General features: G+C 50.1%; 55 protein-coding genes, 1 other RNA gene and 8 pseudogenes (1 of these 64 running past the window's edge). 22 read left to right on the top strand and 42 right to left on the bottom strand.

What is annotated here, in order from left to right:
* From Q9I99_RS07170 to Q9I99_RS07190, 5 genes and pseudogenes are all read left to right on the top strand, one after another.
* The coding region (locus Q9I99_RS07170) for a transposase (RefSeq protein ID WP_304666198.1) at nucleotides 1–160 on the top strand (160 nt) is incomplete at its 5' end.
* 146 nt (nucleotides 161–306) lie between these two features.
* Nucleotides 307–3,190: pseudogene (locus Q9I99_RS07175) on the top strand (hemagglutinin repeat-containing protein); the annotation flags it as partial.
* A gap of 659 nt (nucleotides 3,191–3,849) precedes the next feature.
* Nucleotides 3,850–4,398, top strand: coding sequence for a hypothetical protein (locus Q9I99_RS07180; RefSeq protein ID WP_301668568.1), 549 nt, complete (start codon nucleotides 3,850–3,852; stop codon nucleotides 4,396–4,398).
* Nucleotides 4,395–4,694, top strand: coding sequence for an immunity protein CdiI family protein (locus tag Q9I99_RS07185; RefSeq protein WP_301668569.1), 300 nt, complete (start codon nucleotides 4,395–4,397; stop codon nucleotides 4,692–4,694). The genes Q9I99_RS07180 and Q9I99_RS07185 overlap by 4 nt, the downstream gene beginning before the upstream one ends.
* Nucleotides 4,695–4,838: 144 nt before the next feature.
* A pseudogene (locus Q9I99_RS07190) lies at nucleotides 4,839–5,318 on the top strand (SMI1/KNR4 family protein).
* A 137-nt stretch (nucleotides 5,319–5,455) separates the two neighbouring features.
* Here Q9I99_RS07190 and Q9I99_RS07195 read toward each other — a convergent pair.
* Nucleotides 5,456–5,734, bottom strand: a pseudogene (locus Q9I99_RS07195) (IS1595 family transposase); the annotation flags it as partial.
* A gap of 689 nt (nucleotides 5,735–6,423) precedes the next feature.
* On the opposite strand from Q9I99_RS07195, the gene Q9I99_RS11605 reads away from it, so the two are divergent.
* From Q9I99_RS11605 to Q9I99_RS11450, 3 genes and pseudogenes are all read left to right on the top strand, one after another.
* Nucleotides 6,424–6,555 (top strand): hypothetical protein, encoded by a 132-nt coding sequence (locus Q9I99_RS11605; protein WP_500793373.1) that lies wholly within the window; start codon nucleotides 6,424–6,426, stop codon nucleotides 6,553–6,555.
* A complete protein-coding gene (locus Q9I99_RS07200) occupies nucleotides 6,542–6,799 on the top strand; it encodes a hypothetical protein (RefSeq protein WP_301668570.1) in 258 nt (85 codons plus the stop codon). Before Q9I99_RS11605 ends, Q9I99_RS07200 begins: the two co-directional genes overlap by 14 nt.
* A 294-nt stretch (nucleotides 6,800–7,093) precedes the next feature.
* Nucleotides 7,094–7,699 (top strand): annotated as a pseudogene (locus tag Q9I99_RS11450) (ShlB/FhaC/HecB family hemolysin secretion/activation protein); the annotation flags it as partial.
* 70 nt (nucleotides 7,700–7,769) lie between these two features.
* Here the strand turns inward: Q9I99_RS11450 and Q9I99_RS07215 are convergent.
* Together Q9I99_RS07215 and mutY are read right to left on the bottom strand one after the other, a co-directional pair.
* Nucleotides 7,770–7,898, bottom strand: a pseudogene (locus Q9I99_RS07215) (IS1595 family transposase); the annotation flags it as partial.
* On the bottom strand, nucleotides 7,888–8,949 hold the full coding sequence (gene mutY, locus Q9I99_RS07220; protein WP_301668574.1) for an A/G-specific adenine glycosylase: 1,062 nt from the start codon (nucleotides 8,947–8,949) through the stop codon (nucleotides 7,888–7,890). The pseudogene Q9I99_RS07215 and the gene mutY, both read right to left, overlap by 11 nt.
* Before the next feature lie 162 nt (nucleotides 8,950–9,111).
* On the opposite strand from mutY, the gene Q9I99_RS07225 reads away from it, so the two are divergent.
* Nucleotides 9,112–10,152: a zinc-dependent alcohol dehydrogenase family protein gene (locus Q9I99_RS07225; protein WP_301668575.1), complete on the top strand. Its 1,041-nt coding sequence runs from the start codon at nucleotides 9,112–9,114 to the stop codon at nucleotides 10,150–10,152.
* A gap of 605 nt (nucleotides 10,153–10,757) precedes the next feature.
* Here the strand turns inward: Q9I99_RS07225 and Q9I99_RS07235 are convergent.
* Both Q9I99_RS07235 and edd read right to left on the bottom strand, forming a co-directional pair.
* A complete protein-coding gene (locus Q9I99_RS07235; RefSeq protein ID WP_301668576.1) occupies nucleotides 10,758–11,396 on the bottom strand; it encodes a bifunctional 4-hydroxy-2-oxoglutarate aldolase/2-dehydro-3-deoxy-phosphogluconate aldolase in 639 nt (212 codons plus the stop codon).
* 177 nt (nucleotides 11,397–11,573) lie between these two features.
* Entirely contained in the window at nucleotides 11,574–13,409 is a 1,836-nt protein-coding gene (gene edd / locus Q9I99_RS07240; RefSeq protein ID WP_301668577.1) for a phosphogluconate dehydratase, read from the bottom strand.
* Nucleotides 13,410–13,819: 410 nt separating this feature from the next.
* Here edd and zwf point away from each other — a divergent pair, with 410 nt between their 5' ends.
* The 6 genes from zwf to Q9I99_RS11565 all read left to right on the top strand — a co-directional run bounded on the left by zwf (nucleotide 13,820) and on the right by Q9I99_RS11565 (nucleotide 21,157).
* Entirely contained in the window at nucleotides 13,820–15,265 is a 1,446-nt protein-coding gene (gene zwf / locus Q9I99_RS07245) for a glucose-6-phosphate dehydrogenase (protein ID WP_301668578.1), read from the top strand.
* Between the two features lie 158 nt (nucleotides 15,266–15,423).
* Nucleotides 15,424–16,119, top strand: coding sequence for a 6-phosphogluconolactonase (gene pgl / locus Q9I99_RS07250; protein WP_301668579.1), 696 nt, complete (start codon nucleotides 15,424–15,426; stop codon nucleotides 16,117–16,119).
* Nucleotides 16,100–17,086 (top strand): glucokinase, encoded by a 987-nt coding sequence (locus Q9I99_RS07255; RefSeq protein WP_301668580.1) that lies wholly within the window; start codon nucleotides 16,100–16,102, stop codon nucleotides 17,084–17,086. Before pgl ends, Q9I99_RS07255 begins: the two co-directional genes overlap by 20 nt.
* Before the next feature lie 49 nt (nucleotides 17,087–17,135).
* Nucleotides 17,136–17,984 carry a DNA-binding transcriptional regulator HexR gene (hexR, locus tag Q9I99_RS07260; RefSeq protein WP_002213148.1) on the top strand — a complete coding sequence of 283 codons (849 nt, stop codon included), beginning with the start codon at nucleotides 17,136–17,138 and terminating at the stop codon, nucleotides 17,982–17,984.
* Nucleotides 17,985–18,104: 120 nt separating this feature from the next.
* Nucleotides 18,105–19,754: a glucose-6-phosphate isomerase gene (gene pgi, locus Q9I99_RS07265; protein ID WP_301668632.1), complete on the top strand. Its 1,650-nt coding sequence runs from the start codon at nucleotides 18,105–18,107 to the stop codon at nucleotides 19,752–19,754.
* A gap of 200 nt (nucleotides 19,755–19,954) precedes the next feature.
* Complete coding sequence (locus tag Q9I99_RS11565) at nucleotides 19,955–21,157, top strand: DUF1311 domain-containing protein (RefSeq protein ID WP_301668581.1); 1,203 nt, start codon at nucleotides 19,955–19,957, stop codon at nucleotides 21,155–21,157.
* A gap of 180 nt (nucleotides 21,158–21,337) precedes the next feature.
* Here the strand turns inward: Q9I99_RS11565 and Q9I99_RS07275 are convergent, their stop codons facing one another.
* A complete protein-coding gene (locus Q9I99_RS07275) occupies nucleotides 21,338–21,871 on the bottom strand; it encodes a C40 family peptidase (RefSeq protein WP_003754730.1) in 534 nt (177 codons plus the stop codon).
* A gap of 47 nt (nucleotides 21,872–21,918) precedes the next feature.
* On the opposite strand from Q9I99_RS07275, the pseudogene Q9I99_RS07280 reads away from it, so the two are divergent.
* Nucleotides 21,919–22,083 (top strand): annotated as a pseudogene (locus Q9I99_RS07280) (IS5/IS1182 family transposase); the annotation flags it as partial.
* On the opposite strand, the gene Q9I99_RS07285 reads toward Q9I99_RS07280, so the two are convergent.
* Both Q9I99_RS07285 and Q9I99_RS07290 read right to left on the bottom strand, forming a co-directional pair.
* Complete coding sequence (locus Q9I99_RS07285) at nucleotides 22,032–23,558, bottom strand: phospholipase D family protein (protein WP_301668582.1); 1,527 nt, start codon at nucleotides 23,556–23,558, stop codon at nucleotides 22,032–22,034. The pseudogene Q9I99_RS07280 and the gene Q9I99_RS07285 sit on opposite strands and share 52 nt — an antisense overlap.
* A gap of 109 nt (nucleotides 23,559–23,667) precedes the next feature.
* A pseudogene (locus tag Q9I99_RS07290) lies at nucleotides 23,668–25,172 on the bottom strand (MFS transporter).
* A gap of 182 nt (nucleotides 25,173–25,354) precedes the next feature.
* On the opposite strand from Q9I99_RS07290, the gene Q9I99_RS07295 reads away from it, so the two are divergent.
* From Q9I99_RS07295 to Q9I99_RS07305, 3 genes are read left to right on the top strand one after another with little or no spacing between them, the layout of a single operon-like run.
* Entirely contained in the window at nucleotides 25,355–26,134 is a 780-nt protein-coding gene (locus Q9I99_RS07295; RefSeq protein ID WP_301668583.1) for a (Fe-S)-binding protein, read from the top strand.
* Complete coding sequence (locus tag Q9I99_RS07300) at nucleotides 26,131–26,832, top strand: LutC/YkgG family protein (protein ID WP_301668585.1); 702 nt, start codon at nucleotides 26,131–26,133, stop codon at nucleotides 26,830–26,832. Before Q9I99_RS07295 ends, Q9I99_RS07300 begins: the two co-directional genes overlap by 4 nt.
* The gene (locus Q9I99_RS07305; protein WP_301668587.1) at nucleotides 26,829–28,283 is read left to right on the top strand and encodes a LutB/LldF family L-lactate oxidation iron-sulfur protein; all 1,455 of its coding nucleotides are present in this window, start codon (nucleotides 26,829–26,831) and stop codon (nucleotides 28,281–28,283) included. Before Q9I99_RS07300 ends, Q9I99_RS07305 begins: the two co-directional genes overlap by 4 nt.
* A gap of 132 nt (nucleotides 28,284–28,415) precedes the next feature.
* Here the strand turns inward: Q9I99_RS07305 and Q9I99_RS07310 are convergent, their stop codons facing one another.
* The 33 genes and pseudogenes from Q9I99_RS07310 to Q9I99_RS07470 all read right to left on the bottom strand — a co-directional run bounded on the left by Q9I99_RS07310 (nucleotide 28,416) and on the right by Q9I99_RS07470 (nucleotide 54,456).
* Nucleotides 28,416–28,682 (bottom strand): DUF2513 domain-containing protein, encoded by a 267-nt coding sequence (locus Q9I99_RS07310; RefSeq protein WP_301668634.1) that lies wholly within the window; start codon nucleotides 28,680–28,682, stop codon nucleotides 28,416–28,418.
* Between the two features lie 1,073 nt (nucleotides 28,683–29,755).
* Nucleotides 29,756–30,043 (bottom strand): addiction module antidote protein, encoded by a 288-nt coding sequence (locus tag Q9I99_RS07315; protein WP_301668589.1) that lies wholly within the window; start codon nucleotides 30,041–30,043, stop codon nucleotides 29,756–29,758.
* Nucleotides 30,024–30,344, bottom strand: a complete 321-nt coding sequence (locus tag Q9I99_RS07320; RefSeq protein ID WP_301668590.1) for a type II toxin-antitoxin system RelE/ParE family toxin — start codon at nucleotides 30,342–30,344, stop codon at nucleotides 30,024–30,026. Before Q9I99_RS07320 ends, Q9I99_RS07315 begins: the two co-directional genes overlap by 20 nt.
* A gap of 320 nt (nucleotides 30,345–30,664) precedes the next feature.
* Nucleotides 30,665–30,982, bottom strand: coding sequence for a helix-turn-helix domain-containing protein (locus Q9I99_RS07325; RefSeq protein WP_301668591.1), 318 nt, complete (start codon nucleotides 30,980–30,982; stop codon nucleotides 30,665–30,667).
* Nucleotides 30,983–31,698: 716 nt separating this feature from the next.
* A complete protein-coding gene (locus Q9I99_RS07330) occupies nucleotides 31,699–31,956 on the bottom strand; it encodes a hypothetical protein (protein ID WP_301668592.1) in 258 nt (85 codons plus the stop codon).
* A gap of 11 nt (nucleotides 31,957–31,967) precedes the next feature.
* The gene (locus Q9I99_RS07335) at nucleotides 31,968–33,422 is read right to left on the bottom strand and encodes a DUF927 domain-containing protein (protein WP_301668593.1); all 1,455 of its coding nucleotides are present in this window, start codon (nucleotides 33,420–33,422) and stop codon (nucleotides 31,968–31,970) included.
* Between the two features lie 5 nt (nucleotides 33,423–33,427).
* Nucleotides 33,428–34,534 (bottom strand): DUF7146 domain-containing protein, encoded by a 1,107-nt coding sequence (locus Q9I99_RS07340; protein ID WP_301668594.1) that lies wholly within the window; start codon nucleotides 34,532–34,534, stop codon nucleotides 33,428–33,430.
* A complete protein-coding gene (locus Q9I99_RS07345) occupies nucleotides 34,531–34,704 on the bottom strand; it encodes a polyribonucleotide nucleotidyltransferase (protein ID WP_239665362.1) in 174 nt (57 codons plus the stop codon). Before Q9I99_RS07345 ends, Q9I99_RS07340 begins: the two co-directional genes overlap by 4 nt.
* Before the next feature lie 7 nt (nucleotides 34,705–34,711).
* Nucleotides 34,712–34,927 (bottom strand): hypothetical protein, encoded by a 216-nt coding sequence (locus tag Q9I99_RS07350; protein WP_049351938.1) that lies wholly within the window; start codon nucleotides 34,925–34,927, stop codon nucleotides 34,712–34,714.
* 141 nt (nucleotides 34,928–35,068) lie between these two features.
* The gene (locus Q9I99_RS07355; RefSeq protein ID WP_301668595.1) at nucleotides 35,069–35,416 is read right to left on the bottom strand and encodes a hypothetical protein; all 348 of its coding nucleotides are present in this window, start codon (nucleotides 35,414–35,416) and stop codon (nucleotides 35,069–35,071) included.
* 278 nt (nucleotides 35,417–35,694) lie between these two features.
* On the bottom strand, nucleotides 35,695–35,961 hold the full coding sequence (locus Q9I99_RS07360) for a helix-turn-helix domain-containing protein (RefSeq protein WP_301668597.1): 267 nt from the start codon (nucleotides 35,959–35,961) through the stop codon (nucleotides 35,695–35,697).
* Nucleotides 35,962–36,085: 124 nt separating this feature from the next.
* Nucleotides 36,086–36,316, bottom strand: a complete 231-nt coding sequence (locus tag Q9I99_RS07365; protein ID WP_049344708.1) for a helix-turn-helix transcriptional regulator — start codon at nucleotides 36,314–36,316, stop codon at nucleotides 36,086–36,088.
* 138 nt (nucleotides 36,317–36,454) lie between these two features.
* Complete coding sequence (locus Q9I99_RS07370; RefSeq protein WP_301668598.1) at nucleotides 36,455–37,387, bottom strand: hypothetical protein; 933 nt, start codon at nucleotides 37,385–37,387, stop codon at nucleotides 36,455–36,457.
* A 55-nt stretch (nucleotides 37,388–37,442) separates the two neighbouring features.
* The gene (locus tag Q9I99_RS07375) at nucleotides 37,443–37,754 is read right to left on the bottom strand and encodes a helix-turn-helix domain-containing protein (RefSeq protein WP_070460005.1); all 312 of its coding nucleotides are present in this window, start codon (nucleotides 37,752–37,754) and stop codon (nucleotides 37,443–37,445) included.
* On the bottom strand, nucleotides 37,751–38,119 hold the full coding sequence (locus Q9I99_RS07380) for a type II toxin-antitoxin system RelE/ParE family toxin (protein WP_301668600.1): 369 nt from the start codon (nucleotides 38,117–38,119) through the stop codon (nucleotides 37,751–37,753). Before Q9I99_RS07380 ends, Q9I99_RS07375 begins: the two co-directional genes overlap by 4 nt.
* 31 nt (nucleotides 38,120–38,150) lie before the next feature.
* Nucleotides 38,151–39,353 (bottom strand): tyrosine-type recombinase/integrase, encoded by a 1,203-nt coding sequence (locus Q9I99_RS07385; protein ID WP_301668601.1) that lies wholly within the window; start codon nucleotides 39,351–39,353, stop codon nucleotides 38,151–38,153.
* A 235-nt stretch (nucleotides 39,354–39,588) separates the two neighbouring features.
* Nucleotides 39,589–39,951: a transfer-messenger RNA gene (ssrA, locus tag Q9I99_RS07390) on the bottom strand.
* 62 nt (nucleotides 39,952–40,013) lie between these two features.
* The gene (locus Q9I99_RS07395; RefSeq protein WP_301668602.1) at nucleotides 40,014–40,619 is read right to left on the bottom strand and encodes a Smr/MutS family protein; all 606 of its coding nucleotides are present in this window, start codon (nucleotides 40,617–40,619) and stop codon (nucleotides 40,014–40,016) included.
* A 389-nt stretch (nucleotides 40,620–41,008) separates the two neighbouring features.
* Nucleotides 41,009–41,197, bottom strand: coding sequence for a hypothetical protein (locus tag Q9I99_RS07400; RefSeq protein ID WP_301668603.1), 189 nt, complete (start codon nucleotides 41,195–41,197; stop codon nucleotides 41,009–41,011).
* A complete protein-coding gene (locus Q9I99_RS07405; protein WP_301668604.1) occupies nucleotides 41,194–42,249 on the bottom strand; it encodes a sulfate ABC transporter substrate-binding protein in 1,056 nt (351 codons plus the stop codon). The genes Q9I99_RS07400 and Q9I99_RS07405 overlap by 4 nt, the downstream gene beginning before the upstream one ends.
* Nucleotides 42,250–42,354: 105 nt before the next feature.
* On the bottom strand, nucleotides 42,355–42,837 hold the full coding sequence (locus Q9I99_RS07410; protein WP_301668605.1) for a GNAT family N-acetyltransferase: 483 nt from the start codon (nucleotides 42,835–42,837) through the stop codon (nucleotides 42,355–42,357).
* A 62-nt stretch (nucleotides 42,838–42,899) separates the two neighbouring features.
* Nucleotides 42,900–44,036: a 5-(carboxyamino)imidazole ribonucleotide synthase gene (locus Q9I99_RS07415; RefSeq protein WP_301668606.1), complete on the bottom strand. Its 1,137-nt coding sequence runs from the start codon at nucleotides 44,034–44,036 to the stop codon at nucleotides 42,900–42,902.
* 199 nt (nucleotides 44,037–44,235) lie between these two features.
* A pseudogene (locus Q9I99_RS07420) lies at nucleotides 44,236–44,523 on the bottom strand (GIY-YIG nuclease family protein).
* 225 nt (nucleotides 44,524–44,748) lie between these two features.
* Nucleotides 44,749–46,224: an anthranilate synthase component I gene (trpE, locus tag Q9I99_RS07425; RefSeq protein WP_301668607.1), complete on the bottom strand. Its 1,476-nt coding sequence runs from the start codon at nucleotides 46,222–46,224 to the stop codon at nucleotides 44,749–44,751.
* Nucleotides 46,225–46,335: 111 nt separating this feature from the next.
* A complete protein-coding gene (locus Q9I99_RS07430) occupies nucleotides 46,336–46,701 on the bottom strand; it encodes a hypothetical protein (protein WP_301668608.1) in 366 nt (121 codons plus the stop codon).
* 20 nt (nucleotides 46,702–46,721) lie between these two features.
* The gene (locus Q9I99_RS07435; protein ID WP_301668609.1) at nucleotides 46,722–48,632 is read right to left on the bottom strand and encodes an ATP-binding cassette domain-containing protein; all 1,911 of its coding nucleotides are present in this window, start codon (nucleotides 48,630–48,632) and stop codon (nucleotides 46,722–46,724) included.
* Nucleotides 48,633–48,650: 18 nt separating this feature from the next.
* Nucleotides 48,651–49,295, bottom strand: a complete 645-nt coding sequence (locus tag Q9I99_RS07440) for a DedA family protein (protein WP_301668610.1) — start codon at nucleotides 49,293–49,295, stop codon at nucleotides 48,651–48,653.
* Nucleotides 49,296–49,375: 80 nt separating this feature from the next.
* Nucleotides 49,376–50,086, bottom strand: coding sequence for a class I SAM-dependent methyltransferase (locus Q9I99_RS07445; protein ID WP_301668611.1), 711 nt, complete (start codon nucleotides 50,084–50,086; stop codon nucleotides 49,376–49,378).
* Between the two features lie 4 nt (nucleotides 50,087–50,090).
* A complete protein-coding gene (locus Q9I99_RS07450) occupies nucleotides 50,091–50,951 on the bottom strand; it encodes a glycosyltransferase family 2 protein (RefSeq protein ID WP_301668612.1) in 861 nt (286 codons plus the stop codon).
* A gap of 57 nt (nucleotides 50,952–51,008) precedes the next feature.
* The gene (locus Q9I99_RS07455; protein WP_301668614.1) at nucleotides 51,009–51,380 is read right to left on the bottom strand and encodes a GtrA family protein; all 372 of its coding nucleotides are present in this window, start codon (nucleotides 51,378–51,380) and stop codon (nucleotides 51,009–51,011) included.
* 1 nt (nucleotide 51,381) lies between these two features.
* Nucleotides 51,382–52,914 (bottom strand): hypothetical protein, encoded by a 1,533-nt coding sequence (locus tag Q9I99_RS07460; RefSeq protein WP_301668615.1) that lies wholly within the window; start codon nucleotides 52,912–52,914, stop codon nucleotides 51,382–51,384.
* Between the two features lie 326 nt (nucleotides 52,915–53,240).
* Nucleotides 53,241–53,780, bottom strand: a complete 540-nt coding sequence (locus Q9I99_RS07465; RefSeq protein ID WP_301668616.1) for a DNA adenine methylase — start codon at nucleotides 53,778–53,780, stop codon at nucleotides 53,241–53,243.
* 214 nt (nucleotides 53,781–53,994) lie between these two features.
* Nucleotides 53,995–54,456, bottom strand: a complete 462-nt coding sequence (locus Q9I99_RS07470; RefSeq protein WP_301668617.1) for a hypothetical protein — start codon at nucleotides 54,454–54,456, stop codon at nucleotides 53,995–53,997.
* Nucleotides 54,457–54,552: 96 nt separating this feature from the next.
* Between Q9I99_RS07470 and Q9I99_RS07475 the strand changes: the two genes are divergently transcribed.
* Together Q9I99_RS07475 and Q9I99_RS07480 are read left to right on the top strand one after the other, a co-directional pair.
* Nucleotides 54,553–54,738 carry a type II toxin-antitoxin system HicA family toxin gene (locus Q9I99_RS07475; protein ID WP_301668618.1) on the top strand — a complete coding sequence of 62 codons (186 nt, stop codon included), beginning with the start codon at nucleotides 54,553–54,555 and terminating at the stop codon, nucleotides 54,736–54,738.
* A 46-nt stretch (nucleotides 54,739–54,784) separates the two neighbouring features.
* Complete coding sequence (locus Q9I99_RS07480) at nucleotides 54,785–55,186, top strand: type II toxin-antitoxin system HicB family antitoxin (RefSeq protein ID WP_301668620.1); 402 nt, start codon at nucleotides 54,785–54,787, stop codon at nucleotides 55,184–55,186.
* A gap of 207 nt (nucleotides 55,187–55,393) precedes the next feature.
* Here the strand turns inward: Q9I99_RS07480 and Q9I99_RS07485 are convergent, their stop codons facing one another.
* Entirely contained in the window at nucleotides 55,394–55,879 is a 486-nt protein-coding gene (locus Q9I99_RS07485; protein ID WP_301668621.1) for a DUF4376 domain-containing protein, read from the bottom strand.
* A gap of 76 nt (nucleotides 55,880–55,955) precedes the next feature.
* Here Q9I99_RS07485 and Q9I99_RS07490 point away from each other — a divergent pair, with 76 nt between their 5' ends.
* Nucleotides 55,956–56,159, top strand: partial view of a BrnT family toxin gene (locus Q9I99_RS07490; RefSeq protein ID WP_002213585.1) — the 5' portion only. 84 nt of this gene lie beyond the right edge of the window; only the first 204 of its 288 coding nucleotides appear in the window; it begins with the start codon at nucleotides 55,956–55,958; the stop codon falls past the right edge of the window.

Below are 56,159 nucleotides of genomic sequence, written 5' to 3' on the forward strand. Positions count from 1 at the left end.
TGTGGTCGAACAAAGCTTTGGTACGTTGCACCGTAAATTCCGCTATGCGCGGGCGGCCTATTTTGGTCTGCTCAAAGTGAGTGCGCAAAGCCATCTGAAGGCGATGTGTTTGAACCTGTTGAAAGCCGCCAACAGGCTAAGTGCGCCCGCTGCCGTCTAAAAGGCAGCCCGGATGCCTGATTATCGGGTATCCGGGAAGGATTAAGGGGGTATTGGGGTAGAATCAGTGGATATTTGAAACAAAAACAGCCGAAAACCTGTGTTGGGGTTTTGGTTGTTGGGAGAAAAGGAATTTTGCAAAGGTCTCAAGCAGGCAGACTGCTGACTGCCCAAGCGCAAAATATCAACCTTAACGGTACAACCCAAACTTCCGGTAATGAACGTAACGGCAATACCGCCATCGACCGTATGGCCGGCATTAACGTGGTCGGAAGCTATACTGAGCAAGTAGATAACAGAGCTTCAGACGGCATCCTATCCCTGCAAGCCGGCAACGATATCAACCTCAATGCGGCCACCGTCTCTAACCAAGTTAAAGGCGGCACTACCCAAATTACCGCCGGCAATAATCTCAACCTCGGCACCATTCATACCGAACATCGCGAAGCCTATGGTGCATTAGATGACGAGAACCATCGCCATGTCCGCCAAAGTACCGAAGTCGGCAGCAGTATCCGCACGCAAAACGGCGCACTGCTTAGAGCCGGTAACGACTTAAAAATCCGCCAAGGCGAACTAGAGGCCGAAGAAGGCAAAACCGTCCTTGCCGCAGGACGTGATGTCACTATCAGCGAAGGACGCCAAATAACCGAACTGGATACCTCGGTAAGCGTAAAAAGCAAAGGCATCCTTTCCAGTACCAAAACACAGGATCGCTACCGCTTCAGTCATGATGAAGCAGTCGGCAGTAACATCGGCGGCGGCAAAATGATTGTTGCAGCCGGGCAGGATATCAATGTACGCGGCAGCAACCTTATTTCTGATAAGGGCACTGTCTTAAAAGCAGGACACGACATCGATATTTCTACTGCCTATAATCGCTACACCGGCAATGAATACCACGAGAGCAAAAAATCAGGCGTCATGGGCACAGGCGGATTAGGCTTTACTATCGGTAACCGAAAAACTACCGATGACACTGATCGTACCAATATTGTCCATACAGGCAGCATTATAGGCAGCCTGAATGGAGACACCGTTACAGTTGCCGGAAACCGCTACCGACAAACCGGCAGTACCGTCTCCAGCCCCGAGGGGCGCAATACCGTCACTGCCAAAAGCATAGATGTAGAGTCCGCAAACAACCGGTATGCCACTGACTACGTCCATACCCGGGAACAAAAAGGCCTCACCATCGCCCTCAATGTGCCGGTTGTCCAAGCTGCACAAAACTTCGTACAAGCAGCCCAAAATGTAGGCAAAAGTAAAAATAAACGCGTTAATGCCATGGCTGCAGCCAATGCTGCATGGCAGGGTTATCAAGCAGCCCAACAAATGCAACAATTTGCTCCAAGCAGCAGTGCGGGACAAGGTCAAAACAACAATCAAAGCTCTGGTATCAGTGTGTCCATCACCTACGGCGAACAGAAAAGTCGTAACGAGCAAAAAAGCCGTTACACCGAAGCGGCAGCAAGTCAAATTATCGGCAAAGGGCAAACCACACTTGTGGCCACAGGAGGCGGGGAGCAGTCCAATATCAATATTACAGGTTCCGATGTCATCGGCCATGCAGGTACCACCCTCATTGCCGACAACCATATCAAACTCCAATCTGCCAAACAGGAGGGCAGCGAGCAAAGCAAAAACAAAAGCAGCGGCTGGAATGCGGGCGTAGCCATCCAAATAGGCGACGGCATCAGTCTTGGAATTACCGCCGGAGGAAATCTCGGCAAAGGTAAAGGACAAGGGGAAAGTACTACCCACCGCCACACCCATATTGGCAGCACGGCCGGCAAAACCACCATCCGAAGCGGCGGGGATACCACCCTCAAAGGTGCGCAGCTTATCGGCAAAGGCGTACAGGCAGATACGCGCAACCTGCATATAGAAAGCGTTCAAGATACTGAAACCTATCAGAGCAAACAGCAAAACGGCAATGTCCAAGTTACCGTCGGTTACGGATTCAGTGCAAGCGGCAGTTACAGCCAAAGCAAAGTCAAAGCAGACCATGCCTCCGTAACCGAGCAAAGTGGTATTTATGCCGGAGAAGACGGCTATCAAATCAAAGTCAGAGACAACACAGACCTCAAGGGCGGCATCATCACCTCCGGCAAGAGTGCCGAAGACAAAGGAAAAAACCTTTTTCAGACGGCCGCCCTTACTGCCAGCGACATTCAAAACCACAGCCACTACGAAGGCAAAAGCTTCGGCATAGGCGGCAGTTTCGACCTGAACGGCGGCTGGGACGGCACGGTTACCGACAAACAAGGCAGGCCTACCGACAGGATAAGCCTGGCAGCCGGCTACGTCAGCGACGGAAACAGCAAGAACAGCACCACCCGAAGCGGCATCAACACCCGCAACATACACATCACCGACGAAGCGGGACAACTTGCCCGAACAGGCAGGACTGCAAAAGAAACCGAAGCGCGTATCTACACCGGCATCGACACCGAAACTGCGGATCAACACTCAGGCCGTCTGAAAAACAGCTTCGACAAAGACGCGGTCGCTAAAGAGATCAACCTGCAAAGGGAAGTAACGAAGGAGTTCGGCAGGAACGCCGCCCAAGCCGTAGCGGCCGTTGCCGACAAACTCGGCAATACCCAAAGTTACGAACGGTATCAGGAAGCCCGAACCCTGCTGGAGGCCGAACTGCAAAACACGGACAGCGAAGCCGAAAAAGCCGCCATCCGCGCATCACTCGGCCAAGTAAACGCCTACCTTGCCGAAAACCAAATCCGCTACGACACCTGGAAAGAAGGTGGCATAGGCAGGAGCATACTGCACGGGGCCGCAGGCGGACTGACGACCGGCAGCCTCGGCGGCATACTGGCCGGCAGCGGCACTTCCCTTGCCGCACCGTATTTGGACAAAGCGGCGGAAAACCTCGGCCCGGCGGGCAAAGCGGCGGTCAACGCACTGGGCGGGGCGGCCATCGGCTATGCGGCGGGCGGGAATATCGGCTCTGCGGCAGTAGGGGCGAATGTCGATTGGAACAATAGGCAGCTGCATCCTAATGAAAGGGCTTGGATAAAACAAAATGCTAAAGCATTTGCAAAACAAGAAAATAGCGGGAAGGAACCTACCGCCCAACAAGTTGCCGATGCTCAAAAACGCTTAGTGCATCAAGCAGTCAAAGAAACCGATTTATTTTGGATGCTGACTTTAGAAAAGATAACTGATTTACCTGCAAAAGACTTTCTTAAAAAAGCCAGGCAGACCTTTCTCAATGAAGATGGCAGGCAACAGCGATTCTTCACTACGGAAGGCAAACAATTTGTCCGACCGGAGGTTTTTGCACCGGAGGCCCAATCAGACCTTTTGTTCTACCGAAACAATTTACACTCATCCAAAAATAGCAGCATTACCCAAGGCGCGAAGGATTTGGCTTCGGAATTTGCAAAAAAATCCTGGAAGGAAAAAACACAAAATCCACAAAAAACTATTACTAGAGGAGTACTCAACTCTTTACCTGTATACATTGTAGGTTCAAAGGCGGTGGATACCTTTAAAGATGTCCAAAACTGTGCAAACGACTTTGGACGATGCTGGGACAATGTCACCGAGGCCTTCCAGTCACCTGGAGCAGGTACTGCTTCCTTAATCTTAAATGACTTGCAACCGATTTACAGACAAGACGTCTGAGGTGCGCAAGCCGCACTGATCGGACTTCAATCGGTAGAAAATTTGACCACGGCCGTCGGAGCGGGCAAGGTATTGAAGCAGGTTGTCAAACCAGGCAACAGCTTTAAGCGCATGCTGGGCAAAGACGCCCGGGTAGAAGCAGCTAAAAAAGACGATCCGCCGAAACCCAACTTATTAGGAAATTATTCTAAATTAGCTATTTTTCCTAGAGATTCTACCCAGCTAATTAATAAAGCAGATGTTTCTATACTTAAGTCAAATGTCGTAAAATTTACTCCTGAAGATTTAGTGGCGACTGTTCGTATTTCATCAGAAAAGGTGGTTTTTTTAGAAAAAGGAAATGCAGCATCTGGATTACAACATATTTTGGCTCATGCTAAAGAATTCGCAAGTATTGGGGTGCATGAATCTGAAATACCCAGTTTTTTATTAAAGGCAATAAGAGATGGGAAAATAATTGGCTATCAAGAAAAAGGTCTAGGTAGACCAATTTATCAAGTGAACCATAATGGTAGGGAAGTTAAGGTGGCAATTACCATTGGTGATAATGGTTACATTGTGGGGGCAAACCCTCGAGGATTTGTAAAATGAAAATTAAAATTAGATTAATGGCTGACTATTTTTGTTATCCATTATGGCATGATGATGGTATTAATATGGGAGATATTGACCCTGCCAGTTTACCAATTTCCAATGAATTAAAAATGAAACTCTATCATTGGGCAGAATTATATGACAATATTCTAAACATGGCTGATCCAGCAAGCTCTGTTTTTAATAGTAAAGAAGAAGAAAAATACTTCATACAAATGGGGGCAGAGCTTTTTTCTCAATTAAAAGTTGAGTTAGGTGACTCATACGAGATTAGGTATGTTGTTACTATTTAACAATAACCAACCAGCATATCCCGTGTAACCAAACTAAAAAGTGCACCAAATAACATGCAGCTAGTACCATTGGTAATATATGATGCAGTTAGACATACTGGTCAAAATGCATTAAAAAAAGGACGTTGATCAAGGAAATGAATAATGAAAAAATTAAATATCTGGAGAGATGAAGGAAAAGTTTCTGCTTCAATCATTGAAAAATTTGCAGAAAATTTAGGTGTAACATTCCCTAGATCGTATATATATTTGATAAGTGAACATGATTATTTATATCCCGAAGAAGATTGTTTTATTTTTATTGATAATAATAAGAATACAGATGACAGAAATATTTTATTTTTATGATATAAACAAGATGCCTCCAGTCATGAAAATATCTATACCTATTCATGCATTGATGATGAATATGGCTATGGAAACAAAGTTGTTGCATTTGGAATAAGTGCAAATGGCGATTATATTTGTTTTGATTACCGTAAAAATTCAAGTAATCCATCCATCGTACTTATGTATCATGATGAATTTTACGAAGATGAACTAGGTAATACCAAGATGATTACAGTTCCCATCGCACCTGATTTTGATAGTTTTATAGATAAACTTTATCAAGATGTAGATTAACTGGAACTACTAGCCAGCATAGCCTGTGTAACCAACTGAAAAAGTGAAATGGTAGGATGTGTATTCATGCACACGCGGTTTTGGTTTCGCTGAACTCCGTTTCAGGCTGCCTTAAAACCACTTACCTTACCATTTCACTTCAAAAGACCGAATACGGCGACTTTATCGGCAGCACCGCGACCGCGTTTACCTTTGCGTTGTCCACCAAAATAACTTTCATCGGCTTCTACTTCGCCATCAAACATTTCCAAATGTGGACTGTTTTGATAAATAAGTAATCGTAAACGATGAAAATAATAGGCTGCGGTATTTTTATTAACGCCTACTAACTCTGCTGCTGTTCTTGCAGTTACACCTGTGACAAATAGCCCAATGAGTTTATTTTGTTTATACTGGCTTAGACGACTTTTTCTCATAGGGATAATTCTAACTTAATTTGAATTTCCCTAGTTATCTAGGACAGCCCCAATCAATAAATAGGATAACCTAGCAATATTCAAGTATCTATTCCTGCAAACTTACCCAGTATTGGAGATAAATTTAATGTTATCCCATCTTATTAATAAAAATCTGAATACTATAGCTGGCTGTATAGTAATTATGTTTGGAATTTGTTTTGCATTATTGATAACAGAAGCTCAACAGGAAGGTAAATTAGGTTACAAAACGGATAATAGGGAAAGGGTTCAAAGGATATTCTCTGAAATACCGACTATGATTGAACCATATCAAGTATCTGATAGTAATTCATTTACAAGAGGTCCTACAACTTTTGTGACTTTTTATGTTAAAGGTTCGGACTCCGAACTAAAAAAATTAACTCTATTAATCGATCGAAGACAGAGCCTTTTCGGATTTGTTAATGCTTGTAGGAATGGGGAGTCTTTAATATATGAATATAAATTAATAACTGAATTTGATAAGACAGTTAAAATAGATTCTTTGGCTATCGAGTGGAAATATCCGGATTCATCATGCAACTAGCGTAGCATTAAAACTACTTACCTGCCTTTTTTGTTTTAATCCACCTAACCCTAAATCATGCCTGCCACTCTACCCCAATGAGCCATGTAACGAAAGCGAAGCACTCGGCGCCATCACTTGGTTGTGGTATCAGTCGCCTACGCATCGCCAAGTGCCTATTGCCGGATGCCGGCTTATGTGTTGCCTATGTAAAAAAGAAAATCAACTCACCGGAAAAACCAAGCAAAAGGAAATAAGCAATGGATACGAATAACTATGACAAAATTATGTCATTTAAGCCTGAAAACAAAGAAAGTGAGCTAAAAATTGCCGTAAGATTCCAACGAAGATTGATACCATCAAAAATTGTATATTTTTATACAGGTTTTATGGGATTATTGGTTTTTTTACAGAAATATCAAATTCTTCATATCTCTAACTTCAATGAATTAATGGATTGGCTCATGCTGTTATTTGTATTGCTCGGTGTATATAGTGTGATTTCTACAGTTTTTTAACTATTTGCCCCTATTGCCACAGATTTCAAAAACAGTTTAATGGAAAAGTAATCAGCGTCGATAATCAAGAAATAGCTTGCAATCAAGGAGTAGTTCCATTTATTCATTATTGTAATCGATGCAATGCCCCACTTTCACCAAAAGCAGTAACAGATTATTATGAAAATAAAGCGTGAACTTGCATGGTAGGGGGTGCTTACACCCACGCGTTCCTTGCTTTTTACTTATTTTCAGGCAGCCTTAATACCACTTACACTTACTTTTTTTGTTTTACCCCCTCTAAACACGGTATAACGCCGTAAAACCGCAGGCTGGTTGGCAGAGTTAAGCCATAAAGAATCATCGGTAACAACACCGCCAATTTTAAAATCGCTTATAAACGCGGCACAGGTATGAGCGATGCGCTTCCCGTCCCCGAAGAAGCCTTTGGTGAAGGTACTTCGCGCATGAAAATTTGGACAATCGGTGCCGATGTGAATATTCCCTTTCAAACCGGCAAACAGTTATTTGCTTACGACACCAATTTTCAAGCACAATGGAGTAAAACCCCATTGACCCCGCAAGACAAAATCGCGATTGGCAGGCGATACACCTGCGCGGATTTGACGGCGAATTAAGTTTGGCGGCGGAACGCGGTTGGTATTGGCGCAATGATTTGGGCTGGCAGTTTGAGCCGGGCATCAACTGTATTTGGGCATCGATGCGGGACGTGTTTCAAGACAATCGGCACAATGGTTATTGGGACAAATTTTGGCCGGTGCGGCAATCGGTGTGCGTGGGCAAATGAAGGCGGGAGGGCGGCTGCATTATGACGTATCCGCCGGACGTGCCTTGAAAAAGCCGGAGTATTTTCAGACGAAGAAATGGGTAACGGGGTTTCAGGTGGGTTATTCGTTTTGACGCGATTGAAGTGAATAATGTATGACAAGATACACGAAAGCTGCCGGTTTTTTGCCGGCAGCTTTTGTTTTATGTGGTGATGATTTTCAGCAAAATGCGTGCTGTGACTGATGCGAAAATGGCTAAATTCACGGACATCAGGCGCATCATAACTATGAAAGGTATCCGTGTACACAATGCCGTCAGGCTTAACTTTCTCTATTTAATATAGCCTCAAACTTATTACTGTTTAAATAAATTTCCAAAGGCTTGGGCAGGCCGTAATCTTTCAAATGCGCCGGCTTTATCCAAATGCCGTCTGAAGGGCTTTCAGACGGCATTTGTCCTTCAAACGGCGTAATCATCAGCAGCCGGTGCGTCAGGCGGTGGGTCAGGGCGGTCTGTTCGTCCATATCTGCCACGGTCAGGGAGAATTTGGCGGCAAAGTCGGAAAGCCCGTTCAAACTTTCAAAACACGGTACGCAATACAGACCGCCCCAAATGCCTTTGGCGGGGCGTTTTTCCAGCAAAATCGCGCCGTCCCGGTTGCGGACAATCAGCCAGTAAAGCGGCAGGGTTTGTACCTCGGGGGAGTTTTTTTTGCGCGGCAGCTCGGCGGTGCGGTTTTGCTTTTTTGCTTCGCAGATGTCTGCCATCGGGCATTGGTGACACAAGGGTTTCGTCCGTTTGCATACGGTTGCGCCCAAATCCATCAAGCCCTGCGTGTAGGCGGGCATATCGGCGTTTTCAGACGGCATCAGACTTTCGGCAAGCATCCAAAGCGAGTTTTCAAATTTTTTGTCCTGCGGATTGCCGTCGCGGACGAACACGCGGCAGAGCACGCGTTTGACGTTGCCGTCCAAAATGGTTTCGCGGCGGTTGAAGGCGAAGGCGCAAATGGCGGCGGCGGTGCTTCTGCCTACGCCGCAGAGGGTTTCCAAGTATTTGCGTTCCGATGGAAATGTGCCGCCGAATTGTTCGACGACTTGTTGCGCGGCTTTGTGCAGATTGCGCGCGCGGCTGTAATAGCCCAAGCCCGCCCACAACGACAACACTTCGTCTTGCGGCGCGGCGGCAAGTGCCTGTACGGTCGGGAATTTTTCCAAGAAACGCGGATAGTAGTCCAACACGGCGGCAACCTGCGTTTGCTGGAGCATGATTTCGGAAAGCCAGACGCAATAAGGGTTTTTGACCTGCCAAGGGAGGTGGTGGCGACCGTGTTGTTTTTGCCAGCGGATGAGCCGTTCGGAGAAGGGGATGGGTGTGTTCATTAATATCAATCTATGGTTTTATTTATATTTAAAACAGTATGTTATGGTATAACATTGTGAAAGTAATTCTTATTGACATACAGATTGTAGGGGTATATAACTCATATAAAGAGACTTTATTGCGGTATTGAAATTATTTATCAACAAGCAAGGAGTATCAGCATGAAAGCAATGGTTTATCACGGCGCAAACGACATCCGTTTTGAAGAAAAACCTCGTCCGCAGATTATCGATCCGACCGATGCGGTGGTGAAAATCGTCAAAACCACGATTTGCGGTACTGACTTGGGTATTTGGAAAGGTAAAAACCCCGAAGTCGCCGACGGTCGCATTCTCGGTCATGAGGGCATTGGTATTGTAGAAGAAGTCGGCGATGCTGTAAAAAACATCAAAGTCGGTGATAAGGTCATTATTTCATGCGTCAGCAAATGCTGTACTTGCGACAACTGTAAAATCCAACTCTATTCACACTGCCGTAACGGCGGCTGGATTTTGGGCTACATGATTGACGGTACGCAGGCCGAATACGTCCGTACGCCTTATGCCGACAACAGCTTGGTTCCGCTGCCTGACAACGTCAACGAAGAAGTTGCCCTGCTGTTGAGCGACGCTTTGCCGACCGCCCACGAAATCGGCGTGCAATACGGCGATGTGAAACCCGGCGACACCGTCTTTATCGCAGGCGCAGGCCCTGTCGGTATGTCCGCCCTGTTGACCGCGCAACTGTACAGCCCTGCCGCCATCATCGTTTGCGATATGGACGAAAACCGTTTGAAACTGGCAAAAGAGTTGGGTGCGACCCATACCGTAAGCCCCGCTTCCGGCGACGTATCCAAACAAGTCTTTGCCATCGTCGGCGAAGACGGCGTGGACTGCGCGATTGAAGCCGTCGGCATCCCTGCGACTTGGAATATGTGCCAAGATATCGTGAAACCCGGTGGTCATATCGCCGTTGTCGGTGTACACGGTCAATCCGTTGATTTCAAACTGGAAAAACTGTGGATTAAAAACCTCGCCATCACAACAGGTTTGGTAAATGCCAACACCACCGAAATGCTGATGAAAGCCATTTCCAGCAGTTCAGTGGATTACACCAAAATGTTGACCCACCATTTCAAATTCAGCGAATTGGAAAAAGCCTACGACGTGTTCAAACACGCCGCCGAAAACCAAGCGATGAAAGTGGTTTTGGAAGCGGATTAATCGGCGTTGAATCAGTTGTTTTTTAAGCGGATGCCGTCTGAACGTGTTTCAGACGGCATTTTTTCAGCCGTGTAAAATAGGCTGTTCCTGATCAATCAGGTATGGTGGATTAACAAAAATCAGGACAAGGCGACGAAGCCGCAGACAGTACAAATAGTACGGCAAGGCGAGGTAACGCTGTACTGGTTTAAATTTAATCCACTATATTTAAGGGGGATTAATGGGATATTTTGGTAGGAACGGCGGTTATTTGAAACGAAAATATCCGAAAAACCTGTGGTTGGATGTCGGCTGTTTGAAGAAAAGGAATTTTGCAAAGGTCTCTAAGCGTTTTTTAACGACGGCTAATTTGTTAGTTTCAGCCGTTCATCACGGTATTTTACCGATAGGGCGATTTCTCTAACTAATTGATAAGTATATTATAATTATTTTTTTGTTATATGTTTCCGCACATCGCGCGTCCTTCGCATTATGCGGGAGATGGATGGGCATTTTAGGGGACGGTGTGCCGAGGAAGTGCTGCCGTGTATGCCGACTGCGCCGCCAAGCGGCAAAATGCCGTCTGAGACTGGAAAGGGCTTCAGACGGCATTTTTACGATGCGAATCAGGCTTTGGGTTTCAATGCCGCCGCTTCTTTGGCGAGGCGGGTGATGGTGTCCCAGTCTTTGTTTTTCACGGCTTCTTTCGGTGTCAGCCATGAGCCGCCGACGCACAGGACGTTGGGCAGTGCCAAGTACTCGGGGGCGGTGGCGAGGCTGATGCCGCCAGTCGGGCAGAAGCGCACGCCGGCATAAGGGCCGTACAGGGCTTTGAGCATGGCTTTGCCGCCAACGACTTCGGCAGGGAAGAGTTTGAGGGTGTCGATGCCGTGTTCCAAAGCCAGTTGGACTTCGCCTGGAGTGGCAACGCCGGGAATCAGGGGGATGCCGCTGTTGTGGCTGGCTTTGGCAAGGGATTCGTGCAGACCCGGGCTGATGGCGAAAACCGCGCCTGCGTCTTCGACGGCTTTGAGCTGCTCGGGGTTGGTAACCGTACCTGCGCCGACGATGGCGTTGGGCACTTCTTTGGCAATCAGGCGGATGGCGTCGAGGCCGACGGGGGTGCGCAGGGTGATTTCGAGGGTGGGGATGCCGCCTTCGACAAGGGCGTGGGACAAATCGACGGCAGTGCTTAAGTCGTCAATCGCCATCACAGGCACAACTGCGCCGGCGGTCAGGATTTCGCGGGGGGTCAGTTTGGACATTTCGGTTCTCCAAGTGGAATGGGGTATTTTATTAAGATGGGACAGGCTGTAGGTCGGATACTTGTATCCGACATCTTGGACGGTGTCGGATTCGAGAATCCGACCTACGTCTATCTTAAACGGCTTTAATAATTTTTCAGACGACCTTCCGTTTGAAAAGGTCGTCTGAAACGTGCATCAGGCAAATTCGCCGCCGAAGCTCATGGCACCGGTTTCTGCGCTGCTGGTCATGCTGCGGAAGTTGGCGAAGAGTTCGCGGCCGCAGCCTTGTTGGTTGGCGCTCAAGTCAATGTGTTCGACTTCGCGGGCGTTCCATTCGGCCTCGTTAATCAGGACATTGAGTTCGCCGGTAACGGAGTCGAAGCGGATCAGGTCGCCGGTACGGATTTTGGCGATGTTGCCGCCCATCAGGGCTTCGGGCGTCATGTGGATGGACGCAGGCACTTTGCCGGACGCGCCGGACATACGGCCGTCGGTCAGCAGCGCCACTTTGAAGCCTCGGTCTTGCAGAATGCCCAAAGGCGGAGTCAGTTTGTGCAATTCGGGCATACCGTTGGCGCGCGGGCCTTGGTAGCGGACGACGCAGACGAAATCGCGTTCCAACTCGCCGCGCTCAAAAGCAGCCAACACTTCGCGTTGGTCGTTGAACACGATGGCGGGCGCTTCGATGATGCGGCAGCCTTCGCGCACGGCGGACACTTTAATCACGCCGCGACCGATGTTGCCTTTCATCAGGCGCAAACCGCCGTCCGGGGAGAACGGGTTGTCGGCTTTGCGCAGGATGTCGTCGTTGCCGCTGGTTTCAGGGGCTTCGCGCCATTCGAGTTTGCCGTCGATGAGGAAAGGTTCTTTGGTGTAGTGGCGCATACCGTGTCCGACGACAGTATCGACATCGTCGTGCAACAGGCCGGCGTCCAGCAATTCGCGGATAACGAAAGGCAGGCCGCCTGCTGCGGTAAAGTGGTTCACGTCGGCCTTGCCGTTGGGGTACACGCGGATAAGCAGTGGGATGATAGAAGAAATTTCGTCGAAGTCGTCCCAGTTCAAAATCACGCCTGCGGCGCGCGCCATGGCGACGAGGTGCATGGTGTGGTTGGTCGAACCGCCGGTTGCCATCAGGCCAATCAGGGCGTTGATGAAGGATTTTTCGGTCAACATTTCGCCCAAGGGTTTGATGGTGCCGTTTTTGATGCCGCGCGCGAGGTGTCCGGCAGCGTAGCGGGTCAGGGCTTCGCGCAGGTCGGTATAAGGGTGGACGAAGGCGGCGGCGGGCAGGTGTACGCCCATCATTTCCATCATCATTTGGTTGGAGTTGGCGGTGCCGTAGAAGGTACAAGTACCCGGGCTGTGGTAGGAACCCATTTCGCTTTCAAGCAGGGCATCACGGCCGACTTTGCCTTCGGCAAAAAGTTGGCGGGTACGGGCTTTTTCCTTATTGCCGATACCGCTGGACATCGGGCCTGCAGGGACGAAGATGCCTGGGATATGGCCAAACGACAACGCACCAATCATCAAACCCGGTACGATTTTGTCGCATACGCCCATAAACAGTCCGCCGTCGAACATTTGGTGCGACAGGCCGACGGCGGTACTCATCGCAATCACGTCGCGGGAGAACAGCGACAGTTCCATACCGGCGTAGCCTTGCGTGATGCCGTCGCACATGGCGGGCGTGCCGCCGGCGACTTGGGCGGTCGCGCCGTTTTTCTGAGCTTCGTCTTTGATTTGGTCGGGGAAGTCTTTAAACGGCTGATGTGCGGAAACCATGTCGTTGTAGGCGGTGATGATGCCTAAGTTGGGGACGGTTTCCTGAAGCATTTCGATTTTGATGCTTTTAGGCATGGCAGCATAGCCGTGCGCCAAGTTGCTGCAACCGAGCTGGTTGCGCTCTAAGCGTCCCATTTGTTTGGCACTGCGGATTTTCGCCAGATATTTTTCACGCGTCGGACGGCTGCGTTCGATAATGCGCCTGGTGATTTCGGCGAGTTTGGGGTGGATAGGAGTGTGGTTCATGTTCGGTCTCCTGTCGGAAGGGTGGTCTGTATGGGGTTTTGTTTGCGCGTTTCTGATTTTTGTATCGGGTGTTCAGGCGGTGAATATTTTAAAGGTATGCCGTCTGAAGTGGGAAGCAGGGCTATTATAATACAAAATTTGTAATTTTGTTACAAAAAATCAGGCATTGAAAAGAAATTTGATTTAAATCGCAGAATCTTCCGATTGTTGTAACGGAATAGGGGAAACCTGCCCGATTTTTGGACTAAGTCAAATAAATTGTAAAAATGGGAATAGACAAAAAGTGTAGCGGTGTGTAGTATTACTACTCATTATGCCGCCTGCCTTTGTTTCCGATATTGCGATGCAGCGTGATGGGAAAAGCAGGTTTCAGACGGCATCGAAAAATTCTTTCCTGACGAGATAATACGATGAGTACACAAACAAATTTTGATTTGGTGTTGTTCGGTGCGACCGGCGATTTGGCGATGCGCAAGCTGTTGCCCTGCCTGTATCAGGCGCACGTGGCCGGTCTGCTTCATCCCGAAGGGCGTATTTTGGGGGTCAGCCGCAGCGAGTTGGATACCGAAGGTTTTCTGGCGAAGGTGGAAACCAGTTCCAAAATCCATGTGAAAGAAAATTTTTCCGATGAGGCTTGGGCATCGTTTGTCGAGCGTCTCGCATATCTCAAAGTCGATGTTACGCAGCCGGACGATTTTGCCGCTTTGGGCGATTTGGTCAAAGCACGCAAAGAAACCGACAACATCGTCATCTATCTGTCCACCGCGCCCAAATTCTTCGCGCAAGCCTGCGAGAACCTTGCTGCGATCGGTTTGAATGCCGACAATGTGCGCGTGGTTTTGGAAAAACCGCTGGGTACGGATTTGGCTTCTTCCCAACAAATCAATACCGATGTGGCGCGTTATTTCAAAGAAGGGCAAATCTACCGCATCGACCACTACCTTGGCAAAGAAAGCCTGCAAAACCTGCTTGCACTGCGTTTTGCCAATGTAATGTTCGAGCCTTTGTGGAACAACAAATATATTGAAAGCGTACAGCTGACCATTGCCGAACAGCTCGGTGTGGAGGAGCGCGGCGAGTTTTACGACATTACCGGCGCATTGCGCGATATGGTGCAAAACCATTTGATGCAGATGCTGTGCATGACTGCGATGGAAGCCCCCGCCAGTTTGGATGCCGACGCGGTGCGCGACGAAAAAGTCAAAGTCATCAAATCGCTGAAACCTCTGACCATCGAATCCGTCAACGAAAATGTTATTCGCGGGCAATATGTTGCAGCCAACGGTATGAAGGGCTATCTAGAAGAAAAAGATGTACCGAAAGGCAGCTTTACTGAAACCTACGTCGCCATTAAAGCCGAAATCGAAAACGAACGCTGGAAGGGCGTGCCCTTCTACCTGCGTACCGGCAAGCGCATGGCGGGCAAAGTGGCGGAAATCGTTTTGAACTTCAAAGATTTGAACAGCCATATTTTTGAAGGCAGCCGCACCGCGCCCAACCGGCTCGTTATCGAGTTGCAACCGCATGAATCCGTGCGCCTCTATACGCAGATGAAAACCCCGGGTGCTGGCAATAAGGTCGAAACCGTGCCGCTGGCAACCGATTTGGGCAAAGCATTGGAAGGCCGCCGCGCCGAGGCTTACGAACGCCTGCTGTTGGATGTGATTAACGGCAAACTCGCTTTGTTCAACCGCCGCGACGAACTCGAAGCCGCTTGGGAATATGTGATGCCGATTTTGGAAAACTGGGCAGGCAATACCACGCCGCCGCACGGTTACGGCGCACACTCTTGGGGGCCCGAAGCCGCCCGCGAACTGTTGGCGCGCGACGGACACAAGTGGCACGAAGAGCAGTAATGCAATAATGCGTTCAGACGGCATGGGGTTTGAAATGCCGTCTGAAGGAGGGCGGGGCAGGAAAAACAGTCCCGCTTCGGGGCGGAAGCGGCTAAGCCATTGTCCGCCAGCCGCCCTGTAACGGGATATGCCGTCTGAAATCACAAAAGGACACAAATATGTTTGTTTGGCACGAATACGGAAACGCGGCAGAAGCGGCGCAGTCTTTGGCCGATGCCGTAGCGGATGCTTTGCAGGGCGCGCTGGATGAAAAAGGCAGTGCGGTGTTGGCAGTCTCCGGCGGGCGTTCTCCGATTGCGTTTTTTAATGCGCTCTCGCAAAAAGATTTGGACTGGGGCAAAGTGGGCGTTACTTTGGTTGACGAGCGCGTCGTGCCGACCAACCACGCCGACAGCAATACCGGTCTGGTGCGCGAATACCTGTTGAAGAACAAAGCGGAAGCGGCAATGTGGATTCCTATGGTGGAAGACGGAAAAACTGAAACCGAATTACATCCCGATGCTGTTGTCGATTATGCACTGAAACATTACAAGCAGCCCGATGTTTTGGTTTTGGGTATGGGCAACGACGGGCATACGGCTTCGATTTTCCCGAAATCGCCCCAGTTTCAGACGGCAATCGACGGTTCGGCAGGTGTCGCGCTGGTTCATACCACGCCCGTTACCGCGCCGCACGAACGCATCAGCATGACCTTGGGCGCAATCGCCCGGACGCAAAATATCTTTTTGGCGATTCAGGGCGCGGAGAAAAAAGCCGTATTCGACCAAGCCGCACAAGGCGAAAACCGCGAATATCCGATCAGCTTCGTATTGAACCGCCAAGGAGTGAACTGCCATGTCTTCTACGCCGAATAAACACGCCGATTACCCGAGGCTGGTCGCCGACATCGGCGGTACGAATGCACGCTTTGCTCTGGAAACCGCGCCGTGCGTGATTGAGAAAGTCGCCGTCCTGCCGTGTAAGGAATACGACACGGTTACCGACGCGGTGCGCGCCTACCTGAAGCAAAGCGGTGCAACAGGCGTGCGGCACGCCGCCTTTGCCATCGCCAACCCGATTTTGGGCGACTGGGTGCAGATGACCAACCACCACTGGGCATTCTCCATCGAAACCACCCGTCAGGCTTTGGGTTTTGAAACGTTGATTCTGTTGAACGACTTTACCGCGCAGGCATTGGCGGTAACGCAGACTTCAAGCAAAGACCTGATGCAGGTAGGCGGGCAAAAACCTGTCGAATTTGCCCCAAAAGCCGTTATCGGCCCCGGTACCGGCCTGGGCGTGAGCGGATTGGTGCACAGCCCCGCAGGCTGGGTGGCTTTGGCGGGCGAGGGCGGGCATACCAGTTTCCCGCCGTTTGACGATATGGAAGTGCTGATTTGGCAGTACGCCAAAAACAAATACGGCCATGTTTCCGCCGAACGCTTTTTGAGCGGCGCGGGCTTGAGCTTGGTTTACGAGGCTTTGGCTGCAAAACAGAAAGCGAAACCCGCCAAACTGATGCCGTCTGAAATCACGGAAAAGGCTTTGAGCGGCACGTCGCCTTTGTGCCGTCAGACTTTAGACATCTTCTGCGCCATGCTCGGCACGGTTGCTTCCAACCTCGCCCTGACGCTGGGCGCGCGCGGCGGCGTGTACCTGTGCGGCGGCATTATTCCCCGCGTGTTGGAATACTTCAAAACTTCCCCGTTCCGCAGCCGTTTCGAGAACAAGGGCAGGTTTGAAGCCTATCTTGCCGCGATTCCCGTGTATGTCGTCTTGAGCGAGTTTCCCGGAATTTCCGGTGCGGCTGCGGCTCTCGACAACCATTTGAGAAACGTTTAACCACAGCGGCTCCTTGCAGCGGGGCTGCATTATCGAAGGGCATATCATTATGTTAAGCAAAATCAGCGAATCACTGGCAAACCTTTCCGGTGCGGAACGCAAAGTCGCCGAATGTGCATTGGCGGAACCCAAATGGTTCGTCCATGCCGCCGTTGCCGAAATTGCCGAACGTGCGTCCGTCAGCCAGCCGACCGTCATCCGATTCTGCCGCAGCCTCGGTTATAAAGGACTGCCCGAGTTCAAGCTCGCGTTGTCCGCCAGCATCGGTCATGAGGGTATGCCCTATGTCCACGAAGAACTCAACGCCGACGACGATATGGCAAGCGTGGTCGAGAAAGTATTGGGCAATGCCGCAGCCTCGCTGTTGGGCGAACGCCGCTTCCTGAAAGAGTCAGAGCTGGAAAACGCCATTGCCACGCTGATGCACGCCCGCCGCGTCGAGTTTTACGGTGTCGGCAATTCCGGTATCGTCGCGCAGGACGCGCAGCACAAGTTTTTCCGTTTCGGAATGTCCACGGTCGCCTATGTCGATACGCACACGCAGCTGATGGCGGCATCCGTTTTGAGCGATCAGGATGTTTTGGTTGCCATTTCCAACACGGGTTCGTCTATCGAACTTTTGGATGCGGTCAGCATCGCCAAAGAAAACGGCGCGTCCGTCATCGCGCTGACCCGCAACGATTCGCCTCTGGCGCAACTTGCCGACTGCGTGTTGAGCGTTGCCACACAGGAAAATGCCGAACTCTACACGCCCATGGTTTCCCGCCTCTTGCAGCTTGCCGTCATCGACATTCTCGCCATCGGACTTGCCCTGCGCTTGGGCGATGCTGCCAGCCTGCAATTGCAGAAAAGTAAAAAAAGCATACACAACAAGCACATCGATTACGACAAAGATTGACCTTCAGACGGCATCCCGCAAATGCCGTCTGAAATGCCGGACAACGGCCGTCGGCGGCTTGCGGCAGTTTCCGGCAGCCTCTGCATCCCACAACAAAAAACCTCATTCAGGAGCATACAGATGAAACACCTTCACGACTTACCCGCATGGTCGAAATTGTGGAACCACTTTGACGACAGCAAAACATTGCATATGCGCGAAATGTTCGAACAAGACCCGCAGCGTGCGGAACGCTACTGGCTGCAGGTCGGCGGACTGACGCTGGACTACTCCAAAAACCGCATCAACGACGAAACCATGTCGCTTTTGTTCGAGTTGGCGCGTGAAGCAGGCGTGCCGGAGCGGATGCGGCAGATGTTCCACGGCGAAAAAATCAATACGACGGAAAACCGCGCCGTCCTCCACGTCGCCCTTCGCAACCGCACCAATTCGCCGATTGTGGTTGACGGTGAAGATGTTATGCCCAAAGTCAACCGCGTTTTGCAACGTATGGGCGAATTTGCACACGAAGTCCGCAGCGGAAGCTGGCTGGGCTATACCAACCAAGTGATTACCGACGTTGTCAACATCGGCATCGGCGGATCGGATTTGGGCCCGCTGATGATGTGTACCGCGCTCAAACCTTTCGGTCATCCGCGCCTCAATATGCACTTCGTCTCCAACGTGGACGGCTCTCAACTGCGCGACGTATTGTCCAAAGTCCACCCTGAAACCACGCTGTTCATCATCGCCTCCAAAACATTTACCACGCAGGAAACGCTGACCAATGCACTGACCGCGCGCGAATGGTTTTTGAATCATGCGGGCGACGAAGAAGCCGTTGCCAAACACTTCGCTGCCGTTTCCACCAATCAAAAAGCCGTCGCCGAATTCGGCATCGACACCGCCAATATGTTTGAATTTTGGGATTGGGTCGGCGGCCGGTACAGCCTGTGGTCCGCCATCGGATTGCCGATTATGCTGTATCTGGGCGAAGAAAACTTCATCGAAATGCTCAACGGCGCGCACCTGATGGACCAACATTTCATCAACACACCGCTCGAGCGCAACCTGCCCGTCATCCTCGCCCTCATCGGCATCTGGTACATCAACTACTACGGCGGCGGCAGCCACGTCACCGCGCCTTACGACCAACACCTCCACCGCCTGCCCAAATTCATCCAGCAGCTCGATATGGAAAGCAACGGCAAACAGGTTACGTTGGACGGCAAAGCAGTCGGACACGAAACCTCGCCGATTATCTGGGGCGAAACGGGCATCAACGGCCAGCACGCCTTCTTCCAACTGCTGCACCAAGGCACGCACATCACCCCCATCGACCTCATCGCCTCGCTTGAAAAACGCAGCAACCTGCCCGGACACCACGAAATCCTGCTTGCCAACGTCTTTGCCCAAGCAGAAGCCTTTATGCGCGGCAAAACCCCCGACGAAGTCCGCGCCGAACTCAAAGCGCAGGGTATGGATGAGGCGCGTATCGAAGAGCTGGTCCCGCACAAAACCTTCTCCGGCAACCGCCCGACCAACCTCATCCTGATGGATAAGGTCAACCCCCGCAATATGGGCAGCCTGATTGCCATGTACGAACACAAAACCTTTGTCCAAGGCATCATTTGGGGCATCAACAGCTTCGACCAGTGGGGCGTGGAACTCGGCAAACAACTGGCTAAAACCATTTTGGGCGAACTGACCGGCGAAACCGTGCCGCAAAAGCACGACAGCTCGACCGAACGCCTGATCAACCTCTACCTGCAAACCAACCGCAAATCATAAACCCCGGGGCAAAATGCCGTCTGAAAGGTGTTCAGACGGCATTTTGCACGATACGGGTTTGAAAACGGGTCAAAGGCATCCCGCAATCCCGTATAATGCGCCGCACCATTTCAGACATTCACAGCCATACATCCCGCATCCGCCGTGTGTGGGAATATACGGGCAGACCGACAGTCCGTTTGGACGGAAAAGGAAATCCGATGAAAAAGAACTTACCCGCACTGGCATTGGCAAGTATGCTGATTTTGTCGGGCTGCGACCGTTTGGGAATAGGCAACCTGTTTTCCGAAAATGAAGTTTCCTGCGGAAGCGAAGAGGCTAAAGAGATTTTGGTCAAACTCGTCCGCGAAAATGTCGAGGGTGAAACCGTCAAAACCTTTGATGACGACGCATTCAAAGACCAGGCATTTGCCGACATCGGCATAGCACATATCCGCAGCATGGTCGAACGTTTGGGCATAACCGTCGATGAAGTGCGAACCACCGAAAAAACCGACACGTCCAGCAAACTCAAATGTGAAGCCACGTTGAAACTGGACGTGCCCGACGATGTTGTCGATTATGCCGTCTCCGCCAACCAATCCATAGGCAACAGCTATAAGAAAACGCCCGATTTTTTTGAACGTTACTACCGCAAAGAAGGCGCGTATTACATCAAAACCATTTCTTATAGCGTCCAGCCGACAGACGACAAAAGCAAAATCTTTGCCGAACTGAATCAGGCACACGATATCATCCATCCGCTCAGCGAGCTGGTGTCTATGGCACTGATTAAAGAGCCGTTGGACAAAGCGAAACAAAGGAACGAAGAACTTGAAGCGGCAGAAGCCGCCGCGCAGGAAGCGAGGGAGGCAGAAGAAGCGGCGGCGCAGGAGGCATTGAGCCAAGAACAGGAGGCAGCCCGCGTATCCGAATGGGAAGAACGCTACAAGCTGTCGCGCAGCGAGTTCGAGCAGTTCTGGAAAGGATTGCCGCAAACTGTACAGAATAAACTGCAAGCTTCGCAGAAAACATGGAAAAGCGGTATGGACAAAATCTGTGCCAACAATGCGAAAGCCGAAGGTGAAACGCCAAACGGCATAAAAGTCAGCGAACTGGCATGCAAAACGGTGGAAACCGAAGCACGCTTGGAAGAGCTGCACAACCGTAAAAAAGCCCTTATCGACGAAATGGTCAGGGAAGCGGACAAGAAAGAAAGAACTGCCAAAGCGGCTCTGAACAGCGCGGTTCAGGCACTGCCCGCCGATATTGCCGAAACCGTCATGCCCGAGTACCGCAACTGGCAAAATGGTTTGAATGCCAAATGCGCCGACGGCGACGAATACGGCGTGGCACAATCCGACTGCCGTACCAGAGAAATCAATGCGAAAACCAAAGAAATCCAAGGTTATCTGATTAACTGACCTTCGATTTGAAGATGCCGTCTGAAATGCTTTTGCGTTTCAGACGGCATTTTTTGTCGGGATGGCAATTTTGAACAGCGACCGTTTTTTGTCGGGTATAAATGCCCGACTTACGGCTGCGGGTTGAAGCCGTAGGGCACATTGCCATACTGCCGTTTGTTTTGTTGCGGTGTGTTGCCGCTATTCTGTAAAGAAAGTATGTGCGCCGAGGTAGTTTTTGGCGTAAAACGGTGTGGAGAGTTTTTCAGTTTTGATGGTTTTACCGCTACTGGGGGCATGGATGAATTCGCCGTTGCCGATGTAGAGTCCGACGTGTGAGTAGCGGTGTGCGCCGCCCGTATTAAAGAATACCAGGTCGCCCGCTTTGAGGCGGCTGTCGGGGATTTTGCGGCTGGCTGCCGCCATGTCGCGGGCGGTGCGGGGAAGGTTGACGTTAAGGGCGTTTTTGTAAACGAATTGAATCATGCCGCTGCAGTCGAAGCCGGTTGCGGTGCTGCTGCCGCCCCATTTGTAGGGCGTGCCGATGAGTCCGAGGCTGTGGAGCATGAGTTCCTGCGAGCCTTGTGTGCGGTCGATGTGGCTGATGCGGACGGCTTGGATTTGCCGGACTGTCTGTTTGGGTTTCGGTTGGCGGTGTTTGTCGGAGGTCGTGCCACATGAGGCGAGGAGCAGTGCGCTGAGACAGAGGAAAAGGGTTTTGTTGAGGGGAAACATGGTTTTTCCTTTGCGGGTTCGGATATGCCGTCTGAAGGTGTTTCAGACGGTATAGTGGATTAAATTTAAATCAGGACAAGGCGACGAAGCCGCAGACAGTACAAATAGTACGGCAAGGCGAGGCAACGTCGTACTGGTTTAAATTTAATCCACTATATTTCTATAATAAACCTTCTATGGGCAGCAGGGATAGGATTTTTGCGGCGATGCGTTTCCAAAGTTTGGCTTCGGGTTCGTTCGGGTAGGTTTTTCGGGTGGCGGGATCGTGCCATTGCAGGCGGTTGTGTTTGTCGAGGGTAACGCGGTAGGCGTATTCGGGCGTGGTATCGGCAAGGGTGCGCTCCATCTGTTCTGCGATTTTGGGGCTTTCGATGACGACGCCCATTTCAGTATTGAGCCGTGCGGAACGAGGGTCGAGGTTGAATGAGCCGATGAAGATGCGTTTGCCGTCCACGATGAAGGTTTTGGCATGCAGGCTGGTTACGGAGCTGCCGGTCAGGCCTTTGTCTTTTGTAGCGGGGACGGCATGGTTGGGTTGCAGCTCGTAGAGTTTGATGCCGGCTTTGAGCAGCGGTTTTCGGTATTTGACGTAGCCGGAATGGACGGCGGCAACATCGGTCGCCTGTAGCGAGTTGGTCAGGACGGTAACGTCTATGCCGTCCTGCACCAGTTTTGCCAGTGCGTCTGTGCCGGATTTTGTAGGGACGAAATAGGGTGAAACCAGATAGACGCTTTTTTCGGGCTGTTTGAGCGCGTCTTGCAGCCGCCCTGCAATCGGCGGTTTGCGGCGGTCGCGGTCGAGTCCTTTTGCAGGGTCGTCGCTGATCAGGCGGGTTTGGACGCTCTGCCAGTCGATGCGTCCTGTCTGTATTTTCCGGTAGAGGGGCGACTGTTCGACGGTTTCGCGGTAGCGCAGGAGCGCGTGTCTGGACGTTTCGTCGTTGTATCCGAGTGCTTGAAGACCCTTGCCGATGTTGCCGCTGCGGATGATGCGCGTAGCGTTGTGGGCGGAATGGCTTGCCCAGTAGCGGTCGAAGTCGTGCGATACTTCGCCGACGACGCTGCCGGTAGCGAGGATATCCAGGTCGGCGAAAACGGTGTCCTCACCGACTTTGAAATATTCGTCGCCGATATTGCGTCCGCCGAGTATGGTGGCGCGGTTGTCAGCGGTAAAGGATTTGTTGTGCATGCGGCGGTTGAGGCGGGGGAAGTCAGTCAGGTAGCCGAGTGCGCGCCATTTGCGGAAGACGAAGGGGTTGAACAGGCGCACTTCGATATTGGGGTGGCTGTCGAGGGCGAGCAGGAGGTCGTCCAAGCCGCGCGTGTTGTTGTCGTCCAACAGCAGGCGTACGCGCACGCCGCGTTCTGCGGCAAGGTACATCAGGTTGAACAGCAGCCGACCGGAAATGTCGTTGCGCCAGATGTAGTATTGCAAATCGAGGCTGTGTTCGGCAGATTCGATAAGGGCGGCGCGGGCGGCAAAGGCTTCGTGGGGGTCGTCGAGCAGGTAAATGTTGGACAGGCGGCTGTCGGACGGGAAATGGCGGATGTGCAGGACTTTATCCAAACGGACGGGGGAAGCAGTGTCAAAATGGCGGCTTTCCGTGCGTTCGTCCAAGGGCGGCAGCCATGCGGCGCACGAGCAGAGCAGGAGGAACAACAAGGGAAGGAGGCTGCGTGTTTTCATAGGAAATCGGTTCAGACGGCATTGCCTGTGTTTTGGGGTTGGCGCGCATGGAAGTGCGACATCATAATCCAAACGTTGAAACGGGTAAAAGTTTTGCGTGCGGACCGCTTCAGGACGGTGTGTTCCGTGTCAGGTTGGTGCCGTCTGAAACGTGCAGCCGATTGAATACCAGCGATGAGGCAAGGGTGATGCCGCCGATGCTGAGCAGGGTCATACGGAAGGCGGAATGCAGACCTGAAGAAGCCGGTATCAGAAATGTCCAGTTTTTAAGGATTAATGCGCCGGCAACAATGCCCATGCTGATGGCAAGCTGTTGGTTGACCGCCATCAGGCTGTTGCCGCTGCCTGTTTGTTGCGGGCGCAAATCGGCGAGGGTCAGTGTGTTCATGGCAGAAAACTGTAGGGAGTTGCACGCGCCGATCGCCAGTGAGAGGAAAATCCAAATCCACAGTGGCGAGTTTCCGTCAGGCAGGGCGAGTAGCATGATGAAGGCGGCAAGCAGCTTGGTGTTCCAAAGCAGTACCGTACGGTAGCCAAAACGTTTCATGAGCGGTGCAATCAGCGGTTTGACCAGCAGCGAAGATAGGGCGACGGGTGCGACCAGCCAACCCGACAGGCTTGCGCCGAAGCCGAAAGCGACTTGAAACATCAGGGGCATCAGAAAAGGAATTGAGCTGATGCCGAGACGGCTGAACAGATTGCCTGCCAGTCCCAGACGGAAAGTGCGTATCAGAAACAGGTCGGCGGAATAAATCGGTTTGGACGTGGTTTTCATATGTCGGAAATAACGGCGTGCAAACAGCAGTCCGCCGCACAGCGGCAACAGTGCAAAATACGGAGGCAGCGCGTGCGACAGGCTTTCTGCAGCAAGCAGTAGCAGGCAGGCGGCAGCGGAAAAGGTCAGATAGCCTTTAAAATCCAGAGCGGTATCGTTGCCTTTGACATCGGGCATGATGTTGCGTCCCAATATAAACCCCAGCAGACCGATGGGCAGGTTGAGCAGGAAAATCCAGTGCCACGAAGCGTATTCGACCAGATAACCGCCCGCCAAAGGCCCTAAAACCGGCCCGATTAATGCGGGCATAACCGCATAATTGATAGCATTGAGCAGCTTGGACTTGTCGTACACACGCAAGATGGTCAGACGCGGTATCGGAACCAGCATCGAACCGCCTATGCCCTGAATGATGCGTGAGAATGTCAACTCGAGCAGCGAGTCGGATGCGGCACACAATGCCGACCCTAGCATGAAGAGGGCAATTGAGCCGAAAAAAACCTTCTTGGTTCCGAATTTGTCTGCCAGATAACCGCTTAAGGGAATCAGCAAGGCAACGGTCAGCGTGTAGGAAATAACCGCCAGCTGCATGTTCAATGGCGACTCATTCAGGTCGGCGGCAATTTCAGGCAGGGCGGTATTTAAAATAGTGGCATCCAACATCTGCATGAAAATGGCAATTGCAAGCAGAAATGGTAACCAGGCGGAGATCGTATGGGAGGGGAGGGTGCTTTTTTCCATAAAGCGATTGTACTCCATACCGGTTTGTTGTCGTTCTCAAATACGACCTGGACGGTATTGGTTCAGACGCGATTACATTCATAAATGAATAAAGGCATCGTCTTTTTGTAATGATAACGATTATCTTAATTAATAATATAAGATGCAGCAAGCAATAGATAGCAGTTTGTAAGAAAAATCAGATTATTTTTTAAAATTATACTTGACCCACAACAGTCAATTACTTAAAGTAAACGCTTAATTTTCGACAGAGAAAACGGGTATCCCCGTCAACAAAAAAATGAGCGCAATCACTCCTCCAAAAATCATCGCATTCGACAGCAAGCCGACGGATGTTTATTTCTTCGGTACCTGCGTCCTCGATCTTTTCATGCCGGAAGCCGGTATGGATGCCATTACTTTAATCGAGCAGCAAGGCATACGGGTTCATTACCCGATGGCACAAAGCTGCTGCGGCCAACCTGCCTACTCTTCCGGTCATCCGGCCGAGGCGTTTGATGTCGCCAAGGCGCAACTCGACCTTTTCCCCGAAAACTGGCCGATTGTCGTGCCGTCCGGCTCGTGCGGCGGCATGATGAAACACCACTGGCCGACTTTGTTTAAAGGCTCCGAGTACGAGCAAAAAGCCATTGATTGTGCCGGCCGCATCATTGAGTTTACTCATTTCTTGCTTGCTATCGGCTATAAGCCTGAAGACAAAGGCGAGCCGGTCAAAGTCGCCGTTCACACTTCCTGCGCCGCCCGCCGCGAAATGAACGTCCATATTTCGGGCTGGCAGTTGATTGACGGCATGGAAAATGTCGAGCGCGTCGTTCACGACCACGAAAGCGAGTGTTGCGGCTTCGGTGGCACATTCTCTGTCAAACAGGCCGATATTTCCGGTGCGATGGTAACAGACAAAGTTGCCGCGCTGAAAGAAACCGGTGCGACCGAAATCATCAGCGCGGACTGCGGCTGCATGATGAACATCGGCGGCAAAATCGCTAAGGACGAGCCGAATATGCCGCGTCCGAAACACATCGCATCCTTCTTGTTGGAACGTACCGGAGGCAAAGCATGAGCGCGCGCGAAAATATTTTGGCAAAACTGAAAAAAGCCGACGCATTGCCGATGGAAGAGCCTGCGGTTTTTGATTATTACCGTGAAATGGGTGTTTCTTGGAGCAGCGAAGTTGAGCGTCTGAAACATTGGGCTGCCGCTATGCGTGCGGTCAAAACCGAAATTTATTGGGTGACCAAAACCGGCTGGCCGCAAGTATTCCGTCAAGCAGCCGAAGGCAAAGGTTTGAAAAACATCCTGCTGCCGTTGGCGACCGAACACGGACAAATTGCCCGTGCCGCGCTGGTGGACAGCAATATCGAACCGATTGCTTTCGAGCGCGAAATCGATACTTGGAAAACCGAGTTCTTCTCAAACATCGATGCAGGTTTTAGCAGCTCTCAATGCGGCATCGCCCGTACCGGTACGCTGATGCTGTTTTCCAGCCCCGAAGAGCCGCGTACTTTAAGTCTTGTTCCGCCCGTGCATTTCTGCCTGTTTGATACGGCAAAAATGTATAACGAATTTCACAACGCCGTTGAAGGTGAAAAACTGGTGGAAAACGGTATGCCGACCAATGTTTTCCTGATTTCTGGCCCGTCCAAAACCGCAGACATTCAGTTGACGCTTGCTTACGGTGCACACGGTCCGCGTGATTTGGTCATCCTCGCCATCCTGCCTGACCACATTTCCCCTGCCGATTTGGAGGAAAACGCATGACTACGCAAACCATCAAGTTCCACATGAAGCCGGAAACTTTCAAACAAAACGCCGCCATTTCCCTTCAAGACAAGCCTTTGCGTAAAAGCCTGCGTACCGCGATGGATATGCTGATGACCAAACGCAAAGCCGTTTTGACCGACGAAGAAGAGCTGCAAAGCTTGCGCGATTTGTGCGAACACGTCCGCCAGCGTTCATTGTCTAAATTACCTGCCCTGCTGGAGCAGCTGGAAGAAAACCTGACTAAGTTGGGCGTAAAAGTACATTGGGCGGAAACACCGGCCGAAGCCTGCGAAATCATCCACGACATCATTACTGCCAAAAACGGCAAGCTGATGGTCAAAGGTAAATCGATGGTCAGCGAGGAAATTGAGCTGAACCATTATCTTGAAGCAAAAGGCATTAAAGCGGTGGAAAGCGACTTGGGCGAGTTTATCGTCCAAATGGCAGGCGAAAAACCGACCCATATCGTGATGCCTGCTATCCACAAAACTAAAGAACAGGTTAGCGAACTGTTCCACCAAAACCTCGGTACGCCGCTTACGGACGACGTGGACCAACTGACCGGCTTCGCCCGCAAAGCCCTGCGCGATATTTACAGTACTGCCGATGTCGGCTTGAGCGGCGTAAACTTTGCCGTTGCTGAAACAGGTACGCTGTGTCTGGTGGAAAACGAAGGCAACGGTCGCTTGAGTACCACCGTACCGCCCGTGCATATCGCCATTACCGGCATTGAAAAAGTAGTTGCCAAGCTGTCGGATATTCCACCCTTGTACAGCCTGCTGCCGCGTTCTGCCATCGGTCAGAACATTACCACTTATTTCAACATGATTACCGGTCCGCGCCGTAGCGAAGAGCTGGACGGTCCTCAAGAAATGCACTTGGTCCTGCTCGACAACGGTCGCAGCCAAGCCTATGCCGAAGACCAAATGCGCCGCACCTTGCAATGTATCCGTTGTGGCGCGTGTATGAACCATTGTCCAGTTTATACCCGTATCGGTGGCGCGGCATATGGCACAACCTACCCCGGCCCGATTGGCGAAATTATTTCTCCGCACTTGTTGGGCTTGGACGCCACCCGCGACCTGCCAACCGCCTGTACCATGTGCGGTGCGTGTGTGGAAGTCTGCCCGGTACGCATCCCGATTACCGAACAAATGCAACGTCTGCGTGTTGAAGCACAACGTTCGCCGACCGAAACCGTACCGCATCCTATCCGCGGACAAGGCGCATCGCATACCTTCGGAGAACAAATGGCATGGCGCACATTCAACGGTATTTTCAGCGGCAGCAAAACCTACCGAGCATTCGGTTGGGCAGCCACCAAATTCCGTGCATTGACGCCGAGTAAGCAGTTGGGCTGGACGGATAACCATGTCCCAATGAAACCTGCCAAGAAAACGCTACATGAAATGATGGCGGAGAAAAACCGTAAAAAAGAAGAAGTATAAGCAATCTGTTTATAAAAATGCCGTCTGAAAATATTTCAGACGGCATTTGCTTGGTTATTCGGCTTTGAATTTTGGGTCGGCTTCCGACAGCCGTAGGGCGGCATTGCCATGCCGCCGTTCAAACCCTTGCATTTACACCTCCAACAGTTTCAGTGCGGCGGCTTTGATGGCTTCAAAAGACAAATCTACCGCCTTTTCCTTCAACAGGCTGCGGATGCACCGCCAAGCCGTATCGCTGCGGATGGAAGCGAGAAACTCATGCCTCGCCCACGTCAGGCGGATTCTGTAATAGGCATACCCATTGCCTTGCTGATCGCGGTTGCATTTGTCCGCAATCAGTTCGCCCTGTATCAAGAGCCACAGATGATATGCGGCTTCTTCCTTTGTCCAACCTTCGATACAGGTGGAAACGAGTCAGCAGTCGGGGTTGGGTTCATTTTCCAATTCGGTCAGGATATGGCGTATCAAATCCCAGTTTCGTTTCACTTTTTATCCTTGAAGATGTTTTAAAGGCCGTCTGAAACGGTTTCAGACGGCCTTTTAGTTATGCGGATTTTAATCCCAGGTCTGCTTCCGGAGTGGTTTTCCTACTTAAAAATACTTTTATTTCTCGGCTGACATACAGTTCAGACGGCATGACCTACTTCGATATTTTTATAAGCAGACTTTATCCCGCTGTTCTTGCGGCAATGATAACACATACCGCAACAATGTCTTTGCAGTATTATCCCACCACCCGGTTGATTTCATACCAGCATATATAGGCGCAATTCATACGGGCGGGCGCATGCATGGGGGGAACTGCAACAGGGCGCGTGTTTGCGGATAGCTTGTGTAAGCACAAAAGTATGTAACAGTCTGATAATTGGCTGGAAGCTTGCAGCTTTTTGCATTGCCGATTTGTCGGCAGTAATGTTGGCTTTGGCATTTTCTTCTGTTTTAAGGTAACTTGTGGCAAGCTTCCCCCATAAATGATGAGAATTCAGGTATAGCTCGTCATATCCGAGGCAACAAAAAAGCCTTAAAACTATTGAATTTCAAGGCTTTATGCGTATTGCAGGATACTGTTGAAAATAGGGTATGGTGGAGGCGGGGTCAACCGTACTTTAAACTTAACTTATTAATTTAAATATAATCACATTTTTATATTTAGTAAAAGTTACCCCAAAAGTTACCCCATAATCGCTTGGTAGGGGTATTTTTTGACACTATCTTCCCCTTTGTCAGATTGCCAGTTTAAGCCGTTTGTTTGGCGTGGGCAAAAACATTTTTTTGGTATTTCTGCCAAGCTGTGAAATATGGTTTGATTGCAACACCAGCAATTACGCGCCGTCTTGTGGGCTGGTGTTTGCCTTAAGGGGTATCTGAAAAACGGCAAGCGGCTTTTTGTGCCGGTCAGTTTCTGCACGGCATGGAAAAGCCGCCTTATTTCGGCGGCTCTGCGTGGTTTAAGATTAACCCTATACAATCGGCTATGCGATATGCGGGGCGGCAAGGTTCAGGTTTAAGCCCAATGCCCGCGTTATTTTGATTACCGTATCAAAACGCGGCTTGCTTTTGCCTGACAGGGTTTTATATAGGCTCTCCCTGCCCAGCCCTGTTTTTTCGGCAAGTTCCGCCATGCCTTTTGCCCGTGCCACGTCTCCAAGCGCGGCGATAAACTCGGTTGCGTCTCCATCTTCCAAGATGGATGACAGGTAAGCGGCTATCGTTTCTTCACTGTCCAAGTATTCCGCTACATCAAATCGTTCCGTTTCCATTGCCAGCCCTTTCTATGCTCTGCTTTATCTTGTGTGCCGCGTCTATATCCGCCTGCTGTCCTGATTTGTTGCCGCCGTGTATCAACAGATAAACGGTTTTGCCCTGTCTGAAGTAATACACGCGCCAGCCTTTGCCCACATCTACACGCATCTCAAACAATCCGCCGCCTATGCTTTTACAGTCTCCGAATAATCCGCTTTCCATGCGCCTCAAGCGTTTCAATATTGCCGCCTTTGTCTGAATGTCTTTCAGGGTTTTCAGCCAGTGCTTGAAATGCTCGGTCTGTCTGATGATGTTCATTAACGCCGCTCCTTGTGTTTAATATTGTATCCCTGCGGATACACAAAAGGCAAGCCGCCTTTTTTATGCACCGCAATTTCTGCATTTGTGCCGTCTGAAACACCAGCGGCTAACTTGATTATTTTTTAATCAATCGCTTTCAATGGCTCAAATTTTCGTTTTTAGCGCGTTTTGCAGTCTATCTATGTCTGTGTCTATCCAAGCGGTTTAACCGCTATTCCTGCTCAAATTTGGCGCGTTTCCGTGCGTTTTGGCTTTGTGTGGGTGTGAAAAATCCCCGTGCCTGTCGGTCATACGGGGATGTTTTCGGCGGCTTTCTGCTATGCTCTGATATTCAGTTCGGCGGTTTTGCCTGTTTTTGCAAGCATATTTAGCAGCGCGTCTATTGTGAACTTGCTGATTTTGCCGTTTACCAAGTCAGAAACGCGCGGGCGGCTGGTGTTGAAGATTTCCGCCGCCTGCTCTTGTTTCAAGTTCCGCTCTTTTATCCATGCGCTGACACTTTCGGCAAGCTGTAACTTGGTTCTGATAATCATATCGCTATGTGCCTTAAGTTTGGCGGCTTCATCGGCGGAAAATCCTAAATCAGCAAAAACATTGCCATCCACCGGCGTAATATGCGTGGTTTTTGATGTCATTTTGCTATCTCCTGTATCAATGCCCTATATCGGCTCAAGGGGGAATGCTTTAAGGTCTTCCAGTGATGTATCACGCCATTCTATGGGCTTTTCTTTGTTCATGTATCAAAATTTATACAAATAAGCAGCAAGGGGCAAGAATAAAAACCGTATATATACAAAAAAACGCAAAATCGTTTGTTACCAATGGCTGAAAGCCTTGTCAGTCATGGCTTTCGTGGTAACAAAATACATATCTTAACCTTGTTACCATTTGTTACTGCTCCTATTTTTAAGCGTAACCGTCTGAATATAAAAGGGTAACAAATGGTAACAAATGGTAACAAATCGGTAACAAGTAAATTTATGTTTGTTTGTTACCGTTTTTTCTTTATTTTTATATTGATATTCATATGGTTATAAATGTTAAGTTTTGTGGTAACAAAGGTAACAAATGATTTTGCCTCGCGCATAGGGTTTTATTTACGCGCGCGTATTGGTCTTGAAATTATTTATCCCTCGTCTGTCTTTGTCGGTCATAGCGGGAATAGGGTAAATTTACGCTGTAAGCGTGTTTCATTGTTTGGGTAGGGTAGGTATATGGCAGGGGGTGAATGGCTCTAATTTTTGAGATTTAGGGGCTTCCTGTCGATTTTATGCTTTCTTGGTTGGTCTGCCTGAATGTTTGGACGTAAAAAAGCCCGCTATTGTCGTTAATAACGGGCTTGTGTAAATGATTAGTCTCCCAGTTCTATATTTGTAGCTAAAACATGAAACCAGCCGTTACCTTTCCGCTGGTGTTGATAGCCTCTATTTTTGTGGTTATATTTTAACAATCCATTATCTGCCAATACGCGGCAGACTTTCAATTCATCGAAACTTTGGGCGATTTCATCGGTAAAGACACGGCGGATTACCCATAATTCCATTTTCTCCCCCTCCTGTTTCCGATAGCCTGCATGGTCTTTATTGGTGCTTTTATCGCTCCATTCCATAAACCGCGTGCCTAATGCGTATTGGGCGATAAAATCTTCTGCCTGCTCAATGATTCGGCGGTCTTCGTGTTTCCTTCCAACCATTCATCAAAGCATTGTTTCACGCCTGCCATGCCTACGCCTACGGGCAAACCGGTAACAGGGGCGGCAAGTTCCAAAGCAGCGGCGGCGATAGCAAAGCGTTTGGCCACTCTTCGCGCCTGTCCTGACAATTCGGGAATGGTTGCCATAAATGCGGCCATGCGCTCGTTTGCCTGCTGTTTGGCTTGCTCTAGGTCGTCTGAAAGCTGTCGGATAAATAGCCTGCCGGCTACGCCGTGATATTTTTCGGCGGATTGGGCGATATGCTCACTCAACAATGCGCCATCTTCAAATCCGTGCAATGTGTCATAAATGCCGTATTGCGCGGCGGCTCTGATACTGGGCAAACGGGCGGCTTGTCCGGCGTTCCAATCGCCCTTGTGGTGCTTCAAGATGGAATCGGGGGTCTTTTCGCCTGTCGAGAACATCATCACTTTCCAGCGGGTCAAGGCGCGGTTTCCGCCTTGTTTTGCGCCCTGTACTTTGTTGATTCCGTTCATAACGCTGTAAACGGTATCGCCGATAACGTGCGGGCTTGCCTGTCCTATTTCGTCCAACACCAGCAAGCCATCATTGCGGGCGGCGGCTGTGTTGGAAAAGCCTATTTTTGTACCGCTCCAAGACAACAGGCTGCCTGATGGTCTGCCCCATACGCTCAAGGCTGCTTTTGCGGCTGTGGTCTTGCCGTCTGAAGAATCGCCCATTAAGTGAAAGCCGCCAGATTCTTCGTCTAACAGGGAAAGTAAGGGGGCGGCAAAGGACGCGCCCAATGCCAGGCATAGACGGCTGTTTCCTGCTGCGTATCGGGCTATGTTTTGCTGCCAGTCGGTAAGCTCTCCGTTTGGCTGATATGCCTTTGCTTGGCTGGTGTCGCCGTTGTAGATAATGGCGGGGTCTTTGTCGGTTGCTGTGATGGTTTCGCCGCTAGGTAGGATATAGGCGTTGCTATGCCAGCCTGCGCGGTCGGTAATGGTAAAGGCGGTGCGGCTTCCCTGTGTCTGCAAATAGTCTGCCAGCCGTTCGCGCTTGGCTCTGCCTGATAAGACGGTCAAGCCGTAACTCTGCAATCGCTGCCAGCCTTGAACTGTGCCGATTTCTGCTTGTGGTATGGCGGCGGTCTTGGTTTGGCGTGTGATTTTGTCCTGCCAGCGGATAACGCGATAATACGCGCCGTCATTGTCTTGCCCTGTGCCGATGATGTCGATAGGGTCGGAAAGCAATAGCGGCTCTGCTTCGATGGCTTCGCCGTCTTTGCCTGTTCTGATGTTTACCCACCATACGCCCCGATGGTCGATTTCAAAGTGAGGGCGCGGGCGGAATGGCTCGATATTCTCAATGTTGTAGTCTTTGGTGCTTTCCTGCTTCGCTGTTTCGGTATTTTTCATGCTGTCTATCCTCCGAAATGATGGTCTGATTGCTTTTTCTCGTTCAGTTCGTCCAGTGCGTCATAGCCCGGCGTTTCGCTCTGCCATATACGCGCCTTGATGCCCTGCTTGATGGCTCGGACGGCCAAATCATGCGCGGCTTTGAAACCTATGGGGCGCGGTGTGTCGTTATCGGCAATAATTACGATTTCCTTTAGGCCGTCTGAAAGTCGGTATTTCGCTATGCTGTTTGCGCTCAAGGCCGCATATAAGCCCCAATCGCGGGCTTGGAACAATTCACGCGCGGCTAAGGCGGTTTCTATCCCCTCTGCAATGACAAGCCGGCCGTTTTCAGGAATCGGGAACAAGTGGACGGCCATGCCTGAAATGCTGCCTTGCTTACGGTTTCGCATTTTCTTGGCGGGTAGGGCTTCGCCTGTTTCAGGGTGTTTGATTGCCAGTTTCTGATAGCGCGGGGCGTGTAGTCCGTCCTCTCCGCATGGCGTGCTATAGGCCGTCTGAAAATAGGTCATGTGCAAGCCTTGTAACTCCTCGTCCATATCGCGGATAGCGCAAACCATACACGGGAAACTACCAAGCAAAAGCGGCTTATCCCCGCCTGTCGTCCAATAATCCGCCTCTCTCAAAAAACGGATGTTTTCGGGTAAATGCGCCATGTCCAAACCGCGTGATTTCAAATACCGGATAACAGGGGAATCGGGGCGGATAGGCTCTGTGCGTCTCCACAATGCGGCCAGTTTCTTGATTTGGTCTTTTTCGGGGCGTGGTTGCGCTTGTGGGCGTTTGGGCGGTATCGGCAAAGGGTTTGCATTGTCCATGCCTAAAATGCCAGCAACGGTGCGTAATGCCTCGTCAAAATTGCAATTCAGAAAATGCATAACCAGCCCAAAACCGTTTCCGCCGCCTACTCTGTCCCCATCTTTCCAATGTGTGCAAAAAAATGTGCCGTTTCCGTCCTCGTCGTCATATCTGAAACGGTCATGCCCATCATTACACGCGGGGCATGGCTGGTGTTTATCGCGTAAAAACTTAGGATCTATGCCTATTGCCGCGTGTATTTCCGGCCAGTGGTATTGTGCGGCGGCTCTGATTTCTTTGTATGTTGGTTTCATTTTCCTACCTCCTCGAATCTGTCCATAGCTTCGCGGGCTATGACTGATACAGTATGAATCGCCTCTTTTTGGCTTGCTCCGTCATTCACAATCAGCAAGATGGTGCTTACAACGTCCACCGCTGCGATTGCTTTCTCTTTGCTGTTTAGTTGGTTTGCCAGTTTATCCATGATGGTTTCATTGCTCTGCCTCCTCTGATACAGGTTCTAAAACGATTCCGGCTGTCGGGTCTGTTTCCCATATTGCGGGCGTTTCCTGCTCTAGTTGCTCCGTGTCGGCGTGGGCGGGCTGATTACAGGCTCGGACTACCAAAGCCAAAAGCAACACCCAAAACACCAGCAAGGCGCGGTTTAAATACCGGCGGAAACGGTCTGATTTATTGGTCTGTTTCATGGTTTATCCTTTGCTCTGCCTCCAGTGTTTCAAAACATGAATCTAATAAAATCAATTAGTTATGAAAACACTAGGGCGAAGTTTGCCCTATGCCGTCTGAAATAGGCGGCATGGCGGTTTAGGTTTTACGGGGTTTAGGGTTTATTTCGCGCTGTGAACTTGGCTGAAGATTTCGTTGTTTAAATCCGTTACTATTTCAAACAGGCTGAAGGGATGAAGCTCTGCCAGTGTCTCCACTTCGTTTTTGGCGGTTTTGATAAGGTCTCGTACGGCTAAAGAGAAGGCGTGCCGCTTTCCCTGCTCCGTCTGTTGGTCGGTAGCAATATCAGCAAGGATTTCGGCTGCACTGAGGATGGCGGCAAGGTTTTCAGCGGCGCGGTCTGCGTAAAAGCAAGCGTCTGCTGCGTCGTTTGCCAGCTTGTGAGGGATGGTTACCGTTTGGGCTTGATTTTGAATGGTTTGGATTTGGGTAGAAGTGCAAGATTGCATTTGAAATGCTCCTAATCGTAAAGTGAGATTTGAGAAATGCCCAAAATAGGGGGCGGCGCTCTCTCCTGCGATTAGTCAGGCGTGGACGTTACCGTTACCACACACCGCCATAAACTTTGATATGCCGTCCAAAGCCTGTAAATAGGCTTCAAACGCTATAGGGGAAAATGGCGATAAAAAATCAGCGTTTACCCTGCCGATTTGGGCTAATCGTATTTGAGAGAGAAACTTAATTCTGCTTCTCAAAGCTCAATCTGTCAAATGGTTTTTTTACGGGGTTAGACGGCGTTATGCTTACTCTTTCCCGACACCAGCAAAGAAAACCGCCCGCGTTTCACGGTCGCCCCGAATTGGTTTTGCACTTCTTCCATCACGGTTATGATTTCATGCCCCGCTCTGCGAAGCTCCATAATGCGTGAGTTATAGCCAAGTATGCCCATCTGTGCCAGCTCCCATGAAGTAACGCTCCCTTTTCTCAATCGGGCTAAAATGCGCTCTCTTTGGCTTGGCGTTTTAGGCTTGTTATTGATACAATCAAGTTTCATAATCTACTCTTCTTTCTACCGTTTGAATGTCCGTTCAGGCGGTCTTATTTTTTAAAAATCAGGTCTTGAGTTACAATCGCGCGCGCGGGCGCGTATTGCTCCGAAAACTCCTGTTCTCCTTTCATTAGCTTGCCTGTTCTGTAAGCCATTTCTTCACTTCTCCTGCTACATAAAAGCGGCTGCGCGTGCCTGTGATTTGGCGTGATTGCGGGAATTGTCCTGCTGCCTCCAGTCGTCTGATTTGGCTGCTGCTCAAGCGAGTGATCCCGCGCCGTCCTTTCGCTTGGCTTGTCTCAAGTTCTGCAATAGTTAATTGCGCGGTATCAGGTAAGCTGTCGATATTGATAATGTGCATTTATTGCCTCCGTTTGGTTAATCACGCCTGCGGGTTGCTGGCGTTTCGATAGACACAAATATAGCCGCCTCAATGGGCGACTGTTTAGGCAGTAGCGTGTTGATTTCATGAAATACCGTGTTGATTTCATGAAGTCAGCTAGTTGATTTCATATTTTTCCTGAAACTGTTTTATCCATTCTGTAACCGTTCTTTCTGTTGGAACATTAGGGGCGGGGATTTCACCGTTATTAATTTTACGGATAATCAGGCTGATTAATTCAGCTTTCCCGCCCCTTCGATTCAACATTTCCTTTCTTTCCTCCAATAACTGATTTACAGCCGCTATTGTTCCTGCTTTTTTATAATGGCTTTGTTTGGCTTTTCCTGCTCTTCGGGCGTTTTCTGAAATTGCATTTTCTTTTACTTCTTTTATAAGTTTCTTCTGTTCCTCATCTCTCTGACTGCTCATAAAATCATATTCAGCAATCCTTAAAATGTTCCATGCCCTCAATAAATCCCTCATCGCATTTTCTCTACGAAACTCTCTCCATTCTTGAAGAGGGATTGGGAAATCTATATCACTTGCTTCATTTTCAACAGTTTGTGGGCAAAACCCACTCATAGCGTCTTCAAAATGCTTTAAAGCTAAAACTGCAACTAATTCAAACTCTTTTACATTTGGAAGCTCATCATCTTCATCATCTATCCCATATCTCTCAACATACCCTAGTAGTGCTTCATAATCTTCAGTGTTTTCCTCTGTTTCTAAGTATGATGTCTCTTGAATATATTCGATAGCTCGATGTGTTGGATAACAATTTACCTCTCCATCTGAATAATCCCACTCGAACAAATCATGCAGACTATCATCAAAGTGAAGGGCTTCTTTTAGTTCACGAATGGCTGTATCTTCTTCCTCTTGAAAATAATATTCGATGTTTTCATCAATCAATCTAATAGCATATTCAATTTGCTCATGCGTCCTGTTCTGCAATAATCGCTTTAACGCTGCTAACAGTCTGCTTGTAGCTGGTGCTGAAAAGCTACTAGCCTGCCAAGCCAAATTTTCTAATTCTTCCCATGTTCTCATTATGTTAGCCTTAAATTTCCCCGATAACTTGAAGCGGATATTTTCAGACGTATTTTTAGGCAATCGCCTCAATTCCCTTGTTCTTGACGATAGTAAGCAGCTTCAAAGCCGCGCCGCTCGGCTTTTTAATACCCCGTTCCCATTCGGAAACTTGGTTTTTACCGATGTTTAGATACATGGCAAAAGCGGCTTGTGATAATGCTTCGCGCTCTCTGATTGCCTTGATGTCTTCGCCGCTTAACGGCTTGATTTCGGTTAGGCATGATTTGTCAAAATCGCGCATGGTTTTTTTGTCGATAATGCCGATGTCGTGCAAACCCTGCATGGTTTCATGTATTGCTGCGAAAATCTCGCTTTTGTATTTCATGGCTGTATCTCCGTGAAAGTGCCGTTTAATTTGGCTTGTTCTATGTCGGTTTCCGTCATTGCCAAGATGATGGCGGCGGCTTTCTTTAATTCTGCAAGTTCTTTGTTCGTGATATTTTCGCGGTCGTTCTTGGCAAAGGCAGTCATGAAAAACGCCCGTTCCCCACGTCTGAAAAATATCAGACTACGATAACCGCCGCTTCTGCCTTGTCCTTGCCTTGCTATGCGCTGCTTGATAACGCCGCCGCCTAAATCTGCGTCTATCACTCCTTTATCTGCCCGCTCTACCGCTTCTATCAGCTCGGAATCGCTGATTTTGTGCTTCTTGGCAAATTTCGTTATCCATTGGTTTCTAAATATCCGCATGGTTTTCTTTCGTAATGCTTAAGATGATAGTTTATTCTGCCGTTTCCTGCAATATGCCTGAATGTGCTTTCAATTCATCAAGATAATCAGCCCATTTTTGAACCATATCGGCGCGCTGTTCTAAATATTCCGCATGGTTATAGGCCGCCCTTGTCGTGTTGGGGTCTTTGTGGGCTAGTTGCCGCTCTACCCAATCGGCGTTATAGCTCATCTCGTTCAATATCGTGCTTGCCATGTGTCGGAAGCCATGCTCTGTGGTTTCTTCCAAGAATCCTAGACGGTCTAATGCTTTTCTTATTGCTCCCTCGCTCAAGGGCTGTTTTTTGCTGGTGTTACAAAATACATATTCATAATGCCCCGTTACGGGCTTCAAGCCGTCCAGTATTGCTAAGGCTTGGCGGCTCAAGGGGACAATATGGTCTATCTTGTTCTTCATGTTTACGCCGTCTTTATAGTATTGCTGATCCTCCCAATCAATTTCACACCAGCGCAATAAACGCAATTCGGAAGGGCGGGCAAATACATAAGGGGAAAGCTGTAATAGGGCGCGTGTTTGCGGAAAGCCGGCGTAACCGTCAAAAGCCCGTAACATCTCGCCTATCCTTTGCGGGTCTTTAATGAAGCGGTAATGTTTCTGTTCCACCTTTGCCAGCTCTCCCCGTAATTCGGCGGCGGGATTGAACAGGCTCAAGCGAAGTTTCACGGCATATTTGAAAACTTGATTTACCACGTCATAAACTTTCTGTGCCGTGTCATATTTCCCCGCCGATTCCAGCCTCTGCAACAGTCCTAAAACCTCAGGCGGCATGATTTCGTCTATTTTGCGTGTTGCAAGATCAGGGAAAATATGAAGCTCAAGGCTGCGGATAACTCTTTGTGCATGATCGGGCTTCCATTTATTCGGCTTTGCTACTTGGTCGCTGTGCCATTTGCGCGCAATAGCCTCAAATGTGTTTTTTAGCTGTTCTGCCTGCCTCTGTGCTTTGTCTTGCTGGTGTAGCTTAGGATCTATCCCTTTTGCTATCAGCCCGCGTAATTCTTCGCGTTTTTCCCTTGCTTCTTTTAAGCTGATTTCAGGATAGACACCCAGTCGCATTTCATCGCGTTTGTTGTCGCTTGGCCGGTAGTAACGAAAGCGCCAGTATTTGCCGTTTCCCCTTGCTTGAAGATATAACCCTCCGCCGTCTGATAATTGATTCGGCGGTTGTAGTTTTTTGCATTGGCTATAAACCATTGTTAATAATAGGTTTTATTGGTTTTTGGGGTAACTTGTTTAAAAAAAATAGGGCTAATTTGCCCATTTTTCGGGCTTGTTTTTTGGGTAATTCCTGAAAAGTTACCCTAAAAGTTACCCTATAAATGATGAAAACTCAAGCATACGCCAGCATATTTGAGGCAACAAAAAAGCCTTGAAACCGTTATGGCTCAAGGCTTTATTCGTATTGCAGGATACTGCTGGAAATAGGGTATGGTGGAGGCGGGGGGAATCGAACCCCCGTCCGAAAGTCCTCTACAAAGCGTTCTACATACTTAGTTGTGTCTATTTGAAAATCTTATTTCCATCATGCCGACCAACAGGCCTTTTGGAAACCAGTTACCTTAAGTCTTATTTCCTGCCAAGTAACCCGGAAGGAAACCAGTCAATGTAAGATGACGTTGCAGTGGCTTTCGCCACACAGCCCATTGACTAACTGCTGCAACGGCTAGCCTTAAGCGGCTAAAGCGTAAGTTTCGTCGTTTGCGACTATTTGAATTCAGTGTTTTACGGGAATCTGAGACCCCGGTATGCCCGCATCTGCTTCGCAACCCCCGTCGAAACCAAGGTCGCCCCCAGAAATGGTTTGTGGATTATACGGATATTGTACGGTGCTGCCAAGTCTGTCGGAGAAATTTGTCAGTCTTGCTGCCTTAATTTGCGTTTGAGCAGGATGCGGACGCAGCCGTCGTTGCCTTCCCGGGGTTCGACGTAGGCGAGTACGTCGGGGTGCTGCATCAGCCAGTTTCGGGTCATGTTTTTGAGTACGGGCGTGTAGCCTTTGGAACCTAATCCGCTGCCGTGGATGATTTCTCCGCATACGCCGCGTTTTTGGGTGAACTCGATGAATTCGTTGAGGACTTTTTGGGCTTCTTCTTGGGTGTAGCCGTGCAGGTCGACATCGGTAACGACGGGATAGTATCCGTTTTTCAGGCGTTGGATGTCGTTTTTTCCCTGTCCGTTTTTGCTGAAGCTGGCGGGCGGGTCGTTGTATGTGCTGCCGATGTAGAAGTAGTTTTCTTCGTCGGCGCGGTTGTCTTTGGGACGGACTTTGATGGGGGTTTTGTCGGGCGGCGCATAATATTGCTGCCGGGTTTTTAATGGGGAGACTTGTCCGACTGCTTGTGAAAAATCGAAATCCTGTTCTTGTTTTTGCTTGTTTTTTTCGGCTGCCTGTTTTTCTGCTGCTTCTTTTTTGGCCTGTTTGCCCAATTGTTTGAGGATGTTTTGGAAGTCGGTATTCATGTTTTTTCCTGTTATTTGTCCGATGGCTGTTTCGGGCGGGGTTTTAATTTGTCGGAATGTTTGCCAAGCGGGAGAGGATGATTTTGTTGCCGGCGTATGTTTTTTGAAAGTGTGATTGTATATCAAAAAGAAATGCGGCAACCGTCGGCAGTGTTGATTGCCGGAAATGCGGGCCGGTCGAACCGATATGCCCGAACGCCTGATAAAGTTTTAAAAACCTGCTTTGCGAAGCAGGCTGATGGTTTTGCCAATTTTGAATTGCCGGAAACGCGAAACACGGAAATCTGATGTTTTATAAATGTTCCGATACGAACCGCAAAATATTGGTTTTGTTTCTGACAGGCAAAAGCACTGTTTATTTGGCTATCAAAAGGGATGGTTAAGGAAAGTTATGCGCCCCTTTGATGAAGCGCGCCCCAGATAAGGATGGCTGCGCCGACGGCTTCAGACGGCATTTTGGCGGCGGTGTTGGGTTTTGTATCCGGTTTGCCGTTGTGTCTTGTGATGATGATTTTGGGCGCGGTTTTTCTGTTTTGATGTGTGAAATGCCGTCTGAAAGGTGGTTCAGACGGGGTCATTTTTGTGCGGTCAGGCGGTCGAATACGCCGCCGTCGGCGAAGTAGGTTTTCATGATGTTGTCCCATCCGCCGAATTTTTCTTCGGGAGAGAAGGTGTCTAAGTCTGGGAAGTCGGTTTTGTGCCGTGCCAATACTTCGGGGTTGCGGGGGCGCAGGTAGAGTGAGGCGGCGAGTTCTTGCGCCGGTTCGCTCCAAAGGTATTCGAGATAGGAGCGGGCGACTTTTTGCGTACCTTTTTTCGCGACGACGCTGTTGACGACGGCAACGGGGCTTTCGGCGGAAATGGTGTAGCTCGGATAGACGATTTCAAACTGTCCTTGGGTCAGTTTTTTGCTGACGTAGTTGGCTTCGTTTTCAAAAGTGATGAGTACGTCGCCGATGTTTCGTTGTGTGAAGGTGGTGGTGGCGGCGCGTCCGCCGTTTTCAAAAACGGGGGTGTTTTTGAGAATGGCTGCAACGAGTTTTTGGGTTTCCTGTTCGTTGCCGTTGGTCGCTTTCAAGCCGTAGCCGTACGCGCCGAGGAATGCATAGCGTCCGTTGCCTGTGGTTTTGGGATTGGCGATGACGATTTTAACACCGTTTTTGGCAAGGTCGTTCCAGTCGTGGATTTGTTTCGGATTGCTTTTTCGGACAAGGAAGACCATGGTGCTGGTGTAGGGGGCGGCATGGTCTGGTAGGGCTTGTTTCCAGCCTTTTTGTACCAATCCTTTTTTTTCGAGCAGGTCGATATCGGAGGATTGGTTCATGGTGACGACATCGGCTTGAAGGCCGTTGGCTACGGATAATGCCTGTTTGCTGGAACCCCCGTGGGACTGTTGGATGCTGACGGATGTGCCGGGATGTTTGGATTGGTATTCTTTGATAAATAATGGGTTGTATTCTTTGTAAAAATCCCGTGCCACATCGTATGAGGCGTTGAGCAGGGTAATGTTTTTTCCGTCGGATTCGGTATTGGCCGGGGAATTTTGTCCGGACGGATGGTTTGAATCGGCTGCGGGGCTGCAGGCGGTGAGCAGGGCTACGGTATAGAGTACCGGTGCGTAGGTTTTCATGTGCGTATCCTGTCGGTTGGTGGATACGGCAACTCTATACGGCTATTGGTGTTTGTGGAAATAATGTTTGATTTGAAGATTATCAGTTTTGGTTATAAGGAGTAGTCAGAGGTGTTTCCGCATCAGTTCGCATTTGATTTTGATGCTTGAGTCAAGCTGTAATATTGCGGAACCGAGTGATTCGTAGCGGTTGATGAGGTAAAACGGGATGGAGTTGAGCGAGGCATAGAGTTTTAGGAAACTCAGACCGGACTGGCGGGCAATGGTTTCTGCCTGATGAAGCAGCGAAGTACCCAGCCCCAGATTGTGGAACAAGGGGTGGACGTAAAGTGCGTCAAGCTGCGCTTCGCGACAGTCGATTTGGAAAAAGCCTTGAATGTTGCTTTTATATTCTGCGACCCAAAGTGCTTTATCGGGATCTGAAATGGTCGGTAGGTAGCTGTCTGTATTGAGCAGGCCTTCCCATACTTGCAGGGCCTGTTCGTTGTAGCTGCGGATGCAGGTGTATTGGACAGAGTGCAGGTGGACGTTGAAGATATCGTTGCAGTCTTGTACGGTAGCGGGGCGTAACAGTGTCAACAGGCTCATGGCGGTATATTAGCAAGGTTGGCGTATGGATTGCCGGCAGACTTAGACTGCCGACGTTCCGATTATAAAGACTGGTGTAGGATTTTTGTTTGCCGGAATACGGAGTCGGAGTCAGTTCCCAACATGGTGAAATGCCCCATTTTCCGACCTTTCCGCGCGGCCTTTTTGCCGTATAGGTGCAGGTGTGCATTCGGGTTGCTTTGCAGCGGCAGCCATTCGGGTTCGCCGCCGTTTTCCTGCCAAACGTCGCCCAAAATATTCGCCATACAGCAAGAGCTCAGTAATTTGGTATCGGCAGGCGGCAGGTTGCACATAATGCGTACCTGCTGCTGGAATTGGTCTGCCGCGCAGGCATCCAGCGTATGATGGCCGGAGTTGTGCGGACGCGGCGCGATTTCGTTGACGACCAATTCATGTGTATCGCCGACAACAAACATTTCTACTGCCAATACGCCGACGTAGTTCAATTCATCGGCCAAACGCTGCGCCATCTGCCGCGCCTGTTGCTGCACGTCGGCACTCAGTCGCGCAGGGACGATGGAATAAGCCAAGATGCCGTTTTCGTGGATGTTTTCGGCAGGGTCGAAGGTTTGCACGTTGTCATTGTTCAGACGGCATACGATAACGGAAATTTCGCCGCGCAAATCCACCATTTGTTCTAAAACGCAATCTACGCCGCCGTGTTCGGCAAATGCGGCTTTGAGTTCGTCCACCGTTCTGACGCGGATTTGACCTTTGCCGTCGTAGCCCAACGTAGCGGTTTTCAGGATACCGGGCAGAAATTGCGCGCTTGCTTCGTTGATGTCGTCTGAACGGCAAATCGTTTGATACGGTGCGGTTTGCAATCCCGCTTTGTGTATCCACGCTTTTTCCTGAATGCGGTTTTGCGCGATGGCAACGCAGTCGCCGCTGGGGGAAACATTGGTATGTTTTGCCAAAAAGCGCATCGCGTCGGCATTCACGTTTTCAAACTCGGTCGTAACTGCCGCACATTTTGCCAATTCTTTCAAAGCTACTTCATCGTCAAACGGCGCGCACAAATGGTGGTCGGCAAATTCCGCTGCCGGCGCGTTCGGGTCGGGATCGAGTACGGTTACTTTGTAGCCCATGGTTTTGGCGGCAACGGCAAACATTCTGCCTAATTGACCGCCGCCGAGGATGCCGAGCATGGAAGGGGGGAGAATGGGGGGTGTGTTCATGGTGTTTTAATCTGTCTGTGTTCTGCTGTTTGTTTTAGGTCGTCTGAAGCCGTTAGTCCGTCATTGGGGATCCAGAAAGGTAAATATCCTGCAATGTTTAAAGATTCCTGAAACCTAAGAGTCTGGATTCCCGCCTGCGCGGGAATGACGAAATTCAAAGGATAGCAGAGTTAATTTACATGTTGTATGGAAATAATGGTTATTTAATAATTTCAAACCATAAATCCTGCCAACTGGGATTTTTCTCTTCAATAAGGCGCAGCTTTCATTGCCGATTCCATTTTTTCAATTGCTTTTCCCTGATAATGGCGTGTTCCATTGTGGAATGCAGTTCGTACCAAACCAACATGGTTACATGATGCTGATTTGTAAATCCTTGCGCCAAATGTTCTCTATGTTGGTAAACACGTTGGGCGAGATTGGATGTTACACCGATATACAGCGTTCCGTTTCGTTGGCTGGCGAGTATATAAACGGCAGGTTGCATCATGTTTCCGCAAAAAATTTTAATCCGTCATTCCCGCGCAGGCGGGAATCCAGACCTCAATCTTTCAGAAATATTTAGAGATTCCCGTCATTTCAAATTTCCGGATTCCCGCCTGCGCGGGAATTACGCAGTGAAGTCCGCTGTTCTAATCAAACGATTGCTGCTTATTGTTTCGATTTTCAGACGGCCTGTTGATTCCTTAAAGGCAGTCTGAAAACGCCAAGTCTACCTATCCAACCCCTCCTGCACCATCTGCGCTGCCCTAACCATTGCTCGGGCTTTGTTTTGCGTTTCCTGCCATTCTGATTCAGGATTGGAATCGGCAACTACGCCTGCGCCGCTTTGGACGTATAGCGTGTTGTTTTTCACTACGGCGGTGCGGATGGCGATCGCCAAATCCATGTCGTTGTTGAAGCCCCATACGCCGACGGCGCCGCCGTAGATGCCGCGTTTGCTTGGTTCGACTTTCTCGATGATTTCCATCGCGCGGACTTTGGGTGCGCCGGAGAGTGTGCCTGCGGGGAAGGTGGCGGCGAGGATGTCCATGTTGGTCATGCCGTCTTTCAGACGGCCTTCGACGTTGGAGACGATGTGCATTACATGGGAGTATTTTTCAATCACCATTTTGTCGGTGACTTTGACTTCACCCGTTTTGCTGATACGGCCGACGTCGTTGCGTCCTAAGTCAATCAACATGACGTGTTCGGCAATTTCTTTGGCGTCGCTTAATAAGTCTTGCTCGTTGGCAAGGTCTTCAGAAGGGGTTTTGCCGCGCAGGCGCGTGCCTGCGATGGGGCGGACGATGACATCGTCGCGTTCGCGGCGGACGAGGATTTCGGGCGAGGAACCGACGATGTGGAAATCGCCGAAATCGTAGTAGAAGAGATAAGGCGAAGGGTTGAGCGTGCGCAGGGCACGGTAGAGGGCGAGCGGGCTGTCGGTAAATTCCATGCTCATGCGCTGGCTGGGGACGACCTGCATACAGTCGCCTGCGAAGATGTAGTCTTTGATTTTGTTGACGCAGGCTTTGAACGGCTCTTCGCCGAACTCGCTGACAGCTTCGGTGTGTTTGCTGCCGAGCGAGAGCGGGATGGCGCAGCTTTGGCGCAACTGGGTGCGGATGTCTTCGAGGCGTTCGCGGGCGCGTTCGTAGCCGTCGGGCTGCGAGGGATCGGCATAAACGATGAGGTGGATTTTGCCGCTCAAATTGTCGATAACCGCCAACTCTTGCGACAGCATCAGCAGAATGTCGGGCGTGCCGAGCGGGTCGGCTTTGGCGGTGTTTTTCAGGCGGTGGGCGAAATGCTCGAAATTGTAGATGGTTTCGTAACCGAAGTAGCCGACCAATCCGCCGGTAAAGCGCGGCAGGCTTGGGATTTCGGGCGTTTTGAAACGGTTGTGTAAGGCTTCGATAAAGGGCAGGGGATTACCGTCGTGTTGCTCGACGATTTCGCCGTTTTGATACACATCGACGTGTTTGCCGCTGGCTTTGAGATAGTGGCTGCAAGGCAGGCCGATAAAGGAATAGCGGCCGAAACGTTCGCCGCCAACAACGGACTCTAAGAGATAGGTGAACGGCTTGTTGGCGAGTTTGAGATAGAGGGAAAGCGGCGTATCCAAGTCGGCAAGGAGTTCCTGCACGAGCGGGATGCGGTTGTAGCCTTGGGCGGCTTGGGCTTGGTATTCTTGTTTGCTGATCATTTCTGCTTTCCCAAAAGGCGGTTTCGGACGACGCGGCAACGGGTGCGAGTATAGCATTTTATCGGAATTGTTGACAGTCTGACCGGAGATGCCGTCTGAAAAAAGACGGGCTTACAGCTTTGTTTTACGCTGCCGGTATTGTTTCCATTTAAACAGATAACCTGCGGTTACGGGAATCAGGGCTAGGATGGTTTTGAACGTCCATGATGCATACCAAGGTAAAGAACCGGGTGCGACCGATTGATTCAGATACGGCCACCAACAGGCAGTCAGGCAGCCGAGCAGCAGCGGCCAGATATGCCGACTGAGGTTTTTTTGCCAAAGGAGGAATGATGCGGCAGACCAAAGCAGGGTAAGGGCAGTGATTTTTAACACGGTATAAGCATCCGCTCCAAACAGGGAGGCGAGAAAATACGTACCGGCAATCCAGAGGACGGCAAGTATCAGGACGATGATTTCTTCAGGTCGTTTGAACATTTTTTTCTTCCTGTTTGATTTCAGACGGCATTGCCGTTCTGTTTCGCTTCCAGCCATTCCCAGCGTTCGAGCTTTTCCAAAAGCGACATCTCGATTTCGTCAGCCCTGCTTTGTAATGCACCTGCTTTTTCGTAATCTTTAAAAATTTCAGTATCGGAAAGCTGGGTATTGATTTCAGCCTGTTCGGCTTCCAAAGCGGCGATTTCGTCGGGTAGGGCATCGAGTTCGCGCTGTTCTTTGTAGGAAAGTTTGACCGTGCGGTTGGTTTTGGGTTTTTCTTTCACCGGTTCGGCATCGGCTGTTTTGGGTGCGGATGCCGTCTGAATTTTATCTTCCCGCGATTTTGCGTCGATATAGTCCTGATAGCCGCCGATGTATTCTTTCAGACGGCCTTGTCCTTCGAAAACAATGCTTTGGGTAATTACATTGTCGAGGAACATACGGTCGTGCGAGACGAGGAAGACTGTGCCTTGGTAATCACGCAACAGGTCTTCGAGCAGCTCTTGGGTGTCGATGTCCAAGTCGTTGGTCGGTTCGTCCAAGACCAGGATATTGGCAGGGCGGGTAAAGAGTTTTGCCAGCAGGAGGCGGTTGCGTTCGCCGCCGGAGAGCGATGAAACGGGACTTTGTGCGCGGGCTGGATGGAACAGGAAATCTTCCAAATAGCTCATCACATGCTTTTTCTTACCACCGACTTCGACGTAATCGTTGCCCTGTCCGAGCGTGTAAAACACGGTGTCGTTTTCGTTCAGCGCGCTGCGGAACTGGTCGAAATAGGCGACTTCCTGCTTACTGCCGATACGGATTCTGCCGTAGGTCGGCTGCAATTCGCCCAGAATCAGCTTGAGGAAGGTGGTTTTGCCGATGCCGTTTGGGCCGATTAAGCCGATTTTGTCGCCGCGCTGCAAGATGGCGGAGAATTTATCCATGATAACTTTGTCGCCATAGGCAAACGAAGCGTGTTCCAATTCGGCGATGATTTTGCCACTTTTCTCACCGCTATCGAGCTTAAAGTTGACCTGTCCCTGCACGTTGCGGCGTTCGACACGCTGGCGGCGCAGTTCTTCCAAACGGCGTACGCGGCCTTCATTACGAGTACGGCGCGCTTCGATGCCTTTGCGTATCCATGCTTCTTCCTGCGCATGGAATTTGTCAAACAGGCGGTTGTGTTCCGCTTCAACCGCTAATTCCTGCGCTTTTTTCTCGCTGTATTTGGAGAACGAGCCGGGATAGGAGCGCAGAATGCCGCGGTCGAGTTCGACAATGCGCGTGGCGATATTGTCCAGAAAACGGCGGTCGTGGGTAATCACGACCAGGCTGCCTTCAAACGCTTTGAGCAGGTTTTCCAGCCAGATAATCGCGTCGATGTCCAAATGGTTGGTCGGTTCGTCCAGCAGCAATACGTCGGGCTTTTGCACCCAAGCCTGCGCCAAAGCGACGCGCTTTTTCTGACCGCCGGAAAGGTTGCCGATTTTTTCGTTTTCCGGCAAACCGAGTTCGCCCAAAGTCTGCCTTACCGCCGCATCCAGCTTCCAGCCGTCCTTCGCTTCGATTTCGAGTTGTAATTCGTTGAGTTCTTTTAATAAAACGTCGTCTGAATTGTGCTCCAAATCATGGCTGACATGATGATAACGGCGCAATAAATCGCGAATTTCGCCCAAACCTTCGGCAACGGTATCAAATACGGTTGCATCCTTATCAAAAAAGGATTCCTGAGGTACATAAACGATTTTGAGGTTGTTTTGAATGATAATCTGCCCATCGTCGAGCTTCTGTACACCGGCGAGGATTTTCAGAAACGAAGACTTACCTGCACCGTTGCGGCCGATTAAGCCGATTTTTTCGCCGCTGTCGAGTTGAAAAGAAGTTTTGTCGAGCAAGGCGACATGACCGACGGCAAAGGAAGCGTTTTCTACGGATAATATATTCATAATGTCAATTCCCAACAGTTAATGTTTGGATTTTGCCGCAAGTTTGGCACGGGCGATTTCGATGATGCCGGGCAGGACGGAAACAATAATGATGCCACCCATCACCAAGCCCAGATTGTTTTTCACGACGGGGAAGTTGGCAAAGAAATAGCCCGCATACGAAAACAGGATGACCCACAACACGCCGCCGATGATGTTATAGCGGATAAATTTGGCATAGTGCATTTTCCCCATACCGGCAACAAAGGGGGCAAAGGTGCGGACGATGGGCACAAAACGGGCAATGATGATGGTTTTCCCGCCGTGTTTTTCGTAAAAACGGCGGGTTTTATCGAGATATTCGTGTCGGAAGATTTTAGAATCGGGGTTGGCGAACAGCCTGCCGCCGAAATACTTACCGACGGTAAAATTGAGCGCGTCGCCGAGTATGGCGGCAACAAATAGCAGCATAACCATCAGATGAATATCCATACCGCCCAGAGCGGCAATGCCTCCGGCGACAAACAGCAGCGAATCGCCGGGGAGGAATGGGGTAACAATCAGGCCGGTTTCGCAGAACACGATAGTAAATAAAATGGCGTAAATCCAAATGCCGTATTGCGCCGACAGCGCAAGCAGGTGTCGGTCGATATGGAGGATGAAGTCGATGGCGGAGGCAAGCACGGTGCGTTCCTAAAAAAACAGACCGCGTATTTTAACCGATTGGAAAAATGCCGTCTGAAAAGTTTCAGACGGCATTGGTTTTATTTTTTCCTTGCAAGGCAAAAGGCGGTCAGCCCCGCGCAGCGGTTGCTTTTTTGTATGCAGATTTCAAGGCGGCATATTGAAGCCAGTATGTGGTTGATGACGGGATGGTGCCGCATCAGTTGGGATTTGGGATTTTGTCCGGATCTCAACCGTCCGAGCAGGTGGACGGTTGCGGCAAGGGGGAATACTGCGCCAAAATAATAGTTCCCCCCGAGGACGGACAGCCCGGTGCTGCGGATTAAGTTCTCGAGCTGTGTCAGGCGGTAGCGGCGGTAATGCCCCAAAAATTCGTCGTGCCCGCTCCACAGGGACTGGAAGGCGGGTACGGAAATCAGGAATTCCGTACCGGAAGGGACTTTTGCGATATAGTCCTCAAGCATTGCCTTGTCGTCTTCGACGTGTTCCAAAACATCCATCATCAGAACCAGGTCGGCATCGCTCATGCCGATAGTGCGGCGGAAATGAATCGGTTTGCCGCGATATGCCTCATCTTTTTTACCCGTGTAGGCGGTGTCGATGCACAATGCTTCGCGTATATCGGAATTTTCCAGCAGAAAGTGTGAAAAAAAGGCGGAGCCTGCGCCGACATCCAGCACTTTGCGGAAGGTTCTGCCTTTTAAAAGATTGGCAACGGCAAGTGCTTTGGATGCGTAATACCAATGGCTGTTGATGCTGTCGCCCAAAATACCGCTTTCTTTCACATCCATCTTATTATCCTTTCTTTCGGTTTTTTAAAATATATCGGGGACGCTGTTTGGTTTCGATATAGATACGTCCGATATATTCGCCGAGTATGCCGATACCGATGAGCTGGATTCCGCCGAGAAACAGGATACAGGCCAAAAGCGACGGGTAACCGGGAATATCTTTTCCATAGACGAGCGTTCGGAGAATAATCAATGAGCCGTATAAAAATGCGGTAAATGCAAACAAAAAGCCGATATACGTCCATATTTTGAGCGGGACGGTCGAAAATCCGGTAATGCCGTCCCAAGCGAGATTCCAAAGTTTCAAGGCATTGAATTTGGTATGGCCGATGATGCGTTTCGGACGGGTGTATTCGATAACTTCCCCTCTGTCCGGCCAGGAAAGCAATCCTTTCATAAAGAGGTTTCGTTCGGGCATTTTGATAACGGTGTCGATGATGTCGCGTGAAATTAGTCGGAAATCGCCGACATTTTCTTCGATTCTGACGGGGCTGATTTTATTGTAAAGTTTATAGAAGAAGGACGCGCTCCATCTTTTGAGCGGATGGTCTTGCGCCCGCCCGATGCGTTTTGCCAATACGGTTTTTGCGCCGGCACGCCATTTTTCGAGCATAGTCGGAATCAGTTCTATGGGGTCTTGAAGGTCAACGTCAATCGGAATGGCGGCATTGCCCGATGCGTGTTCCAAGCCGGCGAAAAGGGCGTTTTCCTTGCCGAAATTGCGTGTAAAGTGCAGCGGTTTGACCAAGGGGTCTGCAAGGGCGAGGTTTTCCAAAACGGTTTCCGTATTGTCCGTGCTCCCGTCGTTGCAGAAGACGATTTCGACTTCGTATTTTTGAAGCCCCCCTGCTTTCCCTGACGGCACGGTAGAAAATCGGAATGGCGGCTTCTTCATTCCACACCGGGACGATAAGCGATATTTTCATGGTTTTCCTTTTGTTTGGGCAAAAACAAGGTAACTCGAGCACAGGTAGCCATATATCAGACTGATGGCGGAAAATCCGACGGCAGCGACCTGCGGCGGCATAGCAAGGGCATCCGATGCCAAACCGCTTGCCGATGCCGCAAAACCCATCAGCAGTACGAAACAGGCATAGCGTTTGAAGGAAGCTTTTGTACCGAACGTCCATCTTGCATTTGCGGCAAAACCGAATGCTGAGGCTGCGGCAAAGGCTATGAGGTTTGCGGCGGCGGCGGGATATTGCCGGCTTGACAGCACGGTAAAAACGGCGATATGGATTAGGGTGTTGATGATGCCGACCGTGCCGTAGCGCGCGAACCGTTTGAGCCGCATATCAATGCCGTCTGAAAAGCGACCATTCCCCTATGGTCTTGATATGGGAAACACGGGAGCAGGAGGGATTGGCGGCAAGCAGTTTTTCCAATGTGTCCGACGTATGGTTGGCGGTCAGGATAAGCAGGTAGTCATAGCGGCGGCAGTCTGTTTTCCGGGTCAGGTTATATTCGGACAAAAACCTGACTTGACTGTACCCGTCATACATTTCTTTCATTTTCATGCGGACGGGCATAGCGTGCGCCGAGGCAAAGCTGTAATCTGCCCACCCCTGCCTTTCGGCCTGATACCATTGTGCGATATGGAAGAACTCGCCGCCCGAAGTCAGGCTGCCTTCGCTGATGGACAAGGGGTCGTTGACAGTCAGGACTTTTTTGCCGTTTTCCATCATTTGGGAAATCTTTATAAAATCAGCCAGCTTCTGCGAGCGGTCAAAAAGGACGTTGTTAAGGTAGGCTTTGCCCGTCAGCGCGGCGATGCACAAGGCGGACAACAGGCAGGCTGCTTCTGATATTTTTGCTGCAATCCTGCCCGGCGTTTCCGGTTTCTTTTCCCAAATCAGATAATAAAAAATAGGGACGAACAGGGCGAAGCGTTCGTAAAGGAAGCTGGTTTGAAAGGTAAAATGAGGCGTCAGGAAATAAACCGCAAGACAGGCAAGCAGCGGGACGTACCGGCTTTTTTCCCGAGTGGGGCGGCAGTTTGCCGCTATGGGGGCGGCAAAGAGGAAGAGGCAGGCAATGTCGTAGTAGAACAGGACCGACATATTCCAAGGCAGGTAGGCAATTTCCAGTATTTTGTCCCAAAAGGAATGTTGGATAAAGTTGTCTTCAAATGCCTTATAGGGGACGGGGTTGGGTTTTGCGGTATAACGTGCCAAAAGGGCGGCGAAAAAGAGATAGGCGGCTGTCAGGGAAAAACGCTGTTTCCAAGGGATTTCTTTGATGCTGAAAAGAAAGTATCCGTATGAAAGCAAGCAGAAAAATGAAAAGGTCAGAATATGGGAGAAGTACGACCATATCCCCAATGCGGCAACGGCGGCAAGCATCTTTGCCGAGGGATTTTCAATCCAACGCTTGTTGGTAATGAAAAACAGTATGCCGACGGGAATGCCCATAATGTAGCCGACAAAGCCCCATTGAAAGGCAAATCCGAAAAAACAGGTCAGCGCGACCCAGTCGGTCATCCTTTCCGCCCCCATTTCCTTTCTCATTTTGACTGCCGCATAAATGAAAAATAAAAATTCGAGGGCGACCAAAGCCTTAGAAGAAGCATTAATGTCCATAAACTGATACAGCGCCAACCATAGGGCGTAAACGGTCAGATAAGGCGTATCCCAATTTATTTGCAGCATATCTGCCCACGGACTGCGGTATTTGAGCAAATCATCCAAGGCGGCAACCTGCGCGGCGTGCTGCGGCAGGTCGTTCATCGGCAGGTATTTCGGATAAAATAGGAAACATACCGTTGCAAGGACGGTAAGGAAAAACAGCCTGTTTTGTATTTTGTCGGATAAAGGTAGTGCGATGTTCATCAAAATTTTCTTGGTTGTTTCATTCCTACCCGTCAGGATATTAGTATGTTTGAAAGGTAAGCTTTTCTAAATTGGGACGCGCATAGGACCAAACCGTATGTGTGTTCCGTCGGTATGGCAGTTGGCTTTTACATAACAAAACAATTGTTACGGTTGACATAATAAAGAAATCGGGTTTTGTAAGCCGCCTCCTTTTGCACTTTGTTACATCAACTTTTGCACTCGATGAGTTGAAAGTTACGGCAGCTTTTGCACCATATCGGATAGCAGAAGATAACAAAAGCGACGAGAACGTCGCTTTTGTTTTACCAATTGCATATGACCAGCTAGCCGCTTGTTTTACCGGTTTTGTCTCTGCCAACCGTATAGGCAAGCTCAGGCTGTGTGATGCGGAAGTCTTTGAACAACTCCCTTATATCAGGATGGTCATTGATAGATAGCATGAATTTTCCCTTGCTCTCCGCCATCGCTTTGGTCAGCAGCTCATACTGCAGCCAATCGAATGCGTGGTCGTACCCTACGGTTTGCCAGTACGGCGGGTCTGTGTAGAAGAAGGTATGCTCTCGGTCATATCGCTTGAAACAACGCGCCCACGGTTCGTTCTCGATAAATACTCCTCTCAAACGGGCTTGGGCTGCTGTCAATTTTGCCCTAATCTGCGACGCATCCCACGCTTTTGATGTGGTTGCCGTACCAAAATGTTGATGGACGGTCTTGCCGCCCGCACAAGTCGGCGCGTAAAGCCCCCGAACCTTACCGATACCGGTTTTCCCCGAACCGGAGGGTTCGGCAACTACGCCAATTTTCCCATCCCCATCCTCAATCGGCAGTTCGATCGTTTTGTCGAAATTTGCGCCGCTTTCCACGTCAAACCGTGATTTTTTGACTGATGTTGCGCGGCAGCTGTCGAAACCGGTGCGGCGGTGTACGGTTTTAATCGCTATCCCATTGCTTCAGTGTATTGTAGATGTTGCGTTTTTGGCGTTACAACGACCACGCCCCATTGTGGTTTGTATTTGAATCCGTTTGCGCCGTAATGTTGCGGTGCATCGGTTTTTGCCTCTTGTTTTAAACCCCTCTTTAAACACGTTTAAAGACCCGGGACTTCGCCAAAGCCGCCAAGTCGTTGGGCGAAAACCGCCAGCCGTCGGGAATGCCCATCACGGCGGCGCAGAACTCGGAACAGAACCATTTGTCGATTTTTAAAACCGTGCCGATCGCGCCCGCCCAGTCGTAGCGTTTGCCTTGCGCCCGCTGCCATACGCGCTCGAGGTCGGAGGGCGTTGCGTCGTGCAGCGGTATCAAATCCCACTTTTCAGACGGCAAATCCATTTTTTTGGCGCGCACGCCGCCGTCGCGGATGGAGGACGAATAGCAAAGGTAGCCGCCGTTTGCGCACGGGTCGGCGATTTCGCAGTGCGAATAAATCCCGCGCGTGATTTTGCGCGTGATCCAATCGCCGATGCGGGCTTTAATCGAGGCGATGCTCCAGCCGTCGCGGTTGCCTTTGTATAGGGCGAGGTATAGGGTTTTTTGGGTCATAACGCCTCCTGAAATAATAATTTAATGTGTAAAAGTGTTGACTTCTTGTCCTGTTTGTGTAAAAATACACACATTACGACAACCAAAGGAAAGGATATGCAAAGCCGCGAACTGATTGCCCTGATTGAGGCGGACGGTTGGAAATTGGTGAGAACCAAAGGCAGTCACCATCAATTCAAGAAAGAGGGCGTGCCTTGGCTGATTACCGTCAGCCACCCTGAAAAACAGGTATCGCGCCACCAGGTAGCGGATGCCCGCCGAAAATCAGGATTAAAGTTTTAAGCCTGCCCCGCAAGGGGCAGATACCGCATATCCGAGAAAGGAAACGATGATTTACTATCCCGCCGCGCTGTTCCAAGACCCCGGTCAAAGCAACTGGGGCGTGATTATTCCCGACCTGCCGGGCTGCTATCCTGTCGGCGATACGGTTGCCGACGCGCTTGCCGATGCCAAAGCCGCCGCAATGTTCCATCTCGAAGGGCTTTTGCAGGAAAACCTGCCGATTCCCGAGGCGCAAAGCATCGAGGTTCATCGGGACAATCCCGATTATGCCGATGCGGTGTTGTGGACGATGGTTGAAGCGGACGATGCCGCATTAACCGGACAGGTGCGGTTTAACGTCAGTTGGCCGCAACATATCCTCAACCGTGTCGATGCCTACACTGCCGCCCGTCATGAAACCCGCAGCGGTTTTTTGGCGAAAGCCGCCTTAAAGGCGATGCAGCCTTAACTTTCAGCCCGATTTTTTCGGGCTTTTTTATTGCCGATGCCGTCTGAATGCGGCGGGTTGGGATTAGTCGGATTGGCGGCGGGACGAAGTCCCCTATGCCCCCTATTGGTCGGGGCAGTTTTCCGTCCAGCCGTCCGAATAGTCGTAATTTTCGGGGTCGTCCGACTGTTCCATCAAAACGCGGTGGCGTTCGGCGTTGGCGAAGTCCTACTGTTCGTCGGCCAGAAGCTTGAGGCTCAATTCGTCCAAGAGGGCGCGTGTCAAATTGACGAATCCGCCGTCCATCGTCTTCCACTGCAAATCGGGCGGAAGTTGGGGCAGCGTGCGCATAAAGGTGTATTGCTGGCGCGCTTCGTCGGTGTTGTGAAACCATTTTCCGACAGACTCGACATACACGCCGCCGCGTAAGTTTTGGTGGCGTTTCTGTTTGATTTTTTCCCATACGGCGGCGACGGCGGCGGCTTTTTTGCGCGCGGCATCGGCTTTGCTGATTTTCCATTTTTTGCCGTCCCATTCGTGGTATTCGGACGGGCGCGGCGGGGAAACGGCCAGATCGTCGGACACGATGCGGCCGGAATTGAGGGCGGCGAGCAGATCGGCGTGTTGTTCGGGCGTAATGGGGCGCGCGCCTTCGGGGGCTTGGTCGGGGGTGTCCGCGTCGTAAAAGGCGCGGTCTTTGTAGTAAATGGTCATCGGGTTTCCTTTTTTGTATTTACATTTTGATTTTTTGCCGCTTATAATGTAACGACAAAATACGCTGTAAGCTGCAATGAAGATTGAATTTGACTCCGAAAAAAATCAACGCAATATCGAAGAGCGGAATTTGCCCTTTGAATCAGTCGGGCAAATACGCTGGACAACGGCCGTTATTGTGCCCGATGTCCGCTTTGATTACCCCGAACCGCGTTATGTTGCCGCTGCTTATCTGGGCGATACGCAACGCCTGCACATTGTCTGTTTTACGCCGATAAAA

The organism is Neisseria basseii (genome assembly GCF_962707005.1).
GTDB classification, from domain to species: Bacteria; Pseudomonadota; Gammaproteobacteria; order Burkholderiales; family Neisseriaceae; genus Neisseria; species Neisseria bergeri.

Coding starts and splice junctions, on each gene's coding strand:
- Q9I99_RS07370 (WP_301668598.1), bottom strand. CDS start 37,387: ATGAGAACATGGGAAGAATTAGAAAATTTGGCTTGGCAGGCTAGTAGC.
- Q9I99_RS07395 (WP_301668602.1), bottom strand. CDS start 40,619: ATGAATACCGACTTCCAAAACATCCTCAAACAATTGGGCAAACAGGCC.
- Q9I99_RS07305 (WP_301668587.1), top strand. CDS start 26,829: ATGACTACGCAAACCATCAAGTTCCACATGAAGCCGGAAACTTTCAAA.
- Q9I99_RS07315 (WP_301668589.1), bottom strand. CDS start 30,043: ATGGAAACGGAACGATTTGATGTAGCGGAATACTTGGACAGTGAAGAA.
- Q9I99_RS11565 (WP_301668581.1), top strand. CDS start 19,955: ATGAAAAAGAACTTACCCGCACTGGCATTGGCAAGTATGCTGATTTTG.
- Q9I99_RS07300 (WP_301668585.1), top strand. CDS start 26,131: ATGAGCGCGCGCGAAAATATTTTGGCAAAACTGAAAAAAGCCGACGCA.
- Q9I99_RS07435 (WP_301668609.1), bottom strand. CDS start 48,632: ATGAATATATTATCCGTAGAAAACGCTTCCTTTGCCGTCGGTCATGTC.
- Q9I99_RS07455 (WP_301668614.1), bottom strand. CDS start 51,380: ATGCGGCTCAAACGGTTCGCGCGCTACGGCACGGTCGGCATCATCAAC.
- edd (WP_301668577.1), bottom strand. CDS start 13,409: ATGAACCACACTCCTATCCACCCCAAACTCGCCGAAATCACCAGGCGC.
- Q9I99_RS07345 (WP_239665362.1), bottom strand. CDS start 34,704: ATGGATAAACTGGCAAACCAACTAAACAGCAAAGAGAAAGCAATCGCA.
- Q9I99_RS07255 (WP_301668580.1), top strand. CDS start 16,100: ATGTCTTCTACGCCGAATAAACACGCCGATTACCCGAGGCTGGTCGCC.
- Q9I99_RS07400 (WP_301668603.1), bottom strand. CDS start 41,197: ATGACCCCGTCTGAACCACCTTTCAGACGGCATTTCACACATCAAAAC.
- Q9I99_RS07185 (WP_301668569.1), top strand. CDS start 4,395: ATGAAAATTAAAATTAGATTAATGGCTGACTATTTTTGTTATCCATTA.
- hexR (WP_002213148.1), top strand. CDS start 17,136: ATGTTAAGCAAAATCAGCGAATCACTGGCAAACCTTTCCGGTGCGGAA.
- Q9I99_RS07405 (WP_301668604.1), bottom strand. CDS start 42,249: ATGAAAACCTACGCACCGGTACTCTATACCGTAGCCCTGCTCACCGCC.
- Q9I99_RS07380 (WP_301668600.1), bottom strand. CDS start 38,119: ATGCGGATATTTAGAAACCAATGGATAACGAAATTTGCCAAGAAGCAC.
- Q9I99_RS07330 (WP_301668592.1), bottom strand. CDS start 31,956: ATGGAATGGAGCGATAAAAGCACCAATAAAGACCATGCAGGCTATCGG.
- pgi (WP_301668632.1), top strand. CDS start 18,105: ATGAAACACCTTCACGACTTACCCGCATGGTCGAAATTGTGGAACCAC.
- Q9I99_RS07295 (WP_301668583.1), top strand. CDS start 25,355: ATGAGCGCAATCACTCCTCCAAAAATCATCGCATTCGACAGCAAGCCG.
- Q9I99_RS07475 (WP_301668618.1), top strand. CDS start 54,553: ATGCAAAGCCGCGAACTGATTGCCCTGATTGAGGCGGACGGTTGGAAA.
- Q9I99_RS07445 (WP_301668611.1), bottom strand. CDS start 50,086: ATGGATGTGAAAGAAAGCGGTATTTTGGGCGACAGCATCAACAGCCAT.
- Q9I99_RS07365 (WP_049344708.1), bottom strand. CDS start 36,316: ATGCACATTATCAATATCGACAGCTTACCTGATACCGCGCAATTAACT.
- Q9I99_RS07385 (WP_301668601.1), bottom strand. CDS start 39,353: ATGGTTTATAGCCAATGCAAAAAACTACAACCGCCGAATCAATTATCA.
- Q9I99_RS07235 (WP_301668576.1), bottom strand. CDS start 11,396: ATGTCCAAACTGACCCCCCGCGAAATCCTGACCGCCGGCGCAGTTGTG.
- zwf (WP_301668578.1), top strand. CDS start 13,820: ATGAGTACACAAACAAATTTTGATTTGGTGTTGTTCGGTGCGACCGGC.
- Q9I99_RS07285 (WP_301668582.1), bottom strand. CDS start 23,558: ATGAAAACACGCAGCCTCCTTCCCTTGTTGTTCCTCCTGCTCTGCTCG.
- Q9I99_RS07430 (WP_301668608.1), bottom strand. CDS start 46,701: ATGTTCAAACGACCTGAAGAAATCATCGTCCTGATACTTGCCGTCCTC.
- Q9I99_RS07485 (WP_301668621.1), bottom strand. CDS start 55,879: ATGACCATTTACTACAAAGACCGCGCCTTTTACGACGCGGACACCCCC.
- Q9I99_RS07470 (WP_301668617.1), bottom strand. CDS start 54,456: ATGACCCAAAAAACCCTATACCTCGCCCTATACAAAGGCAACCGCGAC.
- Q9I99_RS07335 (WP_301668593.1), bottom strand. CDS start 33,422: ATGAAAAATACCGAAACAGCGAAGCAGGAAAGCACCAAAGACTACAAC.
- Q9I99_RS07325 (WP_301668591.1), bottom strand. CDS start 30,982: ATGACATCAAAAACCACGCATATTACGCCGGTGGATGGCAATGTTTTT.
- Q9I99_RS07275 (WP_003754730.1), bottom strand. CDS start 21,871: ATGTTTCCCCTCAACAAAACCCTTTTCCTCTGTCTCAGCGCACTGCTC.
- Q9I99_RS07320 (WP_301668590.1), bottom strand. CDS start 30,344: ATGAACATCATCAGACAGACCGAGCATTTCAAGCACTGGCTGAAAACC.
- Q9I99_RS07480 (WP_301668620.1), top strand. CDS start 54,785: ATGATTTACTATCCCGCCGCGCTGTTCCAAGACCCCGGTCAAAGCAAC.
- Q9I99_RS07355 (WP_301668595.1), bottom strand. CDS start 35,416: ATGCAATCTTGCACTTCTACCCAAATCCAAACCATTCAAAATCAAGCC.
- Q9I99_RS07340 (WP_301668594.1), bottom strand. CDS start 34,534: ATGAAACCAACATACAAAGAAATCAGAGCCGCCGCACAATACCACTGG.
- Q9I99_RS07415 (WP_301668606.1), bottom strand. CDS start 44,036: ATGAACACACCCCCCATTCTCCCCCCTTCCATGCTCGGCATCCTCGGC.
- mutY (WP_301668574.1), bottom strand. CDS start 8,949: ATGAACACACCCATCCCCTTCTCCGAACGGCTCATCCGCTGGCAAAAA.
- Q9I99_RS07225 (WP_301668575.1), top strand. CDS start 9,112: ATGAAAGCAATGGTTTATCACGGCGCAAACGACATCCGTTTTGAAGAA.
- Q9I99_RS07410 (WP_301668605.1), bottom strand. CDS start 42,837: ATGAGCCTGTTGACACTGTTACGCCCCGCTACCGTACAAGACTGCAAC.
- Q9I99_RS07350 (WP_049351938.1), bottom strand. CDS start 34,927: ATGAAACAGACCAATAAATCAGACCGTTTCCGCCGGTATTTAAACCGC.
- trpE (WP_301668607.1), bottom strand. CDS start 46,224: ATGATCAGCAAACAAGAATACCAAGCCCAAGCCGCCCAAGGCTACAAC.
- Q9I99_RS07200 (WP_301668570.1), top strand. CDS start 6,542: ATGGATACGAATAACTATGACAAAATTATGTCATTTAAGCCTGAAAAC.
- Q9I99_RS07460 (WP_301668615.1), bottom strand. CDS start 52,914: ATGAACATCGCACTACCTTTATCCGACAAAATACAAAACAGGCTGTTT.
- Q9I99_RS07360 (WP_301668597.1), bottom strand. CDS start 35,961: ATGAAACTTGATTGTATCAATAACAAGCCTAAAACGCCAAGCCAAAGA.
- pgl (WP_301668579.1), top strand. CDS start 15,424: ATGTTTGTTTGGCACGAATACGGAAACGCGGCAGAAGCGGCGCAGTCT.
- Q9I99_RS07375 (WP_070460005.1), bottom strand. CDS start 37,754: ATGAAATACAAAAGCGAGATTTTCGCAGCAATACATGAAACCATGCAG.